This is a genomic window from Streptomyces gamaensis (genome assembly GCF_042656465.1).
GTDB classification, from domain to species: Bacteria; Actinomycetota; Actinomycetes; order Streptomycetales; family Streptomycetaceae; genus Streptomyces; species Streptomyces gamaensis.
In genome coordinates this window covers 399,491-457,161 of record NZ_JBHSPB010000002.1, presented here as the reverse complement: position 1 = coordinate 457,161, position 57,671 = coordinate 399,491, and the positions used below count along the sequence as shown (strand labels likewise).

The window sequence follows — 57,671 nt, the reverse complement described above, 5'->3', positions numbered from 1 at the left end:
TACCGCTCGTGCTGGAACGCGTACGTCGGCAGGTCCACGGTCCGGCCGCCGGGGAAGAACGCCCGCCAGTCCACCGGGACTCCACGGGTGTGCAGCTGCGCGAGAGCCGTGGTGAGCGCTTGCCGCTCGGGGCGGTCGGCGCGCAATGCCGGGACGGTGACGGCGCCGTCGAGGCAGCCCTGGGTCATGCCGCTGAGGACGCCGCCGGGGCCGATCTCCACGAAGGTGGTCACGCCGTGCTCGTGGAGGGTCTTGATGCCGTCGGCGAAGCGGACCGCTTCACGGACGTGACGGACCCAGTACTCGGGCGTGTAAGGCTCGGCCAGGCGTCCCGTCAGGTTCGAGACCACGGGGATCGTCGGCTCGTTGAAGGTCAGTCCGCTGACAACCGCACGGAACTCGTCGAGTATGGGGTCCATCAGCGGCGAGTGGAACGCGTGACTGACCTTCAGCCGGGACGTCTTACGACCCAGCCCGGCGAAGACCTCCGCGACCGCCAGCACGGCCTCTTCGGCGCCGGAAACCACCACCGACTGCGGGCCGTTGATCGCCGCGATCCCGACGTTGTCGGTGAGGTGCGGCAGGACCTCGTCCTCCGTGGCCTGCACCGCCACCATCGCCCCGCCGACAGGCAACGCCTGCATCAGCGCAGCACGCGCCGACACCAGCTTCGCCGCATCGTCCAGCGACAACACCCCGGCCACATGCGCGGCAGCGATCTCACCCACCGAGTGACCCGCCACATAGTCGGGCCGGACACCCCAGGACTCCAGCAGCCGGAACAACGCCACTTCAATGGCGAACAACGCGGGCTGCGTGCACCCGGTCTGGTCCAACTCCTCCGAGTCGACATCGACCGGCGCGTCCAGATACGCGCACACCTCGTCGTAGGCCTCCGCGAACACCGGGAACGCCTCGTACAACTCCCGACCCATACCGATCCGCTGCGATCCCTGGCCGGAGAAGAGGAACCCGACCTTTCCGCCGGCCGGACGCCCCAGCACCACACCGGCAGCCGGGGTGCCCGCAGCCAAGTCGGCCAGACCGCCCAGCAGTTCCTCGCGGCTCTCCCCCACCACCACAGCCCGGTGCCGCAGCGCCGCCCGGGTCGTGGCCAGCGAGAACCCGACGTCCGCAGGCGAGGACTCACCATCGGCGAACGACAGCAGCCTGGCCGCCTGCGCCCGCAGCGCCGCCTCACTCTTCGCCGACAGCACCCACGCGTACGGGCCCGAGACAGAAGAACCGACGGGCTCTTCCTCGACGGACGGAGCCTGCTCGACGATGACGTGCGCGTTGGTGCCGCTGACACCGAAGGACGAGATGCCCGCCCGGCGCGGACGGCCGTCCGAAGGCCACTCCATCGCCTCGGTCAGCAGCTGTACCGCCCCCGCCGACCAGTCCACGTGCGGCGTCGGCTCGTCCACGTGCAAGGTCTGCGGCAGCACGCCATGACGCATCGCCATGACCATCTTGATGATGCCGCCGACACCGGCGGCAGCCTGCGCGTGACCGATGTTGGACTTCAACGAGCCCAGCCACAACGGCCGTTCCTCCGACCGCTCCTGACCGTACGTCGCCAGCAGCGCCTGCGCCTCGATCGGGTCACCCAGCCGCGTGCCCGTACCGTGCGCCTCCACCGCATCCACGTCCGCCGCAGACAGCCCGGCAGCGGCCAGGGCCTCCCGGATCACCCGCTGTTGCGCAGGACCGTTCGGCGCCGTCAGACCATTCGACGCACCATCCTGGTTGATCGCGCTGCCCCGGACGACGGCCAGCACCTGGTGCCCGTTGCGCTGGGCGTCGGAGAGCCGCTCCACCAAGAGCATGCCGACGCCCTCGGCCCACCCGGTGCCGTCCGCGCCCGCCGCGAACGCCTTGCACCGGCCGTCCTCGGCCAGGCCGCGCTGGCGGCTGAACTCCACGAAGGCTCGCGGGGTGGACATCACCATGACGCCGCCGGCCAGCGCCATGGAGCACTCGCCGCTGCGCAGCGCCTGGATCGCCCAGTGCAGTGCGACCAGTGAGGACGAGCAGGCCGTGTCCACGGTGACGGCCGGGCCTTCGAGTCCGAAGGTGTAGGCGAGACGGCCGGACATGATGCTCGCGGAGTTGCCCGTGCCGAAGAAGCCCTCGGAGTCGTCGATGGCGTTGAACGCCTGTGCCGCGTAGTCCTGGTAGCCGGAGCCGACGAAGACCCCGGTACGGCTGCCCCGCACCGACTCCGCGTCCAGACCCGCCCGCTCGAAGGTCTCCCACGTCGTCTCCAGCAGCAGCCGCTGCTGCGGATCCATCGCCACCGCCTCACGCGGCGAGATCCCGAAGAACCCCGGATCGAACTCCCCCGCCTCATAGAGGAATCCACCCCGACGCGTATACGTCTTCCCCGACGCCTCCGGATCCGGATCGTAGATCCCCTCCACATCCCAGCCACGGTCCGCCGGGAACCCACCGACCGCGTCCACACCACCGGACACCAGCCGCCACAGATCCTCCGGCGACCGCACACCACCCGGATACCGGCACGCCATCCCCACGATCGCGATGGGGTCGTCGGCCGCGCCCGGTGCGGCGGCCGCGGCCGGTGCCGTCGTCGCGGCGGTACGGCCGGTGAGCTCGGCGCGGAGCTGCCGGGCGAGCGCGGTGGCGTTCGGGTAGTCGAAGACCAGCGTGGGGGGCAGGACGAGGCCGGTCTCGGTGTTGAGCTTGTTGCGCAGTTCGACGGCGGTCAGGGAGTCGAAGCCCAGGTCCTTGAAGGCCCGTTCGGCCTCGACCTCGCCGGCGTCGCTGTGGCCGAGGACGGCCGCCGCGTGCGTACGGACGATTTCGACCAGCACCGTCTCCTGCTCGGCCTCGCGCATCCCGGCGAGACGGCCGGCCAGCGGGGAGGCGGCGGCCGTGCCGGTCTCCTCGGCGCGGCCACCGGTGCTGAGGATCCGTTCGGCCTCCGGGAGGTCGCCGAGCAGTGCGCTGGGACGTCCCAGGGTGAACGAGGGCAGGAACCGCTCCCAGTCGATGTCGGCGACGGTCGTGGTGGCCTCGCCGGATTCGAGGGCCTGCCGGAGTGCGAAGACCGCGAGCGCGGCGGGCATCGGGATCAGGCCCCGGCGCCGCAGCCGTTCGTCGGCGCCCTCGCTCTCGGCCATGCCGCCGCCGGCCCACGGGCCCCAGGCCACGGCGGTCGCTGCCAGGCCCCGGGCGCGGCGCCGTTCGGCGATGCCGTCGAGCACGGCGTTGGCGGCGGCGTAGGCGGCCTGGTGGCCGCTGCCCCACACGCCCGCGATGGAGGAGAACAGGACGAAGGCGTCCAGCTCCCGCTCGCCCAGCAGTTCATCGAGGTGCAGGGCGCCGGCGGCCTTCGCGGACAGCACGTCGGCGAAGGTGCCGAGCGTCATGTCCTCGAACGCCTCCAGCTGGTCGACGCCCGCCGTGTGGACGACGGCGTTCACCGGGTGCTCGGCGAGCAGTGCGGCCAGTGCCGTACGGTCGGCCACGTCGCACGCGGCGACAGTGACCCGCGAACCCAGCGCCTCCAGCTCGGACTTCAGATCGGCCGCACCCGGGGCGTCCATGCCCCGACGGCTCGTCAGCACCAGATGCTCCGCACCCGCACCGGCCAGCCAACGCGCCACGTGACCGCCCAGCGCGCCCGTACCACCGGTGATCAGCACCGTGCCACGCGGCGACCACGCACGGCCCTTCCGGCCGCCGCCCGTGACTCGGGACAGCCGGCGGACGAACACGCCCCGGGCCCGTACGGCCACCTGGTCCTCGGCCGACTGCCCCAGCACTCCGGCGAGGCGGCCGGCGAGCCGGTCGTCGATCTCCTCGGGCAGGTCGACCAGACCGCCCCAGCGTCGCGCGTGCTCCAGGGCGGCCACCCGGCCCAGTCCCCACACGGCGTGCTGGACGGCACTGGGCTCTGCGTCCGAACGGCCCGTGGATACAGCCGACTTGGTCATGTTCCACAGGGGGGCGTCGATGCCCGCGTCGCCCAGTGCCTGGACGAGGGTGATGGTCAGCGCGGTGCCCACGGCGAGAGCCGGGTGCCCGGGGTGCGGCCGCTCGTCGACCCCGAGGAGGGAGATCACGCCCGCGAGCGGCGTTGCGCTCGTGGCGGCCTGGAGTTGCCGCAGCAGCGTGCCGCGGTCCGTGGCCGCGTCGACGACGACGGGGACGGTCCGGGCCCCGCAGGACGTGAGCCCTTCGCGGACCACGGTGGTCCACTCGGTCTCCTCGGTGACCAGGAACAGCCAGTCGCCGGAGAGTTCGTGGCTGCGGCGGCCGCCGAACGGCTTCCAGCCGGCCCGGTAGGACCAGCCGTCCACGAGGGACTCCTCGCGGCGCTGCCGCCGCCACGCGGACAGCCGGGGCAGTACCGCGTCGAGCTGCTCGGCGGGCAGGTCGAGTGTGGCCGCGAGGGACTGGGCGTCCTCGCGCTCCACCGTCTCCCAGAACTCCGTCTCCACGGCGTCGGCGCCGAGGGCGGCGGCGGTGGGCGCCGTGGTCTCCAGCCAGTACCGCTGGTGCTGGAAGGCGTAGGTCGGCAGGTCCACCGTGCGGACGTCCCGGCCGGCGAAGCAGGCGTGCCAGTCGACGGGCACGCCGTGCACGTGGGCCTGCGCGACGGCGCCGGTGACCGCCTCGGGTTCCGGGCTGTCGGCGCGTACGGCGGGGATGGTGAGCGCGCCGTCCAGGCAGCCCTGGGCCAGGGCGCTGAGGACGCCGCCGGGGCCGACCTCCATGAAGGTGGTCACGCCCAGCTCGCCCAGGGTGCGGACGCCGTCGGCGAAGCGGACGGCTTCGCGCACGTGCCGGACCCAGTACTCGGCCGAGTACGTCCCGACGAGTCCGCCCGTGACGTTGGAGACGACGGGAATCCTCGGCTTCTCGAAGCGCAGTCCTTCGACGACGCGGGCGAACTCCTCCAGCATGGGGTCCATCAGCGGCGAGTGGAACGCGTGACTGACCTTCAGCCGGGACGTCTTACGACCCTGCTGGGCGAAGACCTCCGCGATCGCCAGCACGGCGTCCTCAGCGCCGGAAATCACCACGGACTGCGGTCCGTTGACGGCCGCGACGCTCACCTCGTCGGTGAGGTGCGGCAGGACCTCGTCCTCGGTCGCCTGCACCGCCATCATGGCGCCGCCTGCGGGCAGCGCCTGCATCAGCCGGGCGCGGGCGGTCACCAGCGTGGCCGCGTCCTCCAGCGAGAGCGCCCCGGCCACGTGCGCGGCGGCGATCTCGCCGACGGAGTGGCCCGCCATGAAGTCCGGGCGGATGCCCCAGGATTCGAGGAGCCGGAACAGCGCCACTTCGAAGGCGAACAGCGCGGGCTGGGTGAAGACGGTGCGGTTCAGCTCCTCGCCGTCCGTGTCGTCCTCGCCGAGGACGACGTCCCGCAGCGGCCGGTCGAGGTGCCGGTCGAGGTGGGCGCACACCTGGTCGTACGCCTCAGCGAACACCGGGAACGCCTCGTACAACTCCCGCCCCATGCCGGGGCGTTGGGAGCCCTGACCGGAGAAGAGGAAGCCGGTCCGGGTGGTGTCGGCGCGGCCGAGGGTGACGCCGGGGGCGGGTGTGCCCGAGACCAGGGCGCGCAGTCCGTCGACGAGCCGGTCGCGGTCGGCCGCGACGACGGCGGCGCGGTGCTCCAGCGCGGCGCGGCTGGTGGCCAGCGAGTAGCCGACGTCGGCGGGCGACAGCCCGGTCTCTCCCGCGACGTGGGACAGCAGGCGCTCGGCCTGGTCCCGCAGCGCGGCCTCGGACTTGCCGGACAGCACCCACGGCACGGCCGTCGGAGCGGCCCCGGCCGGGGTGACGGCGGCGGCTTCGACCGGCGGGGCCTGCTCGATGATGGTGTGCGCGTTGGTGCCGCTGACGCCGAAGGACGAGATGCCGGCGCGGCGCGGACGGCCCTGCGCGGGCCACTCCACCGCCTCGGTGAGCAGCCGTACCGCGCCCGCCGACCAGTCCACGTGCGGCGTCGGCTCGTCCGCGTGCAGGGTGCGCGGCAGCAGTCCGTGCCGCATCGCCATCACCATCTTGATGACGCCGGCGACTCCGGACGCCGCCTGCGCGTGCCCGATGTTGGACTTCAACGAGCCGAGCCACAGCGGCTGTTCGGCGGAGCGGTCCTGACCGTAGGTCGCCAGGAGGGCCTGTGCCTCGATGGGGTCGCCCAGCGCGGTGCCCGTGCCGTGCGCCTCGACGGCGTCGACGTCGGCCTCGGTGAGTCCGGCGGAGGCCAGCGCCTGCCGGATCACGCGCTGCTGCGCGGGACCGTTCGGCGCGGTCAGGCCGTTGGAGGCGCCGTCCTGGTTGATCGCGCTGCCCCGTACGACCGCGAGGACCTGGTGGCCGTTGCGCACGGCGTCGCCGAGGCGCTCGACGAGGACGACGCCCGCGCCTTCCGCCCAGCCGGTGCCGTCGGCGCCGGCGCCGAACGCCTTGCAGCGGCCGTCGGCGGACAGTCCGCGCTGCCGGCTGAACTCCACGAACGCGGCCGGTACGGCCATGACGTTCACACCGCCCGCGACGGCCATCGTGCTCTCGCCGTTGCGCAGCGACTGGATGGCCAAGTGCAGGGCGACGAGCGAGGACGAGCAGGCCGTGTCGACGGTGACGGCCGGGCCCTCCAGACCGAACGAGTAGGCCACACGCCCGGAGACGACACTCGCGGCACTGCCGGTCAGCAGGTGCCCCTCGACGCCTTCGGGGACCTGCGGGAGGCCGGCGCCGTAGCCCTGGTAGGACATGCCGACGAACACGCCCGTGCGGCTGCCCTTCAGCGAGGCCGGGTCGATGCCCGCGCGCTCGAAGGCCTCCCACGTGGTCTCCAGCAGCAGCCGCTGCTGCGGGTCCATCGCCAAGGCCTCGCGGGGGGAGATCCCGAACAGCGCGGCGTCGAAGTCGCCCGCGTCGTAGAGGAATCCGCCGTCGCGGGCGTAGGTCTTGCCGGGGACGCCCGGGTCGGGGTCGTAGAGTCCGTCGATGTCCCAGCCTCGGTCCTCGGGGAAGCCCGCCACGGCGTCGCCGCCGGACAGCACGAGCTGCCACAGGTCCTCGGGCGAGCCGACGCCGCCGGGCAGACGGCAGCTCATCGCCACGATCGCGATGGGCTCGTCGTCGGCGGCCGTGCGCTCGGCGGGCAGCGCGGCGGCCTGCGCGCCGAGCAGTTCGGCCCGCAGGTGGCGGGCGAGGGCCGTGGCGTTCGGGTAGTCGAAGACGAGGGTGGTGGGCAGGGCGAGACCGGTCTCGGCGGTGAGCTTGTTGCGCAGTTCGACGGCGGTCAGCGAGTCGAAACCGAGGTCCTTGAAGGCCCGTTCGGCCTCCACGGCCGTGGTCCCGGCGTGCCCGAGGACGGCGGCCGCGTGCGTACGGACCAGGTCCACCAGAGCGCGGTCCTGCTCGCCGGCCGAGAGGGCGGCCAGCCGGGCCGCGAGCGCGTTGCCGGCCTCGGCGCCGTCGGGTGCCCGGTTCTCCAGCGCCCGCTGGGCCTCGGGCACGTCGGACAGCAGGGCGCTCGGGCGGCCGACCGTGAACGGTCCGATGAACCGCTCCCAGTCGAAGTCGGCGACGGTCAGGGTGGTTTCGTCGTCCGTCACGGCCTGCCGCAGCGCGGAGACCGCGAGCGCCGGCCGCATGGGCGACAGGCCGCGCCGGCGCAGCATGTCCTCGGCGTCGCCGACACTGGCCATGCCGCCCTCGGCCCAGCCGCTCCAGGAGACGGCGAGGGCGGTACGGCCGCGTGCCCGACGGTGTTCGGCCAGGGCGTCGAGGTAGGCGTTGGCCGCCGAGTAGGCGCCCTGGCCGGCGCCGCCCCAGATGCCGGCGCCGGAGGAGAACAGCACGAACGCGTCCAGCTCCTGGCCGTCCAGCAGTTCGTCCAGGTGTGTCGCTCCCGCCGTCTTCGCCGACAGGGTGCGCGCGAACGCGTCCGTTCCGGTGTCCTCGATCATGATGTGGTCGCTGACGCCGGCCGCGTGGACGACGGCGTTCACCGGGTGCTCGGCAAGCAGCGCGGCCAGGGCCGCACGGTCGGCCACGTCGCACGCGGCGACGGTCACACGGCAACCGAGCTTCTCCAGCTCGGACTTCAGCTCGGCCGCACCCGGGGCGTCCATGCCCCGACGGCTCGTCAGCACCAGGTGTTCGGCGCCCGCTCCGGCCAGCCAGCGCGCCACGTGACCACCCAGCGCACCCGTACCACCGGTGATCAGCACCGTGCCGCGCGGCGACCACTGCCGCTCGGGCCCGGAGCTGCGGTCGGCGCGTACCAGCCGGCGTCCGAAGACGCCCGAGGCCCGTACGGCCACCTGGTCCTCGGCCGACTGTCCCAGGACGGCGACCACGCGGGCCGCCGTACGGGCGTCCAGCGACCCGGGGAGGTCGAGCAGACCGCCCCAGCGCTGCGGGTACTCCAGGGCCGCCGCCCGGCCGAAGCCCCACACCTGGGCCTGTACCGGCCGGTCCACGCGGTCGGAGCGGCCGGTGGCGACCGCGCCCCGAGTGGCGCACCACAGCGGTGCGTCGATACCGGCGTCGCCAAGTGCCTGGATCAGAAGGAGAGTTGCGGACAGGCCGTGCGGCAGGGCGGGCTGCTCGGGGGAGGCGTCCTCGTCCTCGGCCAGCAGCGACAGCACACCGGCTACCGGGGCGACTCCGGCCAGCTCGTGGGCGAGCGTCTGCCGGTCGGTGGGCCGGCCGACGGTGAGGGTCACCAGGTCGAGGCCGCGCTCGGCCAGCGTGGTACGGACCTCGGTGGTCCACTCGGTGTCGTCGGCGGCCACGAGCAACCAGGTGCCGGACGCCCCGGTGTCCGGGAGCGCGCCGAGGGGCTTCCAGGTGACGCGGTAGCGCCAGCCGTCGACCACGGACTGTTCGCGGCGCTGCCGCCGCCACGCGGACAGCCGGGGCAGGATCGCGCTCAGCGACTCGTCGGCCCCGACGCCCAGGGTCGCGGCGAGGGACTCCAGGTCCTCCCGCTCCACGGAGTCCCAGAATCCGGAGTCCGTGCCGTCGGCCGGGGCGTCGGTGACGGCGGTCAGGTCCTCCCCCGCCAGCCAGTAACGCTCGCGCTGGAAGGGGTAGGTGGGCAGGTCGACGCGGTGGGCGCCGGGGAGCAGGGCGTGCCAGTCGGGGGAGACGCCGTGCACGTGGAGTTCGGCGAGGGCGGTGGTGATCGCCTGCGGCTCGGGGCGGTCGGCGCGCAGGACCGGGACGGTGAGCGCGTCGTCCAGGCAGCCTTGGGTCATGCCGCTGAGGACGCCGCCGGGGCCGATCTCCACGAAGGTGGTCACGCCGTGCTCGTGGAGGGTCTTGATGCCGTCGGCGAAACGGACCGCTTCACGGACGTGACGGACCCAGTACTCGGGCGTGTAAGGCTCGGCCAGGCGTCCCGTCAGGTTCGACACCACCGGGATTGCGGGCTCGTTGAAGGTCAGCCCGCTGACGACCGCACGGAACTCGTCGAGCATCGGGTCCATGAGCGGCGAGTGGAACGCGTGACTGACCTTCAGCCGGGACGTCTTACGACCCTGCTCGGCGAAGACCTCCGCGATCCCGAGGACCGCGTCCTCATCGCCCGAAATCACCACCGACTGCGGTCCGTTGATCGCAGCGATACCCACGTTGCCAGTGAGGTGCGGCAGGACCTCGCCCTCCGTAGCCTGCACCGCCACCATCGCCCCGCCGACAGGCAACGCCTGCATCAGCGCAGCACGCGCCGACACCAGCCTCGCCGCATCCCCCAGCGACAGCACCCCGGCCACATGCGCGGCAGCGATCTCACCGACGGAATGACCCGCCACATAGTCGGGGCGGATGCCCCAGGACTCCAGCAGCCGGAACAGCGCCACCTCGACCGCGAACAACGCGGGCTGCGTGCACCCGGTCTCGTGCAGCGTCTCGGCGTCCACGTCGACCGGCGCGTCGAGATACGCGCACACCTGGTCGTACGCCTCCGCGAACACCGGGAACGTCTCGTACAACTCCCGGCCCATACCGAGCCGCTGCGAGCCCTGACCGGAGAACAGGAAGCCCAGCTTGCCGCCGGAGTGGGCGCGCCCGGTCACCACGGTCGCCGCCGGCTGACCGGCCACGAGCGCGGTCAGGGCCTGCCGGAGTTCGTCCGGCCCCTGGGCGACGAGCACCGCACGGTCCTCGAACATCTCGCGGGAGGCCAGGGACAGGCCGACGTCGGAAGCGGTCCAACTGCCTTGCACGTCCAGGTAGTCGGCCAGCCGGGCCGCCTGCGCGCGCAACGCCGCCTCGCCCTTGCCCGAGAGCACCCACGGCACGATGCCACCGGAGTCCGGCGTGGGAGACAGCTCCGCCGCAGCGGGGGCCTGTTCGACGATGACGTGGGCGTTGGTGCCGCTGACGCCGAAGGAGGAGATGCCCGCGCGGCGCGGACCGTCGGCCTCCCAGCCAACGGCTTCGGTCAGCAGCCGTACCGTACCCGCCGACCAGTCCACATGCGGCGTCGGCTCGTCCACGTGCAGGGTTCGCGGCAGCACACCGTGCCGCATCGCCATCACCATCTTGATGATGCCCGCAGCACCCGCAGCCGCCTGCGTGTGCCCAATGTTGGACTTCAACGACCCCAGCCACAACGGCCGCTCCGCCGACCGCTCCTGACCGTACGTCGCGATGACCGCCTGCGCCTCGATCGGGTCACCCAGCTTCGTCCCCGTACCGTGCGCCTCCACCGCGTCCACATCGGCGCCAGAAAGCCCAGCGGCGGCCAGGGCCTCCCGGATCACCCGCTGCTGCGCAGGACCGTTCGGCGCCGTCAGACCATTCGACGCACCATCCTGGTTGACGGCGGATCCCCGCACGACAGCCAGCACCTGATGCCCATTGCGCCGGGCGTCGGAGAGCCGCTCCACCAGGAGCATGCCGACGCCTTCACTCCAGCCGGTGCCGTCCGCTCCTTCGGCGAACGCCCTGCACCGGCCGTCCGGCGACAGGCCGCGCTGACGGCTGAACTCCACGAACACCGTCGGACTCGCCATCACCGTCACACCACCGGCCAGCGCCATCGAGCACTCACCACTGCGCAACGACTGAATCGCCAGATGCAGCGCCACCAACGACGACGAGCACGCCGTGTCGACCGTGACCGCCGGCCCCTCCAGACCGAACGTGTACGACACACGACCCGACGCGACACTGGACGCGCCGCCGACCAGTCGGTGTCCCTCGACTCCTTCCGGCGTGCGGCGCACGTCGGCCCCGTAGCCCTGGTAGGCCAGGCCGACGAACACGCCCGTCCGGCTGCCCCGCACCTGGGCGGCGGTCAGGCCCGCGCGCTCGAAGGTCTCCCACGTGGCCTCCAGCAGGAGCCGCTGCTGCGGGTCCATGGCGAGGGCCTCACGCGGTGAGATTCCGAAGAAGGCGGCGTCGAAGTCGGTGGCGTCGTAGAGGAAACCGCCGTCGCGCGCATAGGTCCTGCCGACGCGCTCGGGGTCGGGGTCGTAGAGGTTGTCGGTGTCCCAGCCGCGGTTGGCCGGGAATCCCGAGATGGCGTCTCCGCCGGAGGAAACGAGGTTCCACAGGCCTTCGGGGGAGTCGACGCCGCCGGGCAGGCGGCAGCTCATGGCCACGATCGCGATGGGCTCGTCGTCGGCGACGGCGGTACGGCCCGCCGGCAGCGCGGCGGTACCGTCACCGAGCAGCTCGGTGAGGAGGAAGGCGGCGAGCGCGGTGGCGTTGGGGTAGTCGAAGACCAGCGTGGGCGGCAGGGCGAGGCCGGTCGCCGTGTTGATCCTGTTGCGGAGTTCGACGGCGGTCAGCGAGTCGAAGCCCAGGTCCTTGAAGGCCCGTTCGGGCTCGACGTCCGCCGCCGAGGCGTGGCCCAGTACGGCCGCGACGTGGGCGCGGACCAGGTCGAGCAGGGTCTCCGCGCGTTCGGCCTCGGACAGCGCGGACAGCCGGTCCGCCAGGGGCGTGCCGCCCGTGGCGGTGTCGGGGGACACGGCGGACGTGGCGCGGCGTACCTCGGGCAGCTCGGACAGCAGCGCGCTCGGGCGGGCCATCGTGAACGGTCCGATGAACCGCTCCCAGTCCATGTCGGCCACCACGACGGCGGTTTCGTCGCAGTCCAGCGCGCGCTGTACGGCGGACACGGCGAGCGCGGGCGGCAGGGTGATGACGCCACGGCGGCGGAGGTGCTCCTCGTCGGAGCCGGTGACCATGCCGCCGTCGGCCCAGGGCCCCCAGGCGATGGCGGTGGCGGTCAGGCCCTTGGCCCTGCGCCGCGCGGCGAGGCCGTCGAGGAAGGCGTTGGCGGAGGCGTAGGCGGTCTGCAGTCCGCTGCCCCATACGCCGGAGATGGAGGAGAAGAGGACGAAGGCGTCCAGCTCCTGCTCGCCGAGCAGGTTGTCCAGGTGTGTGGCGCCGCCTGTCTTCGCGGCGAGGGTGCGGGCGAAGTCGTCGAGGGTCAGCTCGTCGAAGGGGGCGAGCTGTTCGACGCCGGCCGCGTGGAAGACGGCGGTGAAGGTGTGCTGGGCGAGGAGCCCGGCCACCGCGTCGCGGCAGGCGACGTCGCACGCGGCGAGGGTGACGCGTGCGCCCAACGCCTCCAGTTCCGCCTTGAGTCCGTCCGCGCCGGGGGCGTCGGCTCCGCGACGGCTCGTCAGCACCAGGTGCTCGGCGCCCGCACCGGCCAGCCAGCGCGCGACGTGACCGCCCAGCGCGCCCGTACCACCGGTGATCAGCACCGTGCCGCGCGGCGACCACGGCCGCCCGGCGCCGTTCCGGGCGTGGGTGAGCCGGACGGTGAACACGCCGGACGCGCGGACGGCCACCTGGTCCTCGGCCGTCCCGGGAGTCTGGTCGAGCACGGCGGCGACGCGGCCGGCGGCGCGGTCGTCGAGCTTGGCGGGCAGGTCGATCAGACCGCCCCAGCGTCCGGGCTGTTCCAGGGCCAGGGACCGGCCGAAGCCCCACACCTGGTTCTGTACGGCGCTGAGCGGCGCGTCGTCGGAGCGGCCGGTGGCCGCGGCTCCCCGGGTGGCGCACCACAGCGGCGCGTCGATGCCCGCGTCGCCGAGGGCCCGGGTCAGGGCCACGGTGTGGGCCAGCCCCCGGGAGACGGCCGGGTGCTCGGGCGAGGCGCTCTCGTCGACCGCGAGCAACGACAGGACGCCGTCGAGGGGTTGGGATCCGTCCACGGCCCGCTCCAGTTCGCGGGCCAGAGCCGGGCGGTCGGTGTCGGCGCCGACAGCGAGCGTGATCAGGTGCGCGCCGCGTGCGGCGAGCCCCGTACGGACGGTTTCGGCCCACGCGTCGCCTGCGGGGGCCACGAACAGCCAGGTGCCGGACAGGTCGGAGACGGGCAGGCCGTTCAGCGGCTGCCAGGCCATCCGGTAGCGCCAGCCGTCCACGACGGACTGCTCACGGCGCTGCCGCCGCCAGGCCGACAACTTCGGGAGGACAACGTCGAGTTCCTCGGCACCCAGCCCCAGGGTGGCGGCCAGCGACTGCACGTCCTCGCGCTCGACACTCGCCCAGAAGTCTGCGTCGACCGCGTCCACGACGGCCGTCTCGGCTTCGGGTGTCTCCAGCCAGTAACGCTGCTGCTGGAAGGCGTAGGTGGGCAGGTCGACGCGGTGGGCACTGGGGAACAGGGCGTGCCAGTCGGGGGAGACGCCGTGCACGTGGAGTTCGGCGAGGGCGGTGGTGATCGCCTGCGGCTCGGGGCGGCCGGCGCGCAGTACGGGAACGGTGAGCGCGTCGTCCAAGCAGCCCTGGGTCATGCCGCTGAGGACACCGCCGGGGCCGATCTCCACGAAGGTGGTCACGCCGTGCTCATGCAGGGTCTTGATGCCGTCGGCGAAGCGGACCGCTTCACGGACGTGACGGACCCAGTACTCGGGCGTGTAAGGCTCGGCCAGGCGTCCCGTCAGGTTCGACACCACGGGGATCGTGGGCTCGTTGAAGGTCAGTCCGCTCACGACGGCGCGGAACTCGTCGAGCATCGGGTCCATCAGCGGCGAGTGGAACGCGTGACTGACCTTCAGCCGCGACGTCTTACGACCCTGCTGGGTGAAAACCTCCGCGACCGCCAGTACGGCCTCTTCGGCGCCGGAAATCACCACCGACTGCGGTCCGTTGATGGCCGCCATCCCGACGTTATCGGTGAGGTGCGGCAGGACCTCGTCCTCCGTGGCCTGCACCGCCACCATCGCCCCACCGAAGGGCAACGCCTGCATCAGCGCGGCACGCGCCGACACCAGCCTCGCCGCATCGTCCAGCGACAGCACACCCGCCACATGCGCGGCAGCGATCTCACCCACCGAGTGACCCGCCACGAAGTCCGGCCGAATACCCCAGGACTCCAGCAGCCGGAACAACGCCACCTCAATGGCGAACAGCGCAGGCTGCGTGCACCCGGTCTGGTGCAACTCCTCCGAATCGACATCGACCGGCACCTCCAGCAGCGCACACACCTCGTCATACGCCTCGGCGAACACCGGGAACGCCGCATACAACTCCCGGCCCATCCCCAGCCGCTGCGACCCCTGACCCGAGAACAGGAAACCGACCTTGCCCCCGGAACGCGCCACCCCCTGCACCACCGAAGCCGACGGAGCACCCGAAGCCAACGCCCGTACAGCATCAGTGAGTTCCTCCAGGCTCTCCCCCACGACGGCCGCGCGCCGGTCCCAGGTGGCGCGTGTCGTGGCGAGGGAGAAGGCGACGTCGGCCGGCGAGAGCCCGGGGCGGTCCTCCACGAAGGACAGCAGGCGCTCCGCCTGCCCCCGCAGCGACGTCTCGCTCTTCGCCGAGAGCACCCATGCCAGCGGGCCGGCGGCCGGGGCCCCGGCGGGCTCTTCGGCCGCCTCCTCCTCGGCGGGGGCCTGCTCGATGATCGTGTGCGCGTTGGTACCGCTGACGCCGAAGGACGACACGGCGGCCCGGCGCGGGTGGTCCGTCTCCGGCCACCGCACCGCCTCGGTGAGCAGCCGGACACCGCCCGCCGACCAGTCGACCTGCGGGGTGGGTTCGTCGACGTGCAGCGTCTGCGGGAGCACGCCGTTGCGGATCGCCATCACCATCTTGATCACACCGGCGACTCCGGAAGCCGCCTGCGTGTGACCGAAGTTGGACTTGACGGACCCCAGCCACAGGGGCTGGTCCACGGAGTGCTCCTGGCCGTAGGTGGCGAGCAGGGCCTCCGCCTCGATGGGGTCACCGAGGGTGGTGGCCGTGCCGTGTGCCTCGACGGCGTCGACCTGGGAGGCGGTCAGCCGGGCGTGTTCCAGGGCCTGTTGGATCACTCGCACCTGCGAGGGTCCGTTCGGCGCGGTGAGACCGTTGGACGCGCCGTCCTGGTTGATCGCGCTGCCGCGTACGACGGCGAGCACCTCGTGGCCGTTGCGGCGGGCGTCGGAGAGCCGCTCCAGCAGGAGGACGCCGACGCCCTCGGACATGGACGTGCCGTCGGCGGAAGCGGAGAACGCGCGGCAGCGGCCGTCCGGGGACAGGCCGCGCTGCGCGCTGAACGCGATGAAGGTGTTCGGCGTGGCCATCACGGTCACTCCGCCGGCCAGTGCCAGCGAGCACTCACCGCGACGCAGCGCCTCGGCGGCCAGGTGCAGGGCCACCAGGGAGGACGAGCAGGCCGTGTCCACGGTGACGGCGGGGCCTTCGAGGCCGAAGACGTAGGAGATCCGGCCGGAGACCACGGCGGCCGTGTTCGCGGTGACGAGGTGGGCCTCGATGTCCGCGTCGCCGCGCTGCTGGAGATAGGCGTGGTCCTGGCCGTTGGTGCCGACGAACACGCCGGTACGGGTGCCGCGCGCGGCGGCCGGGTCGATGCCGGCACGCTCGAAGGCCTCCCAGGAGGTCTGCAGCAGCAGGCGCTGCTGCGGGTCCATGACGAGGGCCTCGCGGGGGGAGATCCCGAAGAACGCGGGGTCGAACTCGGCGGCGTCGTGGAGGAATCCGCCGTCGCGCACGTACGTCCTGCCCGTGCGCCCGGGTTCGGGGTCGTGGATGGCGTCCAGGTCCCAGCCGCGGTCGGCGGGGAAGGCCGATATGGCGTCGCCGCCGGAGGAGACCAGCTGCCACAGGTCCTCGGGCGAGCCGACGCCGCCCGGGTAGCGGCAGGACATCCCGACGATGGCGATGGGCTCGGTGTCCTTCGCCTCCAGCTCTCCCAGCTGCCGACGGGTGTGGCGCAGGTCCACCATCACGCGCTTGAGGTAATCCCTGAGCTTGTCGTCGTTCGACATGTGTTCTACGTCCTCGCTAGCAGTGCGTGATGGGGAGTCAGAGGGAGCCGAGCTCGCGGTCGATGAGGTCGAACATCTCGTCGTCGGTGGCGGCGTCGATGTGGTCGAGGTCGAGGTCCGGGGTGTCGTGCGCGGTGGCCGGTGCCGTGTCCTGGTGGGTGTCGGTCCATTTCCACAGCAGCGACTTGAGCCGGGCGGTGACCTTGTCCCGTACCGCGTCCTCCAGGACGAGGGTGCCGAGGTGTTCGTCCAGCCGGTCCAGTTCCTCCAGGACCGGTGGGGTTTCGGCGGCCAGGTCGAGGACGAGGTCCTTGTGGAGCAGCCGGGCGATGGCGATCGGGGTGGGGTGGTCGAAGACCAGGGTGGGTCCCAGCCGCAGCCCTGTCGCGGCGTTGAGCCGGTTGCGCAGTTCCACGCTGGTGAGGGAGTCGAAGCCGAGGTCCCGGAAGGCGGTGGTGGGTTCGACCCGGGCCGGGGTGGCGAGGCCGAGTGCGGCGGCGGCCTGGTTGCGTACCAGGTCCAGCAGCGCTTTCTCCTGGTCGGCCTCCGGCATGCCCGCGAGCCGCCGGGCCAGGGCGGGGGTCCGCCCCGCGGCCGCGGCCTCCTCGCGGGTGCCGGCGGCGTCCGGTACCAGGCCGCGGAAGACCGCGGGCATCATGCCGGTACGGGCCATGGCGCGCAGTCCCGCGAAGTCCAGCCGGACCGGCACGACCACGGGCTGCTCCAGGCCGAGGGCGAGGTCGAAGAGGGCCAGTCCCTCGGAGGAGGTGAACGGTGCCACGCCGGCCCGGCTCATGCGCTTGCGGTCGACGTCGGTGATCCGGTCGCCCATGCCGCCGTTGTCGGTCCACAGGCCCCATGCCAGGGAGGTGCCGGGCAGTCCCGCCGCGCGGCGCTGTCGGGCCAGGCCGTCCAGGAAGGCGTTGGCGGCCGCGTAGTTGGCCGCTCCGGCGCTGCCCAGGATCCCGGACAGGGAGGAGAAGAGGAGGAACGCGGAGAGGTTCAGGTCCTTGGTCAGCTCGTGCAGGTGCAGTGCCCCGTCGACCTTCGGCCGCAGCACGGTGTCGAGGCGTTCCGGGGTCAGGGCGGTGATCACGCCGTCGTCGAGGGCCGCCGCCGCGTGTGCGACGGCCACGAGGGGGTGCCCGGCCGGGATCGAGGCCAGCAGTGCCCGGAGGGCGTCGCGGTCGGCGATGTCGCAGGCGGCCACGTCGACATGGGCGCCCGACTCGGCCATCTCGGCGGTGAATTCGGCGATGCCTTCGGCGGCGGGGCCGCGCCGGCTGGCCAGCAGCAGTCTGCGTGCTCCGTGTTCGGTGACGAGGTGGCGTGCGAGCGAGAGTCCGAGGCCGCCGGACGCGCCGGTGACCAGCACCGTCCCTTCGGGGTCCCAGGCGTGTGCGGTGGGCTCCTCGGGCAGGGTGATCCTCTCCAGGCGCGGGAGGAACAGGGTGTCGCCGCGTACCGCGCCCTGCGGTTCGTCGAGGGCGGCCAGCGCCTTGAGCGCGGGGCCGACGCGGTCGGTGTCCGCGTCGACGAGCAGCAGCCGGTCCGGGTGTTCGGCCTGGGCCGACTTCACCATTCCGGACACCGCGACGTGCGCGAGGTCCAGTGCCTCCCCGTCCAGGGCGACGGCTCCCCGCGTCATGACCACGAGCCGCGTGTCGGCGAACCGTTCGTCGCCGACCCACTCCTGAAGGGCCGACAGGACGTCGGTGAGCAACTGTCGTGTGGCGGCCGCGACTTCGCCGTGGCTCGGCGGGCAGGGCAGGAGGACGTGGGTGGGTGCTTGCGCACCGTCGTCCAGGGCCCGGCGGAGCGCGTCGATGTCGGGGTAGGGGCCGTCGCCGCCGAGAACCGCCCACTCGCCGTCGGCGGAAGAACCGGCGGGGACGGCGTGTTGGACCCAGTCGACCTCGAACATCCAGTCCTGGCCGGCCACGCGCGCCGCCAGTATGTGCTGCGGTGACACCGGCCTGGTCCGTACGGACGCCACGGAGGCCACGGGAGCGCCGTCGGCGTCGGTGAGTTCGACCACCGCCGTGCCGTCGGCGGCGGGCCGGACCCGTACGCGCGCGGTCGCGGCTCCCGGGGCGTGCACCGAGACGCCGCTCCAGGCGTCGGGCAGGAGCACCTTGCCGGGTTCCCCGGCACCGTTCGACTCCAGGAGTTCCAGGGCCGCTTGGAGCAGTACGGGGTGCAGGCCGTAGCTGTCCGCCCGCTCCCGCTCCACGGGCGGCAGTGCGGCCTCGGCGTACAGCTCGTCCCCGGCACGCCAGGCGGCGCGCAAGCTCCCGTCGCCGGTCACCTCCATGGGGTCGGCCCCGGTCGGCGGCCAGATCACCGTGTCGAACTCGGCCGCCGGAACGCGGTCGGTGAGTTCTCCGGTGGCGTGGCAGACCCACGGCGCCGAAGCGCTGTCGGCGGCCCGGCTGTAGATCCGCACGGTCCGCCGGCCGCTGTCGGTGCCGTCCTCGCCCGCCCCGATCTGCGCCTGCACGCGGACCGCGCCCTGGGGCGCCAGGACGAGCGGGGCCGTCACGTCCAGCTGTTCCAGGTGCGGGAACCCCGCCTGCCGGCCCGCGCACAGGGCGAGTTCCACGAACGCGGTGACCGGAAGGACCGGCACGCCGCCGACCGTACGCTCCACGGTCCAGGGCAGGTCGGCCGGGGACAGCTGCCCGGTGAACAGGACGTCCTGTCCCCCGGCGGTCTCCACCACCGCGCCGAGCAGGGGGTGACCTGAGGAGTCCAGGCCCGCCGAGGACACGTCGGGCGCGGCCGATCCCTGGAGCCAGTAGCGTTCGCGCTGGAAGGCATAGGTGGGCAGTTCCACTGTCCGGGCGCCGGGGAAGAGGGCGCGCCAGTCCGGGGACACTCCGTGCGCGTGCAGCTGCCCGAGAGCGGTGACGACGGCCTGCGGCTCGGGGCGGCCGGCACGCAGCACCGGAACGGTGACCACGTCGTCCACGCAGCCCTGCGTCAGAGCGCTCAGCACACCGCCGGGGCCGATCTCCACGAAGGTGGTCACGCCGTGCTCGTGGAGGGTCTTGATGCCGTCGGCGAAGCGCACCGCCTCACGGACGTGCCGCACCCAGTACTCGGCCGTGCAGGGCTCCGCCAGACGGCCCGTCAGGGTGGACGCCACGGGAATCCGCGCTTCGTTGAAGGACAGGCTTTCCACGACCGTGCGGAATTCGTCGAGCATCGGGTCCATCAGCGGCGAGTGGAAGGCGTGACTGACCTTCAGCCGCGACGTCTTACGACCCTGCCGCGCGAAGACCTCCGCGACTGCCAGTGCGGCGCCCTCGGTACCGGACACCACCACGGACTCCGGGCCGTTGACCGCCGCGATGCCCACCCCGTCGGTGAGATGCGGCAGGACTTCTTCCTCCGTGGCCTGCACCGCCACCATCGCCCCGCCGGCGGGCAACGCCTGCATCAGCGCGGCACGCGCCGACACCAGCTTCGCCGCATCCTCCAGCGACAACACACCCGCCACATGCGCGGCAGCGATCTCCCCCACCGAGTGACCCGCCACGAAGTCCGGCCGGATTCCCCAGGATTCGAGGAGCCGGAACAGGGCCACTTCAATGGCGAACAGGGCGGGCTGTGTGCACCCGGTCTGGTGCAGTTCCGCCTCGTCGATGTCCAGTGTCACACCGAGGTGCGCGCGTACCTGGTCGTAGGCCTCCGCGAAGACCGGGAACGCTGCGTACAACTCCCGGCCCATACCGGCCCGTTGTGAGCCCTGACCCGAGAACAGGAAGCCGGTCCTGCCGCCGGCCGGACGTCCCAGCACCACTCCCGGCGACACCGCGCCGGTGGCCAGGTCCCCGAGGCCGCGGAGCAGTTCCTCACGGCTCTCCCCCACCACCACCGCCCGGTGCTCCAGCACCGAACGCGTCGTGGCCAGCGAGAAGCCGACATCGGCCGGTTCCGCCTCCTGGGTGCCCGGGGACGACAGCAGCCGCTCGGCCTGGGCCCGCAGCGCTTCGTCGCTCTTCGCCGACAACACCCACGGCACGAAGGGTGTCCGCGCGGGCAACGGCTCCTCGGCCGGGCCGGCTTCGTGCGCGTTCTCGTCCGGCTCCTCCACCGCCTGCTCGATGACGACGTGCGCGTTGGTGCCGCTGATGCCGAAGGAGGAGATCCCGGCACGGCGCGGGTGCTCCGACTCCGGCCAGTCGACCGGTTCGGTCAGCAGCTCGACGGCTCCGGTCGTCCAGTCGACCTGCGGGGTCGGCTCGTCGACGTGCAGGGTTCGCGGCAGTACGCCGTGCCGCATCGCCATGACCATCTTGATCACACCGGCGACTCCGGCGGCGGCCTGAGCGTGGCCGATGTTGGACTTCAACGAGCCGAGCCACAACGGCCGTTCCTCCGGCCGCTCCTGACCGTACGTCGCCAGCAGCGCCTGCGCCTCGATGGGGTCGCCGAGGGTGGTGCCCGTGCCGTGGGCCTCGACGGCGTCCACGTCGGCGGGCGAGAGGCCGGCGGAGGCCAGCGCCTGGAGGATCGCGCGCTGCTGTGAAGGGCCGTTGGGGGCGGTCAGGCCGTTGGAGGCGCCGTCCTGGTTGACCGCGCTGCCCCGGACGACCGCGAGCACCTGGTGGCCCAGGCGCCGGGCGTCCCGCAGGCGTTCCACGAGCAGCATGCCGGCGCCCTCGGACCACGAGGCGCCGTCCGCCGCCGCCGCGAAGGACTTGCAGCGGCCGTCGGGGGCGAGCCCGCGCTGGCGGCTGAACTCCACGAAGGCGCTCGGGCCCGCCATGACCGTAGCGCCGCCGGCGAGCGCCATCGAGCACTCGCCGTTGCGCAGCGACTGAACGGCCAGGTGCAGGGCGACCAGGGAGGACGAGCACGCCGTGTCGATCGTGACCGCCGGGCCCTCGAAGCCGAGGGTGTAGGCGATGCGTCCGGAGGCGACGCTGCCGGAGTTGCCGGTGCTGAGGAGTCCTTCGACGCCCTCGGGGAGGGTTCCCGGCACGAAGCCGTAGTCGTGGTACATCAGGCCGGCGAAGACGCCGGTGCGGCTGCCCTTGAGGGTGGCCGGGTCGATGCCGGCGTGTTCGCAGGCCTCCCACGCGGTCTCCAGCAGCAGCCGCTGCTGCGGGTCCATCGCCAGCGCCTCGCGCGGGGAGATCCCGAAGAAGGCCGCGTCGAAGTCCGCCGCGTCGTGCAGGAATCCGCCCTGCCGGGTGTAGACCTTGCCGGGCCGCTCGGGGTCGGGGTCGTAGAGGGCGTCGGTGTCCCAGCCCCGGTTGCCGGGGAAGTCCGAGATCGCGTCCCGGCCCTCGGCCAGCAGCCGCCACAGGCTCTGCGGGGAGTCGACGCCGCCGGGGAACCGGCAGCTCATGCCCACGATGGCGATGGGCTCCTGGTCCCGGGCCTCCAGCTCGCGCACGCGCCGCCGGGCCTGGCGCAGGTCGGTGGTGGCCCGCTTGAGGTAGTCCCGGAGCTTGTCTTCGTTCATCATCTGGTGTTGCCCGCCCCTTTTGGCCTGCTTGTGGCCTGTGCAGTTCAGGAGTTGCCGCGGTTGTGGGAGGTGCCGCGGCTTCAGGAGATGCCGAGTTCGTCGTCGAGGAGCTCATACAGCTCCTCGTCGCTCGCCGAGCTGAGGTCGTCCTCGTCCCCGGCTCCGCCCGCGTCCTCCGGATCGGCCGGCGCGTTCCCGTTCCAGCGGGAGAGCAGCGCCTGGAGACGCATATTGATCTTGGTTCGGGTGGTGTTGTCCGCGTCGGTCCCGGCGGTGTCGAGGGCGGCGGCGAGGCGGTCGATCTCGTCGAACACCGATGCCGTGCCGGCGCCCGTGCCGCCGGGGAGGTCCTTGAGGACCCGCTGCGCGAGGACTTCGGGCGTCGGGTGGTCGAAGACCAGCGTGGCGGGCAGCCGCAGGCCGGTGGCCTTGTTGAGGCGGTTGCGCAGTTCCACGGCGGTCAGCGAGTCGAAGCCCAGGTCGCCGAAGACCTGGTCGGGCTGGACGGAGGCGGCCGAGCTGTGCCCCAGGACGGCGGCGACCTCGGACCGGATCAGTTCCAGTACGGCCGCTTCGCGCTCGTTCTCGGGCAGGCCCGCGATCCGCTGTGCCAGCGGTACGGCCGTGGCCCGGTCCGTGCGCCGTGTCCGGATGCCGACGAGCGATCCGAGCAGCGGCGGCACGGGGGCGGCCGCGTTCCGCAGGGCGGCGAGGTCGAGGCGTGCCGCGACGACCACCGGCCGGTCCGACGCGAGGGCGGCGTCGAAGAGTTCGAGCCCTTCCTCGTCGGTCAGCGGCAGCACTCCTCCGCGGGCGAGCCGGGTACGGTCCGTTCCGCCGAGGTCGCCGGTCATCGCACCGGCCCGCTGCCACAGTCCCCAGGGCAGCGACAGCGCGGGCAGTCCCTGCGCGCGACGCCGCCTCGCGAAGGCGTCGAGGAAGGCGTTGGCGGCGGCGTAGTTGGCCTGCCCGGGGGTGCCGAGGGTGCCCGCGAGCGAGGAGAAGACCACGAACGCCGAGAGCCCGCCCGTCAGTTCGTGCAGGTTCAGCACGGCGTCGGCCTTCGGGCGCAGCACCGCGTCCAGGCGTTCCGGCGTGAGCGAGCCGATCACCCCGTCGTCGAGGACACCGGCCGTGTGCACCACGGCGGTCAGCGCCGTCCCGGCCAGGGCCTTCGCCAGGGCGTCGCGGTCGGCCGCGTCGCAGGCGGCCCAGCGCACTTCGGCGCCCGAGGCGGCCAGTTCCGCCTGGAGTTCGGCCGCGCCGTCGGCGTCCGCGCCGCGCCGGCTCATCAGCAGCAGGCTGCGGACTCCGTGCCGGTCGACCAGGTGCCGGGCGAGCAGTCCGCCCAGGGCGCCCGAGGCGCCGGTGAGCAGAACGGTCCCGTCGCCGAAGTCGACTGGCTCCTGGGGGGTTTCGGTGGCGACCCTGGCGAGCCGGGGCAGCAGCAGGGTGTCGCCGCGCAGCGCCGCCTGCGGTTCCCCGGACGATACGAGGCGGGGTACGGCCACTGTCGTGACCGTGTTCCAGTCGATGCCGCCGCCGGTGCCACCGTCGGTGCCGCTTTCGGTGTCGAGGAGGACGAACCGGTCCGGGTTCTCCGACTGGGCCGAGCGCAGCAGGCCCCACACGGCCGCGTGGGCGGGATCGTCTCCGGGGTCGGCGGCGTCCCGGGTCACCAGCACCAGGCGCGCGGCCCGGTCCTCGGCCGTCCACCACTGCACCAGGTCCAGGACCTCGGCCAGGACGTCCCGGACGCGTTCGGCGTCCGTACCCGAGCCGGCCGGGCACGGGACGACGACGGCGTCCACGTCGGCGCCCGTCCCCGCGTCGTACGCGGCCTTCAGGGAGGCGATGTCGTCAAAGGCCGCTACGGCCGGGCTGGTTGCCGTCTCGGAGGATGCGGTGAGCGGTGACCATTCCACGGTGAACAACGCGTCGCGGGAGCCGGTACGGAGCTGGTCCGCCGATACCGGACGCAGCGTCAGGGACTCCACGGAGACGACGGGCCGTCCCGTGCCGTCGGTGGCCTCCAGCCGTATCGCGTCCCCGCCGGCCGCCGACAGCCGCACCCGCAGAGCGGCGGCTCCGCTCGCGTGCACGGTGACCCGGGACCACGCGAAGGGCAGCAGCGGGCCGTCGGCCGCCGGTACGAGCCCGCCCGCGCCCAGCGCGTGCAGCGCGGAGTCCAGCAGGGCCGGGTGCACCCCGAAGGAGCCAGCGTCCGCGCCCGCTTCCCCGGGGACGGCCAGTTCGGCGTAGACGGCGTCGGTGCCGCGCCACACGGCGCGCAGCCCCTGGAACAACGGCCCGTAGCTCAGGCCGAGTCCGGCGAGCCGGTCGTAGAAGCCGTCGAGTTCGACCGGTGACGCGTCGGCCGGGGGCCAGACGGCCGGGCCGTCCTCGGCCCGGTCCGTGCCGGTGGCGAGGGTGCCGGTGGCGTTGCGGACCCACGGGCCGTCCTCGCTGCGGGAGTGCACGCCCAGCGGCCGCCGGCCCGCGTCGTCCGGGGCGCCCACCAGCACTTGCAGGGCGATACCGCCGCGCTCGGGCAGCACCAGCGGTGCCTGCAGGGTCAGTTCCTCCACCATGTCGCAGCCGGTCTCGGCGGCGGCGTGGGCGGCCAGTTCGACGAAGGCCGTTCCCGGCAGCAGTACTGTGCCGAGCACGGCGTGGTCGGCGAGCCAGGGCTGGGTCTGCAGCGACAGCAGCCCGGTCAGCAAGTGGCCTCCGGCGTCCGGCAGTTCCACGGCCGCGCCCAGGAACGGGTGGTCGGCGGACTCCAGTCCGGCGGCCCGTACGTCACCGATCGCGGCCCCGGCCTCCAGCCAGTACCGCTCGTGCCGGAACGCGTACGTGGGCAGGTCGACGGTACGGGCACCCGGCAGGACCGCGTCCCAGTCGACGGCGGCGCCGTGCGCGTGGGCCTGCGCCAGCGACAGCAGCAGCCGGTGCCGGCCGCCGTCACCGCGCCGCAGCGTCGGGACGACCACGGCCTCGGCCTCCGCGGCCTCGATGGCGTCCTGGATGCCCGCCAACTGCACGGGGTGCGGGCTGACTTCGACGAACACGTCGTGCCCGTCGGCCAGGAGGGAGCCGATGGCGTCGTGGAAGCGCACCGTCTGCCGCATGTTGCGGTACCAGTAGCCGGAGCCGAGCTCGTCCGTGCCGACTCTCCCGCCGGTCACCGTGGAGTAGAAGGGGACGGTGCCGGGGCGGGCGGTGACGCCGGCGAAGCCTTCCGCGGCGGCGGCCTCGACCTGCTCGATCTGCGGCGAGTGCGCGGCGTAGTCCACGGCGACCTTGCGGGCCTGGACGCCCTGCTCCTCACAGTGCGCGAGCAGTTCGTCCAGGGCGCCCGTCTCGCCGGAGACCACCACGGTGCCCGGGCCGTTGACGGCGCCGATGCCGAGCCGGCCGGCCCACCGGTCGACGAGTTCCCGCGCTTCGTTCTCCGGGAGGGTCACGGAGGCCATGCCGCCCAGGCCCTGGAGTTCACGGACCGCCAGGCTGCGTTGCGCCACGACGCGTGCCCCGTCCTCCAGGGAGATCGCTCCGGCGACCACGGCGGCGGAGACCTCGCCCTGGGAGTGTCCGACGACGGCGGCAGGGGTGACGCCGAAGGAGCGCCACACCTCGGCCAGGGCGACCGTCATCGCCCACAGCACGGGCTGCAGTACGTCGACCCGGTCCTGTTCCACGTCGGACTCGCCGCGCAGGACGGCGGTCAGCGACCAGTCGACGTGCGGGGCGAGAGCGCGCTCGCAGTCGGCGATGCGGTCGCGGAAGACGGTGGAGTTCTCCAGGAGTTCGGCGGCCATGCCCAGCCACTGCGAGCCCTGCCCGGGGAAGACGAAGACGGCCTTGCCGCCGGTGCGGGCGGTGCCGGTGACGACGTGGGACGGGGTGGAGCCGTCCGCGACGGCGGCCAGCCCCTGCCGGAACTCCTCGGGGTCGTCCGCGACCACCACCGCGCGGTGCTCGAAGGCCGCCCTGGTCGTGGCCAGCGCGTACGCCACGTCGGCCGGGGCGGCTTCGGCGCCCTCGGTGTCCAGGAAGGACAGCAGCCGCTGGGCCTGGCCGCGCAGTGCCGCCTCGCTCTTCGCCGAGATTACCCACGGCACTGCCGTTCCCGGCTCGGGTGCGGTCGGCAACTCGGCTGCGGCGGGGGCTTGTTCGAGGATGATGTGGGCGTTGGTGCCGCTGACGCCGAAGGAGGAGATGCCCGCGCGGCGCGGACCGTCCGCGTCCCAGTCGACGGCGTCGGTCAGCAGCCGTACCGTACCGTCCGACCAGTCCACATGCGGCGTGGGCTCGTCCACGTGCAGGGTTCGCGGCAGCACACCGTGCCGCATCGCCATCACCATCTTGATGATGCCCGCAGCACCAGCGGCCGCCTGAGTGTGCCCGATGTTGGACTTCAACGACCCGAGCCACAGCGGCCGTTCCGCCGAACGCTCCTGACCGTACGTCGCGATGACCGCCTGCGCCTCGATCGGGTCACCCAGCTTCGTCCCCGTACCGTGCGCCTCCACCGCGTCCACATCGGCGGCAGACAGCCCGGCGGCGGCCAGGGCCTCTCGGATGACCCGCTGTTGCGAAGGACCGTTCGGCGCCGTCAGGCCGTTCGACGCGCCGTCCTGGTTGACTGCCGTGCCCCGCACCACGGCGAGGATCCGGTGCCCGTTGCGTTGTGCGTCCGACAGCCGCTCGACGAGCAGCATGCCGACGCCCTCGCCCCAGCCGGTGCCGTCCGCGCCGGCCGCGAACGCCTTGCAGCGGCCGTCGGCGGACAGGCCGCGCTGTCGGCTGAACTCCACGAACACCGTCGGGCTCGCCATCACCGTCACACCACCGGCCAGCGCCATCGAGCACTCACCACTGCGCAGCGACTGAATCGCCAGATGCAGCGCCACCAGCGACGACGAGCACGCCGTGTCGATCGTGACCGCCGGCCCCTCCAGACCGAACGTGTACGACACACGACCCGAGGCCACGCTGCCGGAGCCCCCGGTGGTGAGGAGACCTTCGACGCCCTCGGGGAGTTCGCGCGAGCCCTGTCCGTAGTCGTGGTACATCAGGCCGGTGAAGACCCCGGTCCGGCTGCCGCGCAGCGAGGCCGGGTCGATGCCGGCGTGTTCGCAGGCCTCCCACGCGGTCTCCAGCAGCAGCCGCTGCTGCGGGTCCATGGCGAGGGCCTCACGCGGCGAGATCCCGAAGAACGCGGCGTCGAACTCGGCTGCCTCGTGCAGGAATCCGCCCTGTGCGGTGTACGTGGTGCCGAGCCGCTCGGGGTCCGGGTCGTAGAGCGACTCGATGTCCCAGCCCCGGTCGTCGGGGAATCCAGAGATGCCGTCGCGGCCCTCCGCGACCAGCCGCCACAGGTCCTCCGGGGAGCGCACGCCGCCCGGGAGGCGGCAGCTCATGCCGACGATGGCGATCGGCTCGTCGGCGGCGGCGTCCGTGGTCTGCCGTACCGCTGCCGTGGTTCCGGGGGCGTCGCCGAGGAGTTCGGCGGCGATGTGCCGGGCGAGGGCGGCGGGGGTCGGGTGGTCGAAGACGAGGGTCGCGGGCAGGCGCAGGCCGGTTCCGGTGGCGAGCCGGTTGCGCAGTTCGACGGCCGTCAGGGAGTCGAAGCCCAGGTCCTGGAAGGCGTGCGCGGGCTGGATCGCGCGGGGCGAGGAGTGCCCCAGCACGGCGGCGACCTCGGTCCGGACGAGGTCCAGGAGGGCCTCGTCGCGCTCGTCCCGGGTCAGCCCGGCGAGGCGGTCGGCGAGCGTTGCGGTGGTGGCGGGCCGGGCGGTGCCGCGTGTCGTGGCGCGGACGAGTCCGCGCAGCAGGGCCGGGACGTCTCCGGCCGCCCGGTCGCGCAGGGCGGCGGTGTCGATGCGGACGGGTACGAGCACGGGCGCGGCCGAGGCGAGCGCGGAGTCGAACAGCCTCAGGCCGTCCTCGGTGGACAGCGGCAGCACGCCCGAGCGTGCCATCCGTGACCTGCCGGCCTCGTCGAGGGAGTCGGCCATGGCGCCGTCCTGCTCCCACAGGCCCCACGCCAGCGAGACCGTGGGCAGGCCCCGGCCCCGGCGGTGCCGGGCGAAGGCGTCGAGGAAGGCGTTGGCGGCCGCGTAGTTGCCCTGGCCGGGGTTGCCGAACACTCCGGCGGCGGAGGAGAAGAGCACGAACGGCGTGTCGTCACCGGTGAGTTCGCTCAGATTGAGCACGGCGTCGGCCTTGGGCTTCAGCACGGCGTCCAGGCGCTGCGGCGTGAGCGCGGCGAGGACGCCGTCGTCCAGTACGCCGGCGGTGTGCACGACGGAGCCGACCGGTGTCGTGGCCAGCACCCGGGCGAGTGCGGCGCGGTCGGCGACGTCGCAGGCGGCCCAGGTCACCTCGGCGCCGTACGCGGCGAGTTCGGCCTCCAGGGCTGCGGCGCCGGGGGCGTCCGCGCCGCGTCGGCTGAGCAACAGCAGGCTGCGTACGCCGTGTTCGGCCACCAGGTGGCGGGCGATGGTTCCGCCGAGCGCGCCGGAGGCGCCGGTCAGCAGGACGGTGCCGAGGCGGGGGGCGGCCGCTTCCGGGTCCGGGGAGGCCGCCCGGGTCAGGCGGGGGACGCGTGTCTCCCCGTCGCGGACGACGACATGGGGTTCGCCGCAGCGCACGATGCCGGGTACGAGCGTCGACAGGTCGGCCTGGCCGTCGGTTTCGACCAGCACGATCCGGTCGGGGTTCTCCGCCTGGGCGGAGCGCACCAGACCGCCGGCGGCGGCGTGGGCGAGGTCGTCGCAGTCCGCCACCAGGACCAGCCGTGCCGCCCGTTCCCCGGCGGACCACCACTGCAGCAGTCGCAGCACCTCGGCGGTGACCTCGCGGACCCGCTCGGCCTCGGACGCCCCGTCCGGGCCGTCGGGGCACGCCACCACGACGACGTCGGGCTGAGACTGTGACGTGCCGTCAATGTCGCCCAGAGACTGGGCGTCCGGTGCGTAGGCGACCGTCGTGCCGTCCGTGTCGGCCGGCAGGGACAGCGGCGTCCACTCCACGGTGAACATGGCGTCCTCGGAGCGCTTGCGGAGCTGCTCGGCCGAAACGGCGCGCAGCGTCAGCGACTCCACGGACGCGACCGGCTCTCCGGCGGCGTCGGCCAGGAGCAGGGACACGGTGTCCGTACCGGCTCGTGACAGCCGCACGCGTACGGTCGACGCTCCCGTGGCGCGGACGGACACCCCGGACCAGGCGAACGGCAGCAGGGGCCCGTCCGCTTCGGCCACCAGGGTGCCGGCGCTCGCGCCGATCGCGTGGAGCGTCGCGTCCAGGAGCGCCGGGTGCAGGAGGAAGGAGCCGACGTCCAGGCCGTCGGGCAGGGCGACTTCGGCGAAGACGTCCTCGCCCGCGCGCCAGGCGGCGCGCAGTCCGCGGAACGCCGGCCCGTAGGCCAGGCCGAGGCCGTCGAGCCGCTCGTAGAAGCCGTCGAGGCCGACCGGTTCGGCGCCCTGGGGCGGCCACACCGTCAGCGTCCGGTCGGCCGGGGCGCCCGTACCGTCGGTGACGGAGCCGGTCGCGTGCCGGACCCACGGCTGGTCGGTGTCGTCCTCGGAGCGCGAGTGCACGGTCAGCGGCCGGCGGCCGGAGCCGTCGTCCGCGCCGACCCATACCTGGACCGCGACGCCGCCCCGCTCGGGCAGGACCAGGGGTGCTTCGAGAGTGAGGTCCTCCAGCAGTTCGCAGCCGGCTTCGTCGGCCGCGCGTACCGCGAGTTCGACGAACGCGGTGCCCGGCAGCAGGACGTTCCCGAGGACCGTGTGGTCGGCCAGCCACGGGTGTGTGCGCAGCGACAGCCGGCCGGTCAGCAGCCGTTCGTCGCCGCCGGCGAGGGCGACGGTGGCGCCCAGCAGGGGGTGGCCGGCGGAGCCGAGGCCGGCCGCGCGCACGTCGCCGGGCGCGGCGGGTGAGGCGTCGAGCCAGTAGCGCTCGTACTGGAAGGCGTAGGTGGGCAGTTCCACGCGCTGGGCGGCGGGGAAGAAGGCGGGCCAGTCCGGCGAGAGGCCGTGCGCGTGCAGTTCGGAGACGGCGCAGACGAGGGCCGCGCGCTCGGGGCGGTCGGCGCGCAGCACCGGGACGGTGAGGACTTCGGCCGCGTCCAGGCAGCCTTGCGTCATGCCGCTGAGGACGCCTCCGGGGCCGATCTCCACGAACGTGGTCACGCCGTGCTCGTGCAGGGTGTGGACGCCGTCGGCGAAGCGGACCGCCTCACGGACATGACGGACCCAGTACTCGGCCGTGTACGCCTCGATGAACCGGCCCGTAACGTTGGAGACGACGGGGATCTTCGGCCGGTCGAAGGCCAGATCGCGCACGACGGCGGCGAAATCGTCGAGCATGGGGTCCATCAGCGGCGAGTGGAAGGCGTGACTGACCTTCAGCCGGGACGTCTTGCGACCCTGCTGGGTGAAGACCTCCGCGACCGCCAGCACCGCCTCTTCGGCACCCGAAACCACCACCGACTGCGGGCCGTTGACCGCCGCGATGCTCACCTCGTCGGTAAGGTGCGGCAGGATCTCGTCCTCGCCGGCCTGGACGGCGACCATCGCGCCGCCGGCGGGCAGCGCCTGCATCAGCCGGGCACGGGCGGAGACCAGCTTCGCCGCGTCCTGGAGCGACAGCGCCCCCGCCACGTGCGCGGCCGCGATCTCACCGACGGAGTGACCGGCCACGTAGTCGGGGCGGATGCCCCAGGACTCCAGGAGCCGGAAGAGCGCCACCTCGACGGCGAACAGCGCCGGTTGGGCCATGCCGGTCCCGTGCAGGTCCTCCGAGTCGACGTCCACAGTGGCGTCGAGGTGCGCGCACACCTCGTCGTACGCGGCCGCGAACGCCGGATACGCCGCATACAACTCGCGCCCCATGCCGAGGCGTTGCGACCCCTGACCGGAGAAGAGGAAGCCGACGCGGCCCGCGGTGCCGGAGCGGCCGCGTACCACGCCCGGGGCGGGGGATCCGGCGGCGACCGCGCGCAGTCCTTCGGTGAGCTCGTGAAGGGTCTCGCCCTGGACCACCGCGCGGTGTTCGAGGGCCGTGCGTGTCGTGGCGAGCGAGAACGCCACGTCCTTGAGGGGAACGTCACCGTCCATGCGGGACAGCAGGCGTTCGGCCTGCGCGCACAGCGCCGCTTCGCTCTTGCCGGACAGCACCCACGGCACGGGGCCGCCCTCGGCCGGAAACGCGGCCTCGACGGCTGCCGTCGCGGCGGCCGAGTCGCCCTCGTCGCCTTCGTCGGTGTCGTCGGTCTCTTCGAGGGTCTCGGCCGAGGGGGCTTCCTCGATGATCGTGTGCGCGTTGGTGCCGCTGATCCCGAAGGAGGAGACCGCGGCCCGGCGCGGCTGTTCGGTGGTCGGCCAGGCTACGGGTCCGGTCAGCAGCAGTACCGCGCCCGCCGACCAGTCCACGTGCGGGGTCGGCTCGTCGACGTGCAGGGTCGGCGGCAGCTGGCCGTGGCGCAGGGCCATGACCATCTTGATGATGCCGGCCACACCGGCGGCGGCCTGGGTGTGCCCGATGTTGGACTTGATCGACCCCAGCCACAACGGCCGTTCCTCGGAACGGCCTTGACCGTAGGTCGCGAGGAGGGCCTGCGCCTCGATCGGGTCGCCCAGCTTCGTGCCCGTGCCGTGCGCCTCGACCACGTCGACCTGGGCGGTCGTCAGCCGGGCGGCGGTCAGTGCCTGGCGGATCACCCGCTGCTGGGAGGGGCCGTTGGGGGCGGTCAGGCCGTTGGAGGCGCCGTCCTGGTTGACGGCGGATCCCCGGACGACCGCGAGGACCTGGTGGCCGTTGCGGCGGGCGTCGGAGAGCCGTTCGACCAGCAGCAGGCCGGCGCCCTCGCCCCAGCCGGTGCCGTCGGCGCCGGCCGCGAACGCCTTGCAGCGGCCGTCGGGCGCCAGTCCGCGCTGCCGGCTGAAGCCGACGAACGTGGCGGGGCCGACCATCGCGGTGACCCCGCCGGCCACGGCCAGTGAGCACTCGCCGTTGCGCAGTGACTGGACGGCCAGGTGCAGGGCGACGAGCGAGGACGAGCAGGCCGTGTCCACGGTGACGGCCGGGCCTTCGAGACCGAAGGTGTAGGCCACCCGGCCGGAGGCGACACTGCCCGAGGTGCCCGTCCCCAGGTAACCCTCAAGGTCTTCCGGGGAGTTCTGCAGGGCGGCGAGGAACTCGTGGTTCATCACGCCCGCGAACACGCCGGTCCGGCTCCCCGCGAGCGAGGCGGCGTCGATGCCCGCCCGCTCGAAGAGTTCCCAGGACGTCTCCAGCAGCAGCCGCTGCTGGGGGTCCATCGCGAGCGCCTCGCGGGGCGAGATCCCGAACAGGCCGGCGTCGAACCGCGCCAGGTCGTCCAGGAACGCGCCCTCGCGGGCGTAGCTGGTGCCCCGGTGCTCCGGGTCCGGGTCGTAGAGCGCGTCCAGGTCCCAGCCGCGATCGGCGGGGAACTCCGTGACGGCGTCCCGGCCGGTGGAGACCAGCTCCCACAGATCCTCCGGCGAGCGGACGCCTCCGGGGTAGCGGCAGCTCATCCCGATGATGGCGACCGGCTCCCCGGCGGCGTCCTCGTGCTCACGAAGGCGCCGCCGGGTCTCCTGGAGATCTGCGGTGACTCGCTTCAGGAAATAGCGGAGCTTGTCCTCGTTCGCCACCGAAATCGTCCCTCACCCCTGTGCAGACTTACCGGAATTCGGCAAGGGATTCACCGGGACGCCGGAATCGTCAGGAGATCCCGAATTCCTTGCCGAGCAGATCGAACATTTCGTCGTCCGTGGCCGTTTCCAGATCGCCGCTCATTCCAGGGTCTTCCGGCGCCTTGCCGGAACTTCCGGCAACTGCCAGGAGACTGTGGAGCTTTGACACGATCCGGTCGTGGGCATCGCCCTGAGCCACCTTCGCGAGCAATTCTTGTTCGAGCCTGTCGAGATCGGCAAGTAGGGATTCCACTAGGCCGGGTCCGGCCGCCGGCGCCGTCTCCGCGAGCACGTGCCGGGCCAGGAGAGCGGGCGTCGGACAGTCGAAGACCAGCGTCGCGGGCAGCCGCAGCCCGGTGGCCTTGTTCAGCCGGTTGCGGAGTTCGACGGCCGTCAGCGAGTCGAAGCCCAGGTCCTGGAAGGCGTGTTCCGGCTGGACCGTGCGGTCCGAGGCGTGGCCCAGGACCGCGGCGACCTCGGCCCGTACCAGGTCCAGCACGGTCTTGTCGCGCTCGCTCTCCGGCAGGCCCGCCAGGCGGTCCGCCAGGGAGGACGCGGAGGGCGCTGCCGCCGTCCGGTCGTTCCTGCGGGCGGGCGCCGGTGCCAAGGACCGCAGCACCGCCGGGGGTTCACCGGTGCGCAGCGCACGGGTGTCGATGCGGACCGGGGCGAGCACCGGCTCGTCCGAGGCCAGTGCCGCGTCGAACAGCCGCAGTCCCTCCTGGGACGACAGCGGCAGTACGCCGCTGCGCGCCATGCGCGCCCGGTCGGCCTCGGCGAGACCGTCGGTCATCGCACCGGACTGCTCCCACACTCCCCACGCCAGCGATATGGCCGGCAGACCGTCGCGGCGAAGGCGGGCGGCGAAGGCGTCGAGGAAGGAATTCGCCGCCGCGTAACTCGCCTGTCCCGCGCTGCCGACGATTCCGGCGACGGAGGAGAAGAGGACGAAGGCGGCCAGGTCCATGTCCCGGGTGCACTCGTGAAGGTTGAGTACGGCGTCCACCTTGGGCCGGAATACCTCGCGCATCCTTTCCGGTGTGAGCGCGGAGACGACTCCGTCGTCGAGAAGGCCCGCGGTGTGCACGACGGCCGACAGCGGGTGGCCGTCGAGCGTGTCCAGCATCGCGGAGACGGCTTCCCGGTCCGCCATGTCGCAGGCCGCCCAGGTGACTTCGGCACCCCACTCGGACAGCTCGGCGGTCAGCTCGGCCGCTCCGTCGGCCTCCGCGCCCCGGCGGCTCGCCAGCAGCAGCCGGCGCGCCTTGTGCTCGGAGACCAGGTGGCGGGCGACGAGTCCGCCCAGCGCCCCGGAGGCACCGGTCACCAGGACCGTGCCGTCCCCGAAGTCCGGCGTACTCCCGGCAGCAGCGGACGACTTCGCCAGCCGCGGTACGAGCACCTCCTCGCCGCGTACCGCGCACTGCGGCTCACCGGACGCGACCACCGAAGGCAGCACACCCACCGCCGCACCGAGGTCCTCCGCCTCCACCAGCACGAACCGCTCCGGGTGCTCCGACTGCGCCGACCGCATCAGCCCCCATACCGCCGCATGCGCCAGATCACCAGGAACCGTCACCAGCACCAGCCGGCCAGGACGGTCCTCCGCCAGCCACCACTGCACCAACTCCAGGACGGAGGCGGCGACGGTGTGCATCCGCTGTGCGGTGTCCTCGCCGGTTCCCACGGGGCACGGCACGACCGCGACCTCGGGCAGGGCGGGTTCGGCGGTGAGGGCAGCCAGGTCCGCGTACGTCCGTACGTCGAGTTCGGCACTCTCGCCGAGTGTCACCGGCTGCCATGCGAGACCGTACAGCCAGTCGCCGTTGCCTGTTTCGCGCAGTTGCTCCCGGGAGACCGGCCGCAGCGACAGCGTGTCGACCGTGGCCACCAGGCCGCCGGCGGTGTCGGCCACGGCCAGCGACACCGCGTCGCTGCCCGCCGGCGAGACCCTGACCCGCAACGCCGTCGCGCCGACGGCCCGTACGCTCACTCCGGACCAGGCGAAGGGCAGCAGCGGCCCGTCCCCGACGGTGACGGCACCGCCCGCGCCGATCGCGTGGAGCGCGGCGTCCAGCAGCGCCGGGTGCAGGGCGAACGCGCCCGCCTCCGTGTCCTCGGCGAGGGCGACCTCGGCGAGGACGTCGTCCCCGGCGCGCCACACCGACCGCAGGCCCTGGAAGACCGGGCCGTATTCCAGGCCGACTTCGGACAGGTTCTCGTAGAAGGCCGTCAGGTCGACGGGTTCGGCGCCCGCCGGCGGCCAGGTGCCGAAGTCGGGTACGTACGAGGGTTCCGGCTGGTCCGTCAGGTAGCCGACGGCGTGCCGGACCCACGGCTCGTCCTCCGTGGCGCTCTCCCGCCGCGAGTGGACGGTCACCGCGCGCCGGCCCTGCTCCTCTTCGGCACCGACCCACACCTGCACGGCCACGCCCCCGCTCTCGGGGACGATCAGCGGCGTTTCCAGGGTCAGGTCCTCGATGCGCGCGCAGCCGGCCTCGTCGCCCGCGCGCACGGCGAGTTCCACGAGCGCGGTTCCCGGCAGCAGCACGCTGCCCATGACCGTGTGGTCGGCGAGCCAGGGGTGGGTCTTGAGCGAGAGCCGCCCGGTGACCAGGTGTCCGCCGACGCCCGGGAGCGCGACTGCCGCGCCCGCCAGCGGGTGCTCGGCCGCTCCCAGCCCGAGTCCGGCGGCAGCGGCTCCACCGGTGAACTCCTCGGGCGCGTCCAGCCAGTAACGCTCGTACTGGAAGGCGTAGGTGGGCAGCTCGACGCGGTGGGCGCCGGGGAAGAACGCGTGCCAGTCCGGGGACGGGGAGACACCGTGTACGTGGAGTTCGGCGAGGGCCGTGACGACGGACTGCGGCTCGGGGCGGTCGGCACGCAGGACCGGGACGGTGAGCGCGTCGTCCAAGCAGCCTTGCGTCATGCCGCTGAGGACGCCGCCGGGGCCGATCTCGACGAAGGTGGTCACGCCGTGGTCGTGCAGGGTGCGGATGCCGTCGGCGAAACGGACCGCTTCACGGACGTGACGGACCCAGTACTCGGGCGCGTAAGGCTCAGCCAGAGCCCCCGTCAGGTTCGACACCACGGGGATCGTGGGCTCGTTGAAGGTCAGTCCGCTGACAACCGCACGGAATTCGTCGAGCATCGGGTCCATCAGCGGCGAGTGGAACGCGTGACTGACCTTCAGCCGGGACGTCTTACGACCCTGCTGGGCGAAGACCTCCGCGACCGCCAATACGGCCTCTTCGGCGCCGGAAACCACCACCGACTGCGGTCCGTTGATGGCCGCGATCCCCACGCTGTCGGTCAGGTGCGGCAGGACCTCGTCCTCCGTGGCCTGCACCGCCACCATCGCCCCGCCGACAGGCAACGCCTGCATCAGCGCGGCACGCGCCGACACCAGCCTCGCCGCGTCCTGAAGCGACAACACACCCGCCACATGCGCGGCCGCGATCTCCCCCACCGAGTGACCCGCCACGAAGTCCGGCCGGATTCCCCACGATTCGAGGAGCCGGAACAACGCCACCTCAATGGCGAACAGCGCGGGCTGCGTGCACCCGGTCTGGTTCAACTCCTCCGAGTCGACATCGACCGCCACCTCCAGCAGCGCACACACCTCGTCATACGCGGCCGCGAACACCGGGAACGCCGCGTACAGCTCCCGGCCCATCCCCAGCCGCTGCGACCCCTGACCCGAGAACAGGAAACCGGTCTTGCCGACCGCGCTCGCCTCGCCCACGACGATCCGCGCGGACGGGGAGTCGTCGGCCAGCGCGCGCAGCGCCGTCAGGAGTTCTTCCCTGCTCTCCCCCATCACTATCGCCCGGTGCTCCATCGAGGAGCGGGTCGTGGCCAGCGAGAAGCCGACGTCCGTCGGCTGTGCTCCGGCGTCCACGGAGGACAGCAGCCGCTCGGCCTGACCGCGCAGCGCGTCCTCGGTCTTCGCCGACAGCACCCACGGCACCACCACCGGGGCCGGCTCTGGAGTGGAGGACAACTCGGCTGCGACAGGCGCCTGCTCGACGATCACGTGGGCGTTGGTGCCGCTGATGCCGAACGACGAGATGCCCGCACGGCGCGGACCGTCCGCCTCCCAGTCGACGGCCTCGGTCAGCAGCCGTACCGCCCCCGCCGACCAGTCCACGTGCGGCGTCGGCTCGTCGACATGCAAGGTCTGCGGCAGCACGCCATGACGCATCGCCATGACCATCTTGATCACACCGGCGACACCGGCGGCGGCCTGCGCGTGACCGATGTTGGACTTCAACGAGCCCAGCCACAACGGACGTTCCTCCGGCCGCTCCTGACCGTACGTCGCCAGCAGCGCCTGCGCCTCGATCGGGTCACCCAACTTCGTGCCCGTACCGTGCGCCTCCACCACGTCCACCTCGGCCGCAGACAGCCCGGCGGCGGCCAGCGCCTGCCGAATGACCCGCTGCTGCGAAGGACCGTTCGGCGCCGTCAGACCATTCGACGCACCGTCCTGGTTGACGGCCGTACCCCGCACGACAGCCAGCACCTGATGCCCATTGCGCTGCGCGTCCGACAGCCGCTCCACGAGCAGCATGCCCGCGCCCTCGGCCCACCCGGTACCGTCCGCACCCGCCGCGAACGCCTTGCACCGCCCGTCGGGCGACAGCCCGCGCTGACGGCTGAACTCCACGAACGTCGAAGGAGTCGCCATGACGGTGACACCGCCGACCAGGGCCATCGAGCACTCGCCGTTCCGCATGGCCTGAGCGGCCAGGTGGAGGGCCACGAGCGACGACGAGCACGCCGTGTCGACCGTGACCGCCGGACCTTCGAGGCCGAAGGTGTAGGAGACGCGGCCGGAGGCGATGCTGCCCGCGCTGCCGCTGCCCAGATAGGCGTCCATGCCTTCCGGCGCCGTCTTCACGCGCCCGCCGTAGTCGTGGTACATCACGCCGGCGAAGACACCGGTCCGGCTGCCGCGCACCGAGGCCGGATCGATCCCGGCCCGCTCGAACGCCTCCCACGAGGTCTCCAGCAGCAGCCGCTGCTGCGGGTCCATGGCGAGTGCCTCGCGCGGCGAGATCCCGAAGAACGCCGGGTCGAACTCGGCTGCTTCGTGGAGGAATCCACCGAGACGGACGTAGGACTTGCCGGCGCGGTCGGGGTCCGGGTCGTAGAGGTTCTCGACGTCCCAGCCCCGGTCCTCGGGGAACCCGGAAATCGCGTCGCGGCCGGAGAACACCAGCTGCCACAGGTCTTCGGGCGACCGCACCCCTCCGGGGTAGCGGCAGGCCATCCCCACGATGGCGATCGGCTCGTCCGCCGCTGCCGTGGTGACCGCAGCGGCCTCGGCCTGCTCCTGGACGCCCAGCGTCTCGGCCAGCAGGAAGCGGGACAGGGCGACGGGCGTCGGGTAGTCGAAGACCATCGTCGCGGGCAGCCGCAGACCCGTCGCCGTGTTCAGCCGGTTCCGCAGCTCCACCGAGGTGAGCGAGTCGAAACCGGCTTCCTGGAAGGCGAGTTCCGGCTGGATCGCCTGGACCGAAGCGTGCCCGAGTACTGCGGCGACCTCGGTACGGACGAGTTCCAGCACCGTCTGCTCGCGCTCGGCCTCCGGCAGCCCGGCCAGCCGCTGCCCCAGGGATCCCTTCGGCGCGGCCGGGGCCGTACGCCGCGCGGTGCCGCGTACGGGGCCGCGCAGTGCCCGCAGCACCGGGGGTGTCGTCCCCCGTATCCCGCCGAGGTCCAGCCGCAGCGGGGCTACGGCCGCCCGGTCCGAGGCCAGCGCCGCGTCGAACAGGCGCAGTCCCTCCTCGACGGTGATGGGCGCCAGGCCCACCCGCTTGAGGCGGACGAGGTCCGCCTGGTCGAGCCGGTCGGCCATGCCGCTGCCCTGCTCCCACAGGCCCCATGCGAGCGAGGTCGCGGGGAGGCCCTGTGCGCGACGGGCTTCGGCGAAGGCGTCGAGGAAGGTGTTCGCCGCCGCGTAGTTGCCCTGGCCGGCGCTGCCCAGGATGCCGGACACCGACGAGAAGACCACGAACGCCGAGAGCCCGCCCGTCAGTTCGTGGAGGTTCAGCACGGCGTCGACCTTCGGGCGCAGCACCGCGTCCAGGCGTTCCGGAGTCAGCGCGGCGATCACACCGTCGTCGAGGACGCCGGCCGTGTGCACGACGGCGGTCACGGGTGTGTCCGCGAGGGCCCCGGTCAGGGCGTCGCGGTCGGCTGCGTCGCAGGCCGCCCAGCGCACCTGGGCGCCGGACGCGGAGAGTTCGGCTTCCACTTCGGCCGCGCCGGGGGCGGCCGCGCCGCGTCGGCTGAGCAGCAGCAGGCTGCGTACGCCGTGTTCGCTCACGAGGTGGCGGGCGACGAGTCCGCCCAGCGCCCCGGACGCACCGGTCACGAGAACCGTGCCGTCCCCGAAGTCCGGCGTACTCCCGGCAGCAGCGGACGACTTCGCCAGCCGCGGTACGAGCACCTCCTCGCCGCGTACCGCGCACTGCGGCTCACCGGACGCGACCACCGAAGGCAGCACACCCACCGCCGCACCGAGGTCCTCCGCCTCCACCAGCACGAACCGCTCCGGATGCTCCGACTGCGCCGACCGCACCAAACCCCACACCGCCGCATGCGCCAGATCACCAGGAACCGTCACCAGCACCAGCCGACCCGGACGATCCTCCGCCAGCCACCACTGCACCAACTCCAGTACGGAGGCGGTGACTTCGCGGACCCGGGTGGCCGTGTCGGCTTCGGGCCCGGACGGGCACGGCACTACGGCGATGTCCGGCTCGCTTGTCGACTCGCGCAGTGCGTCGAAGTCCGCGAAGGACTCGATCGCCGGCACGTCCACAGCGGAGGGCAGGGTGAGCGGCGTCCACTCCAGTGCGAACAGCGGGTCGCCGGCACTGGCACCACGCAGTTGCTCCGCCGATACGGCACGCAGCGTCAGCGAGTCGACCGAGGCCACCGGATCACCTGTGCCGTCGGCCACGGTGATCGTCACCGAATCGGCGCCCGTGCGCGACAGCTTCACCCGGACCATGGCCGCACCGGCCGCCTGGACGGCGACACCGGACCATGCGAACGGCAGCTGAGGCCCGTCGGTGAGAGAGACCAGCCCGCCGGCGGCCAGGGCGTGCAGGGCGGCGTCCAGCAGCGCCGGGTGCACGGCGAAGGAAGCCGCGTCGGCACGCGCGTCCTCCGGCAGTTCGACCTCGGCGAAGACGTCGTCCCCGCTGCGCCACACCGACCGCAGGCCCTGGAAGACCGGGCCGTACTCCAGACCGACTTCGGTCAAGTCCTCGTAGAACGCCGTCAGATCGACGGCCTCCGCACCCGCCGGCGGCCATGCGCCCACGGCTGCGGGGGACACCTCCGCCGAGGACAGTACGCCGGTCGCATGCCGCGCCCACGGACCGTCTCCGACGCGTGAGTGCACGCTCAGCTGCCGTCGGCCGGACGTGTCCTCGGCACCGACCGACACCTGCAGGGTGACACTGCCGCGCTCGGGAACCACCAGGGGCGTCGCCAGCGCGAGTTCGTCGATCTGCCCGCAGCCGACCTCGTCGCCCGCCCGGACGGCCAGCTCGACGAACGCGGTGCCGGGCAGCAGGACCTTGCCGTTGACGGCGTGGTCGGCGAGCCACGGGTGGGTGTCCAGTGAGATCAGCCCGGTGAGCAGAATGCCGTCACTGTCGGCGGTCGCGATCGCGGCACCGAGCAGCGGGTGATCCGCCGACCCCAGACCGGCGGCCCGGACGTCGCCGGGTGCCTGGGGGACGTCGAGCCAGTAACGCTCGTACTGGAAGGCGTAGGTGGGCAGATCGACGGTTCGCGCACCGGGGAAGAGGGCGCGCCAGTCCGGGGAGACACCGTGCACGTGCAACTGTCCGACGGCGGTGACGACTGCTTGCGGCTCGGGGCGGTCGGCACGCAGGACCGGGACGGTGAGCGCGCCGTCCAGGCAGCCCTGGGTGAGGGCGCTCAGGACACCACCGGGGCCGATCTCCACGAAGGTGGTCACACCCGACTCGTGCAGGGTCTGCACCCCGTCGGCGAAGCGCACGGCTTCACGGACGTGGCGGACCCAGTACTCGGCCGTGTAAGGCTCCGCCAGACGACCAGTCAGGGTTGACACCACCGGGATGCGCGACTCGTTGAACGCCAGCCCGCCGACAACCGCACGGAACTCGTCCAGCATCGGATCCATCAGCGGCGAGTGGAACGCGTGACTGACCTTCAGCCGCGACGTCTTACGACCCTGCTGGGTGAAGACCTCCGCGATCGCCAGCACCGCGTCCTCAGCGCCGGAAATCACCACCGACTGCGGTCCGTTGATGGCCGCGATTCCGACGTTGTCGGTCAGGTGCGGCAGGACCTCCTCCTCCGTGGCCTGCACCGCCACCATCGCCCCGCCGGCGGGCAACGCCTGCATCAGCGCGGCACGCGCCGACACCAGCCTCGCCGCATCCCGAAGCGACAACACCCCGGCCACATGCGCGGCCGCGACCTCACCGACGGAATGACCAGCCACACAGTCCGGGCGGATCCCCCAGGACTCCAGCAGCCGGAACAACGCCACCTCGACCGCGAACAACGCAGGCTGCGTACGGCCGGTCTGGTGCAACTCCTCCGTATCGACGTCAACCGGCGCGTCCAGATGCACGCACACCTCGTCGTAGGCCGCTGCGAACACCGGGAACGCCTCGTACAGCTCCCGGCCCATACCGATCCGCTGCGACCCCTGGCCGGAGAAGAGGAACCCGACCTTGCCGCCGGCCGGACGCCCGAGCACCACACCCGACGACGCCACACCGGACGCCAAGTCCCCAAGGCCACGAAGAAGTTCCTCACGGTTCTCCCCCACCACCACCGCCCGGTGCTCCAGCACCGAACGATTCGTGGCCAGCGAGAAACCGACATCAGCCGGCCGCGCCTCGGCATCCACAAAGGACATCAGTCGCTCGGCCTGACTCCGCAGCGCCGCCTCGGTCTTTGCCGACAGCACCCACAGCACCGGCCCGGCAATCGCCTCGCGGACGGGCTCCTCGCCCGCCGGGACATGCTCGACGATCACGTGCGCGTTCGTACCGCTGACACCGAAGGACGAGATGCCCGCACGGCGTGGACCGTTGGCTTCCCAGTCGACGGCCTCGGTCAGCAGCCGTACCGCCCCGGCCGACCAGTCCACGTGCGGCGTCGGCTCGTCCACGTGCAAGGTCTGCGGCAGCACGCCATGACGCATCGCCATGACCATCTTGATGATGCCGCCGACACCGGCGGCAGCCTGTGCGTGGCCGATGTTGGACTTCAACGAGCCCAGCCACAACGGTCGTTCCTCCGGCCGCTCCTGACCGTACGTCGCCAGCAGCGCCTGCGCCTCGATCGGGTCACCCAGCCGCGTGCCCGTACCGTGCGCCTCCACCGCATCCACGTCCGACGCAGACAGCCCGGCAGCCGCCAGGGCCTCCCGGATCACCCGCTGCTGCGCAGGACCGTTCGGCGCCGTCAGACCATTCGACGCACCGTCCTGATTGACAGCCGTGCCCCGTACCACAGCCAGCACCTGATGCCCGTTACGGCGTGCGTCGGAGAGCCGCTCCACGAGCAGCATGCCCGCGCCCTCGGCCCACCCGGTGCCGTCCGCACCCGCCGCGAACGCCTTGCAACGGCCGTCCGGCGACAGACCGCGCTGACGGCTGAACTCCACGAAGACCGACGGGCCGGCCATCACGGTGACGCCGCCGACGAGAGCCATCGAGCACTCGCCGTTCCGCAGCGACTGGGCCGCCAGGTGCAGAGCCACGAGCGACGACGAGCACGCGGTGTCGACCGTGACCGCCGGACCCTCAAGGCCGAAGGTGTAGGAGACACGGCCCGAAGCGACGCTGCCCGCGCTGCCGTTGACGAGGTAGCCCTCAAGGCCCGCCGGGGAGGTGTGCACGCGGCCGCCGTAGTCGTGGTACATCACGCCGGCGAACACCCCGGTCCGGCTGCCGCGCACCGAGGCCGGATCGATCCCGGCCCGCTCGAACGCCTCCCACGACGTCTCCAGCAGCAGCCGCTGCTGCGGATCCATCGCCAGCGCCTCACGCGGGGAGATCCCGAAGAACTCCGCGTCGAAGTCGGCCGCTTCGTGCAGGAAGCCGCCTTCTCGGGTGTAGCTGGTGCCCCACTGGTCGGGGTCGGGGTCGTAGAGGTTCTCCACGTCCCAGCCCCGGTCCTCGGGGAACCCGGAGACCGCGTCACGGCCGGAGAACACCAGCTGCCACAGATCCTCGGGCGACCGCACCCCTCCGGGATACCGGCAGGCCATCCCCACGATCGCGATCGGCTCGTCCGCCGCGACGGCGACCGTGGAGGCGGTGGCCGTCACCGGTGCCTCTTCGGCGCCTGTGGCCTCGGTGGTGAGGTAGCGGGCGAGGGCGAGCGGGTTCGGGTAGTCGAAGATCAGCGTGGCGGGCAGGCGCAGTCCGACGGCCGAGTTGAGCCGGTTGCGCAGTTCGACGGCGGTCAGCGAGTCGAAGCCGATGTCCTTGAACGAGTCGTCCGCGCCGACCGATTGGCTGTCGGCGTGCCCGAGCACGGCCGCGACCTCGGTACGTACCAGCTCCAGCACCGTCTGCTCGCGCTCGGCCTCCGGCAGCCCGGCCAGCCGCTGCCCCAGGGAGGACGAGGCCGCCTTGGCCGCCGTCGCCGTGCGCCGTGCCGGGGCGACGCGGACCAGGCCGCGCAGGACGGACGGCACGGGCTGCCCCTGTCCGTCCCGGAAGGCGGAGGTGTCGAGCCGGATCGGGACGACGGTGGCCCGCCCGGTGGCAAGGCCGGCGTCGAACATCCGCAGGCCCTCGGCCGGCGGGATCGCGGCCAGACCCATGCGCTTGATGCGGGTGAGATCGGTGTGGTCGAGACCGCCGGTCATCGCGCTGTCGCTGTCCTGCGCCCACAGGCCCCAGGCCAGCGAGGTGGCGGGCAGCCCCTGGTCCCGGCGATGCTCGGCGAGGGCGTCGAGGAAGGTGTTGGCGGCGGCGTAGTTGCCCTGGCCCGGGGTGCCGAGGGTGCCGGCCACGGAGGAGAACAGCACGAACGCGGTCAGGTCACCGGCCAGTTCGTGCAGGTTCAGCGCCGCGTCGACCTTGGGCCGGAACACGCCGTCCAGGCGCTCGGGCGTCAGCGCGGCGACGACTCCGTCGTCCAGGACGCCCGCCGTGTGGACGACAGCAGACAGCGTGCGGTCGGCGAGGAGGTCACGGACGGCGTCGCGGTCGGCCACGTCGCAGGCGGCCCAGGCGACCTCGGCGCCCTGCGCACTCAGCTCGGCGGCGAGCTCCGCCGCGCCGGGCGCGTCCCCGCCCCGGCGGCTGACCAGGAGCAGGCTGCGTACTCCGTGTTCGCTCACCAGATGCCGGGCGACGAGCCGGCCCAGACCGCCCGAGGCGCCGGTCAACAACACGGTGCCGGATCCGAGTTCGGGGAGCTCCTGCTCCGCGTCCGGCACGGCGATACGGGCCAGTCGCGGCACCCGGACCTCGCCCCCGCGCACCTCGGCCTGCGGCTCGCCCGAAGCGAGCAGGCCGGGCAGCAGCCCGGCAAGACCGTCGACCTCGCCCTCGTCGGAGTCGACGTCGACGTCGACGTCGACGAGGACGAAACGGCCGGGGTTCTCGCTCTGCGCCGAGCGCACCAGTCCGCGAACCGCCGACTGGTCCAGGTCCCCGGCGCGCGTCACCAGCACCAGTCGCGACGGACGGTCCTCGGCCAGCCACCACTGCATCAGCCGCAGCACGGAGTCGGCGACCTCACGGACCCGGGCGGCGGTGCCTTCACCGGTCCCTGTCGGGCACGGTACGACCACGGCGTCGGCGTCCGGCACCGGGTCCGCGGCCCGCAGTGCCGCGAAGTCCCCGTACGTCTCCACCCTGGTGCCGTCGGGCACGGGCGGCAGGGCGAGCGGCGTCCAGTCCAGGCCGAACAGCGAGTCGCCGTCACCGGAACCACCGCGCAACTGCTCGGCGGATACCGGGCGCAGGGTCAGCGAGTCGATACGCGCGACCGGCTCCCCGGTGCCGTCGGCCAGCGTCAGCGACACCGTGGCGGTGCCCGCGCGCGACACCTTCACGCGCAGGGCGGCGGCCCCGGTGGCGGCCAGGCGTACACCGCTCCAGGCGAACGGCAGCAGCCCGTGACCGGTTCCGGCCTCGGGTTCGACCGCGCCCAGCCACACGGTGTGCAGGGCCGCGTCGAACAGCGCGGGGTGCAGTCCGTACGCGCCCGCCCCGGTGCGCTCCGCCCCGGTCAGTTCCACCTCGGCGAAGAAGTCGTCCCCACTCCGCCACGCGGCACGCAGCCCCTGGAAGGCCGGCCCGTAGTCGAGGGCCATGCCCGCGAGTTGCTCGTAGAAGCCGTAGGCATCGACCGGCTCCGCGCCCACGGGCGGCCACGTGGCGAGCGAGCCGTCCACCGGACCCGTGGCGGCGGACAGCGTGCCGGAGGCGTGCCGCACCCAGGTCCGTCCGGCCTCGTACGTGTCCCCGTCGTCGATCCGTGAGTGCACGGTCAGCGGCCTGCGGCCCGCGCCGTCGTCGGCGCCCACGCGCACCTGGAGGGCGACACCTCCGCGCTCGGGCACGCGCAGCGGCGCCTCCAGCGTCAGCTCCTCCAGCAAGTCACAGCCCACGGCGTCGGCGGCGGTGACGGCCAGTTCGACGAACGCGGTTCCCGGCAGCAGGACAACCCCGTTCACGGCGTGATCCGCCAGCCACGGGTGCGTGTGCAATGAGAGCCGCCCGGTGAGCAGTTGGCCGTCACCGTCGGCCAGCGGTACGGCGGCCCCGAGCAGGGGGTGTCCGGCCTCGCCCTGGCCCACGGCACGCATGTCGCCGACCGAGGCGGGGGCGTCGAGCCAGTAGCGCTCACGCTGGAAGGCGTAGGTGGGCAGATCGACGGTCCGTGCACCGGGGAAGAACACGTGCCAGTCCGGGGAGATGCCCTGGACGTGCAGCTGTCCGACGGCAGTGACGGCGGCTTGCGGCTCGGGGCGGTCGGCGCGCAGGACCGGGACGGTGAGCGCGCCGTCCACGCAGCCCTGAGTGAGCGCGCTCAGGACACCGCCGGGGCCGATCTCCACGAACGTGCTCACGCCGAATTCGTGCAGGGTCTGCACGCCGTCGGCGAAGCGGACCGCTTCACGGACGTGACGGACCCAGTACTCGGCCGTATAAGCCTCCGCCAGACGACCCGTCAGGGTCGACACCACCGGAATCCGCGCCTCGTTGAAGGACAGGCCTTCAACGACCACGCGGAACTCGACCAGCATCGGATCCATCAGCGGCGAGTGGAACGCGTGACTGACCTTCAGCCGGGACGTCTTACGACCCTGCCCGGCGAAAACCTCCGCGATCGCCAGCACCGCGTCCTCAGCGCCGGAAATCACCACGGAATGCGGGCCGTTGATTGCAGCGATCCCGACGTTGTCGATCAGGTGCGGCAGGACCTCGTCCTCCGTGGCCTGCACCGCCACCATCGCCCCACCAGCAGGCAACGCCTGCATCAGCGCGGCACGCGCCGACACCAGCTTCGCCGCGTCCTGAAGCGACAGCACCCCGGCCACATGCGCGGCCGCGATCTCACCCACCGAGTGACCGGCTACAAAGTCCGGGCGGATGCCCCAGGACTCCAGCAGCCGGAACAACGCCACTTCAATGGCGAACAGCGCAGGCTGAGTGCACCCGGTCTGGTGCAACTCCTCCGTATCGACGTCAACCGGCGCGTCGAGATACGCACACACCTGGTCGTACGCCTCCGCGAACACCGGGAACGCCTCGTACAACTCCCGACCCATCCCCAGCCGCTGCGACCCCTGACCCGAGAACAGGAAACCGACCTTGCCCTCGGCCCTGGCGCGCCCGGTCACCACGTTCGCCGCCGGTTCTCCGGCCGCGAGCGCGGCCAGCCCCGCGCGCAGTTCGTCCGGGTCGGCGCCGACCACGGCGGCCCGGTGTTCCAGTCCCGACCGGGCGACGGCGAGCGAGAACCCGGTGTCCGGCAGCGGGACTTCGTCAGCGGCGTACTCCAGCAGGCGCTCCGCCTGCGCCCGCAGCGCTGCCTCGCTCTTCGCCGAGAGCACCCATGGCACGACCCCACCGGAGTCCGGCGTCGGAGCCGGCTCCTCCATGGTCGGCGCCTGCTCGATGATCGTGTGCGCGTTGGTGCCGCTGATACCGAAGGAGGACACCGCCGCGCGGCGCGGCAGGTCGTCCGAGGGCCACTCCACGGACTCGGTGAGCAGTCGCACGGCACCCGCCGACCAGTCCACGTGCGGCGTGGGCTCGTCCACGTGCAGGGTTCGCGGCAGCACACCGTGGCGCATCGCCATGACCATCTTGATGATGCCGGCCACGCCTGCGGCGGCCTGCGTGTGGCCGATGTTGGACTTGACGGAGCCGATCCACAACGGCCGTTCTTCCGTGCGCTCCTGACCGTACGTCGCCAGCAGCGCCTGCGCCTCGATCGGGTCGCCCAACTTGGTGCCCGTGCCGTGCGTTTCGACCGCGTCCACGTCGGCGGGCGACAGCCCGGCGGCGGCCAGCGCCTGCCGGATGACCCGCTGCTGCGAAGGACCGTTCGGCGCCGTCAGACCGTTCGACGCACCGTCCTGATTGACTGCCGTACCGCGCACCACGGCGAGGATCCGGTGTCCGTTGCGCTGTGCGTCCGACAGCCGCTCGACCAGCAGCATGCCGACGCCCTCGCCCCAGCCCGTGCCGTCCGCACCTTCAGCGAACGCCTTGCAGCGGCCGTCCGGCGACAGCCCGCGCTGACGGCTGAACTCCACGAACATGTCCGGCGTGGTCATCACGGTGACACCGCCGACCAGGGCCATGGAGCACTCGCCGTTCCGCAGCGCCTGGGCCGCCAAGTGCAGGGCGACCAGCGACGACGAGCACGCCGTGTCGACCGTGACCGCCGGGCCCTCAAGGCCGAAGGTGTAGGAGATGCGGCCGGAGACCACCGAGGCGGCCTTGCCGGTGAGGACGTAACCCTCGATCTCCTCGGGCGCGTTGCGCAGCCCGTTGGCGTAGTCCTGGCCGTTCGTGCCGATGAAGACACCGGTCCGGTCGGCACGTACGGAGGAGGGGGCGATGCCGGCGCGCTCGAACGCCTCCCACGCGGTCTCCAGCAGCAGCCGCTGCTGCGGGTCCATGGCGAGAGCCTCACGCGGCGAGATCCCGAACACGGCGGCGTCGAAGCGGTCGGCGCCCTGGACGAAGCCGCCCTCGCACGCGTACGTCCTGCCGGGCCGGTCGGGGTCCGGGTCGTAGAGGGAGTCGATGTCCCAGCCGCGGTCGGTGGGGAACCCGGACACCGCGTCGCGGCCGTCCCGCAGCAGCTCCCACAGGTCCTCGGGCGACTCGACGCCGCCGGGGAAGCGGCAGCTCATCGCCACGATCGCGAGGGGCTCGTCGCTCGCGACGGCCGTGGCCCGCGCCGCCGCACCGGGCTCCGTCCCGTGCCGGCCGAGGAGTTCCTCGCGCAGATGACGGGCGAGGGCGGTGGGGGTGGGGTGGTCGTAGACCAGAGTGGCGGGCAGCTTGAGACCGGTGGCGGTGTTGAGCCTGTGGCGCAGTTCGACGGCGGTGAGCGAGTCGAAGCCGGTCTCGCGGAACGTCCGGTCGGCCTCGAAGGCGGCGGCCTTGCCGGTGTGGCCGAGCACGGTGGCGGCCTGCTCGCGGACCAGGTTCAGCAGGATGCGCTCCTGCTCGCCGGGCGCGGTCCCCCGCAGGCTCCGCGCCAGCGCGGACGCGGGCACCTCGGCGGCCCGCGCGGCCCGGTCGCGTGCTTCGAGGGCCGTACGGGCCTCGGGCACCCCGTGCAGCAGCGGGCAGGGGCGCGTGGCGGCGAAGGCCGGGACGAAACGGTCCCAGTCGACGTCCGCGACGGTCACGCACGTCTCGCCGTGTGTCAGCGCGTGGTGCAGTACGGAGATCGACGGGAGGGCCGCGATGGCCCGGATGCCGCGCCTGCGCAGGTGCTCTCCGGCGGCGCCGTCGGCCATGCCGCCGTCGGCCCAGGGCCCCCACGCGACCGCCAGCGCGGGCAGTCCCTGGGCGCGGCGCTGCTCGGCGAGGGCGTCGAGGAAGGCGTTGGCGGCCGCGTAGGCGCCCTGACCGCCGTTGCCCCACACGCCGGTCATCGACGAGAACATCACGAACGCGTCGAGGTCCTGCCGGTCCCGGGTGAGCTCGTGCAGGTGGAGCGCCGCCTGTGCCTTGGGGCGCAGCACCTTGTGCAGCGACTCGGGCGTGAGGGATTCGACCAGGCCGTCGTCGAGGACGCCGGCGGTGTGCACCACGGCGTTGACGGTGTGCAGGTCGAACAGCTCGGTGAGCGCGGTCCGGTCGGCCGCGTCGCAAGCGGCGACCGTGACGCGGGCGCCCAACTCCTCCAGCTCCGCCTTGAGTTCGGCGGCACCAGGGGCGTCGGGGCCCCGGCGGCTGGTGAGCAGCAGGTGCTCGGCTCCGGCCGTCGCGAGCCAGCGGGCGACGTGCCCGCCGAGCGCGCCCGTACCGCCGGTCACGAGTACGGTGCCACGCGGCGACCAGAGCGCGTCCGTCAGAGCCGCGCTCTGCGGGGCGCGCACCAGGCGGCGCACGGACACGCCCGAGGCGCGGACGGCGAGTTGGTCCTCGCCGGCCTGGGTCAGCAGGCCGGCGAGCCGTCGCACCGCCGTGGAGTCGGGTACGCCGGGCAGGTCGACGAGCCCGCCCCACCGCTGCGGCTGCTCCAGGGCGACGACCCGGCCAAGCCCCCACAGCTGCGCGGCGGCGGGGTCGGTGAGCGGGTCCGAGGCGCCGGTGGACACCGCGCCACTGGTCACGCACCACAGCGGGGCCTCGATGCCCGCGTCGCCGAGGGCCTGTACGAGCAGGACGAGGCGTTGGAGCGCCTGCGTCCCCGCAGCGGCGAACACGATGCCGTCGGCCTGCGGACCGGCGTCGGCGAGGACCCGGGCCAACGACTCACGGTCGGTGTCCTCGGTCAGGGTCAACAGGACGATACTGACGCCGAGTTCCGCGAGGCCGTCCTGGATCGCCGCCGTCCACTCGGTCTCCTCGGGCACCACGTAGAGCCAGGTACCGGACGGTACGGCACCGATGTCGCCGAGCGGCTGCCAGGTGATCCGGTAACGCCAGCCGTCGGCAGTGGACTGCTCGCGCCGCTGCCGACGCCAGCCGGACAGCCGGGGGGCCACCACGTCCAACTCGGCCGGGGGCAGCCCCAGGAGAGCGCCGAGGGACTCGTGGTCCTCACTCTCGACGAGGTCCCAGAACTCGGTGTCCATGGCGTCGGCCGCACCCTGAGCAACTGTCTGGGGTGCATCGAGCCAGTAACGCTCGTGCTGGAAGGCGTAGGTGGGCAGCTCGACGCGGTGGGCGCCGGGGAAGAGGGCGTGCCAGTCCGGGGAGAGGCCCTGGACGTGCAGTTGCCCGAGAGCGGTGATGACAGCCTGCGGCTCGGGACGGTCGGCGCGCAGGACCGGGACGGTGAGCGCGCCGTCCACGCAGCCCTGAGTGAGCGCGCTCAGGACACCGCCGGGGCCGATCTCGACGAAGGTGGTCACGCCGTGGTCGTGCAGGGTCTGGACGCCGTCGGCGAAGCGGACCGCTTCACGGACGTGGCGGACCCAGTACTCGGCCGTGTAAGGCTCCGCCAGACGGCCCGTCAGGGTGGAAACCACGGGAATCCGCGCCTCATTGAAGGACAGGCCTTGAACGACCGCACGGAACTCGTCCAGCATCGGGTCCATCAGCGGCGAGTGGAAGGCGTGACTGACCTTCAGCCGGGACGTCTTACGACCCTGCCCGGCGAAAACCTCCGCGATCCCGAGGACAGCATCCTCGGCACCGGAAATCACCACGGACTGCGGGCCGTTGACTGCCGCGATCCCTACGTTGTCGGTCAGGTGCGGCAGGACTTCGTCCTCCGTGGCCTGGACAGCGACCATCGCCCCGCCGACGGGCAGCGCCTGCATCAGCGCAGCACGCGCCGACACCAGCCTCGCCGCATCCTGAAGCGACAACACACCCACCACATGCGCGGCCGCGATCTCACCGACGGAATGACCCGCCACACAGTCCGGGCGGATCCCCCAGGACTCCAGCAGCCGGAACAACGCCACCTCGACCGCGAACAACGCAGGCTGCGTGCACCCGGTCTGGTTCAACTCCTCCGAGTCGACATCGACCGACGTCTCCAGCAGCGCACACACCTCGTCGTAGGCGGCCGCGAACACCGGGAACGCCTCATACAGCTCCCGGCCCATCCCCAGCCGCTGCGACCCCTGACCCGAGAACAGGAAACCGACCCTGCCCCCGGAACGCGCCACCCCCTGCACCACCGAAGCCGACGGAGAACCCGAGGCCAACGCCCGTACAGCATCGGTGAGTTCCTCCAGGCTCTCCCCCACCACCACTGCCCGGTGCTCCAGCGTCGACCGTGTCGTGGCCAGCGAGAGACCGACATCGGCCGGCCGCGCCTCGTCACCCACGAACGACAGAAGCCGCTCGGCCTGACCCCGCAGTGCCGCCTCGCTCTTCGCGGACAGCACCCATGGCACCGGCCCGGCGACCACCTCGCGGACGGGCTCCTCGCCCGCCGGGACGTGCTCGACGACGACGTGCGCGTTCGTGCCGCTGATACCGAAGGAGGAGATGCCGGCCCGGCGCGGGTGGTCCGACTCCGGCCAGTCGACCGCCTCGGTGAGCAGCCGCACGCCGCTCTCCGACCAGTCCACATGCGGCGTGGGTTCATCGACATGCAGCGTCTGCGGCAGCACGCCATGACGCATCGCCATGACCATCTTGATCACACCGGCGACACCGGCGGCGGCCTGCGCGTGGCCGATGTTGGACTTCAACGATCCCAGCCACAACGGCCGTTCCTCCGGCCGCTCCTGACCGTACGTGGCGATCAGGGCTTCCGCCTCGATCGGGTCGCCCAGCTTCGTGCCCGTACCGTGCGCCTCGACCGCGTCCACATCCGCCGCAGACAGCCCGGCAGCGGCCAGCGCCTGCCGGATGACGCGCTGCTGCGAAGGACCGTTCGGTGCCGTCAGACCGTTCGACGCACCGTCCTGGTTGACGGCGGATCCCCGGACGACCGCCAGCACCTGATGCCCGTTACGGCGTGCGTCGCTGAGCCGTTCGACCAGCAGCATGCCGACGCCCTCGGCCCACCCGGTGCCGTCCGCACCGGCCGCGAACGCCTTGCAGCGGCCGTCCGCCGACAGCCCGCGCTGACGGCTGAACTCCACGAACATGCCGGGTGTCGACATCACGGTCACGCCGCCGGCCAGCGCCATCGAGCACTCGCCGCTGCGCAGCGACTGGATCGCCAGGTGCAGGGCCACCAGCGAGGACGAGCACGCCGTGTCGACGGTGACCGCCGGTCCTTCAAGGCCGAAGGAGTAGGCCACCCGGCCCGAGGCGACGCTGGTGGTCGTGCCGGTCAGGAGATAGCCCTCGATGCCCTCCACGGGCTCGTGGAGCCGGGGCCCGTAGTCCTGCGCCGTCGCGCCGATGAACACGCCGGCCCGGCTGCCGCGCAGCGTGGCCGGGTCGATGCCGGCGCGTTCGACGGCCTCCCAGGCGGTCTCCAGGACCAGGCGCTGCTGCGGATCGATCGCGGCGGCCTCGCGGGGGCTGATGCCGAAGAACCCGGCGTCGAAGCCGGCTGCCTCGTGGAGGAATCCGCCTTGTCGCGTCGAGGACTTGCCGGGGGTGCCGGGCTCGGGGTCGTAGAGGGACTCGATGTCCCAGCCCCGGTCGGCGGGGAAGCCGGACACGGCGTCACCGCCGCCGGCGACCAGCCGCCACAGGTCTTCCGGGGAGCGCACCCCGCCCGGGAGGCGGCAGCTCATCGCGACGATCGCGATCGGCTCGTCGGGGTCGGCCACGGTGTCGGGCTCGGCGGCCGCCGCGTCCTCGCCCAGGGCTGCCGTGCTCAGGTGGCGGGCGAGCGCGAGGGGGGTCGGGTGGTCGAAGAGCAGCCCGCTGGGCAGGCGCAGACCGGTCGCCTGCGTGAGCTGGTTGCGCAGTTCGACGGAGCTGAGGGAGTCGAAGCCGAGGTCGTGGAAGGTCCACTCGGTCTCGACCGCCGCGGCTTCGGCGTGTCCGAGCACGGCCGCGATGTTCGTACGGACGAGGTCGAGCACGGTCGCGTCGCGTTCGCTCTCGGGCAGGCTGGCCAGCCGCTGCGCCAGGGCGCCGACGGGGGCGACGGAGGTCCCGGTATCGATGCCGGCGTCGCTGTCGGTGTCTGTTGCCGCGTCCGGCTGCGGGACGGCTGGTGGTGCGTCGGTGACGGTGGCGGCCGGGGTGGTGGTCCCGTCCAGCCAGTACCGGCGTCGCTCGAACGCGTAGGTGGGCAGGGGTGCGTGGCGTGTGCCGCGCCCCTCGAACAGGGCGTGCCAGTCCGGCTCCAGGCCGTGGACGTGCAGTGCCGCGACCGCCGCCAGCAGGGCCTGCGGCTCGGGGCGGCGGGCGCGCAGGGCGGGGACGAACAGGGCTTCGCCGGGCGCACAGGCGCGGGCCAGGGAGGTCAGTACGCCGCCGGGGCCGAGCTCCAGGTAGGTGCGGACGCCCTGCTCGTCGAGGCGGGCGACACCGTCGGCGAAGCGGACCTCGTCGCGGACGTGGCGGACCCAGTACTCGGCCGTGCGTCCCTCGTACTCCTCGGACAACCGGCCCGTCACGTTGGAGACGATCGGGATACGGGGCTGATGGAAGGTCAGGCGTTCGGCCACGCTGCGGAATTCCGCCAGCATGGGTTCCATGTGCGGGGAGTGGAAGGCGTGGCTGACGCGCAGTCGGCTGGTCTTGCGGCCCTGGGCCGCGCAGGCGTCGGCGATCTCGGTGACGAGGTCCTCGTCGCCGGAGACGACGAGGGAGTCCGGGCCGTTGAGCGCGGCGATGCTCACGCGGTCCGCGCGGTCGCCGATGAGGGCGCGTACCTCGTCCTCGGTGCTCTGCACGGCGATCATGGCTCCGCCGGCGGGCAGGGCCTGCATCAACCGGCCGCGTGCGGCGACGAGTTCGCAGGCGTCGGCGAGGGAGAGGACTCCGGCCGTGTGGGCGGCGGCCAGTTCGCCGATGGAGTGGCCCATCAGGACGTCGGGGGTGATGCCCCAGCTCTCCAGCAGCCGGAACAGGGCGACCTCGACGGCGAACAGCGAGGTCTGGGTGTAGAGGGTGCGGTCGAGTTCCGCCGCTTCCTCGGAGCCTTCGGGCGCGAACATGACCTCGCGCAGGGGCCGGGGCAGCCGGGGGTCGAGGTGGGCGCAGATCTCGTCGAGGGCGGCGGCGAACACCGGGAATTTCGCGGCCAGTCCGCGGCCCATTCCGGCGCGCTGGCTGCCCTGGCCGGAGAAGAGGAAGGCGACCTGGTCGCGCGGGCCGACGCGGCCGGTGGTCAGTGCGGCGTCGATGCCTCCGGCGGCCAGTTCACGCAGGGCGCGCAGGAAGTCCGCGCGGTCCTCGCCCACGACGACGGCCCGGTGCTCGAAGGCGGTGCGTCCGGTGGCCAGGGTCCGGCCGATGTCGGAGAGGGCCGGGTCGGGGTGCGCCTCGCCGCGCGTCCCGGGCTGCGCCTCGCCGTGTGTCTCGGGGTGCGCCTCGACATGCGTCTCGGACTGCGTCTCGACGTGCGAGAGGAGTGCGGCGGCCTGGGCGCGCAGCCCGGAGGCGGTCTTGGCGGACAGCGGCCACAGCGTCGGTGCCGTGCTCGGCCGGGGCGCGGGCCCGTCCTCGGCCGTCCGGTGTTCCGCCAGCACCATGTGGCAGTTGGTGCCTCCCATGCCGAAGGAGCTGACGCCGGCGAGCAGCGGGCGGCCGTCCTGGCTGTCCCACGCGCTGTGCCCGTCCTGGACCCGGAGGTTGAGCCGGTCCAGCGGGATCGCGGGGTTGGGGGTCTCGAAGTTGAGGCTGGCGGGCAGTTCGCGGTGGCTGAGCGACAGGGCGACCTTGAGCAGACCGGTGATGCCCGCCGCGCCCTCCAGGTGGCCGACGTTGGTCTTGGCCGAGCCGACCCGCAGGGGCCGGCCAGGGTCGCGGCCCGCGCCGAGCACGGTGCCGAGCGCGGCCGCCTCGACGGGGTCGCCGACCTTGGTGCCGGTGCCGTGCAGCTCGACGTAGCCGACGTGGGCGGGGTCGGCGCCGGCCCGCTCGTAGGCGAGCCGGAGCACCTGCTCCTGCCCGGACTGCAGCGGTACGGTCAGGCCCTTGCCGCCGCCGTCGTTGTTGACGGCGCTGCCGCGGATCACGCAGTAGACCCGGTCCCCGTCGGCGAGGGCCCGGTCGAGGGGCTTGAGGACGACGATGCCGCCGCCCTCGCCCCGGACGTAGCCGTTGGCGCGGGCGTCGAAGGTGTAGCAGCGTCCGTCGGGGGACAGTCCGCCGAACTTCGCGGCGCCCAGGGTGCTTTCGGGGACGATGTTGAGGTTCACGCCGCCCGCCAGCGCGACCGTCGACTCGCCCTTGCGGAGGCTCTCGCAGGCCAGGTGGACCGAGACCAGGGAGGAGGACTGCCCCGAATCGACCGTCAGGCTGGGGCCGTTCAGGCCGAGGAAGTACGAGACCCGGTTGGCGATGATGCTGCGGTGCAGGCCCGTGACGGTGTGCGGGGAGACGGCCGTCAGCCCGGAGCGGTAGTGCAGGGTGGCGTAGTCGTCCCAGATGGCGCCGACGAACACCCCGGTCCGGGTGGAGCGCAGGGTCTCGGCGCGCGTGTGCGCGTCCTCCAGTGCCTCCCAGGCGAGCTCCAGCATGAGCCGCTGCTGCGGGTCCATGGCCGCGGCCTCCTTGGGCGACAGCCCGAAGAAGCCGGCGTCGAAGTGGCCGATGCGGTCGAGGAATCCGCCTCGGCGGATGTCCGTCCTGCCCGGCGCGGAGGTGTCGGCGGCGGCCGCCGCTGCCGCGTCCCACCGGTCCGGCGGCACGTCCGTGATCGCCTCCGCGCCCTCGCTGAGCAGCCGCCAGAAAGCGGCCGGGTCAGCGGCCCCCGGCAGTCGGCACGCGAGGCCGATGACGGCTATGCCATCGGCCGAATCCACCGAACCAGCCTGATTCCCAGTCCCGTTGAGCCCGGACTCGACCATGTTGCGCTCCACCCACCCACATAGAACAAATGAGGCGCCGCGTCATCTTCGCGGCGCCGGCGATCGGCTCGACCGGCCGTCAGCCAGAAGCGGTTCGACCCTAGCTTCGGTGCTGTGAAGGCGTTGTGGGGCTGTAGCGGATGAGGTCTAGGGGAAATCCCATGCGGGCGGGGCGGCTCGCGGCGGCCGACCGGCCTGCTTGCCGCCGTTCAGCGACGCGCGGCGGCGCTCCCCCGCGCGAGGCGGGCCCGGGCGTCGCGGTCGTACGGGCAGCGGGGCCGCAGGCTGACGCGTTCGCTCAGCAGCGTCCGGGCGAGGTCGTGGTGTCCTGCGTGGAGGGCCGCCTCGACGAGGGTTTTCTGCAGGGCGTCGCGCTGCGCGTGGCTGCCGCCGAAGGTGTGCAGGCGGCGCCGCAGGGGCAGCAGCAGACCGACCGTGTCGGCGTACCGCCGCTGCCCGTAGGCCACGAGCGCCCGGCACACCGGCAGCCCGATCCCGGCGGTCATCGCGGCGTTGGAGAGGTCCGGGCGGCCGGGGCCGATGTCCCGCAGCCACGCTTCCCGGTCGCGGACGAGCCGTTCGGCGTCGGCGATGCGGCCGGAGCCGACGTAGGCCATGACGGCGTGGACGTCGTTGAAGGCGTAGTGGGCGCCGTCGCCCCGCCGCGCCCAGGCGTCGGCCAGCGCGGGCCACCGGTCACCGGTGTCGGTGCCCGCGAGGTACAGCCGCCACAGCAGGGACGCGGCGTCCAGGAGTTCCATGGCCGCCCCGGACGAGCCGTCGTGGTGCACGGCGGCGTCGTACACGGCCAGGACCTGGTCCGTGCGGCCGGTCTCCAGGACGTACAGGGCGTAGTGCCACCAGTTGTGCACGTTCAGGTAGTTGCCGGTCGACCAGTCGTCGGTGCGGGCGTCGAGGTAGCGGATGCCGTCCTCGTGGCGGCCCTGCATCTCGTAGGCGTGCACGACGGCGTGGATGCCCCACACGTCGCGTGCGTTGCGTTCCACGGCTTCCAGGCCCACGTGTTCGGCGCGCGTGCAGTGCCCGGCCTCCTCCAGGCCGAACGCGTACATGCCCTGCAGCAGTCCGTAATGCGGATCGTCCTCGTCCCAGGCGGACAGCGCGCCGCCGATGCGGTCGCGCAGCAGCACGGCGTCTCCGGTGAAGAAGTCGATCTGGTGGCCGACCGCGAGGGCGAGGGCGTCTGTGGGGTGTGCCACGGTGAGTTCGGCGAGGACGCGGCCGGCCCGGTGCATGTCCCCGGCGAGCCAGGAGGAGGCCGCTTCGACGTGCATGCGCTCGCGTGGCGTCAGGTCGGTCACGGGCACGTCCCTGCGGTAGGCCGCGAACTCCGTGGCCGCCTCGGCGGCGTCCTTCTCCTCCGTGCCGAGCAGCCCCAGGTACGCGCGCAGCACATTGCCCATGGCGGACCGGGGTGAGGCGTCGTGCAACGCCCGTGCCTCCGCCGCCACTTCCTCGCGGAAGAAGAGCAGGTCGTCGAGTGCTTTTTCGTAGTGCCGCACCGCGTCGGCGTCGGTGTACGTCATCGTGTGGGCGTGCCGGTCCGTGACCACCGTGTCCTCCTCGGGGTTGCTCTGCGCCGGGGGGATCTCTGCCCTGGGGTGGGGGGTGGAACACCGGGGGCGGGTGCCGCCTGTGGTCCGGCGGGCGTGCCGGTATACGCGTCGAGGCCCTCCCGCCGGTGCGGGAGGGCCTCGGGCCGGTCAGGGGCGAATGTGCCCGTCGCGTGAGCGCGGCTGTTTACGCCGGGGAGTTGGGCGGCTGTTTACGCCGGGGAGTTGTCGTCGCCCGGCACCTTGTTCTCCCACACCTTGGCGGGCGTGTTGAAGCCCGTGCCCTTGCTGGTGAAGGTCCAGATGCCCGTCGCGTTGCGGCCGCTCGCGTACTTGCCGTACTCGTACGGCACCGCGAGGTCCGCCTTGCCGTCACCGGTGAGGTCGCCGGCGAGGAAGGTGCTGCGGCTCCAGGTCCAGCTGCTGGGGCTCTTCCACACCAGCGAGGGCGCGTCGAAGCCGCTGCCGTTGCTGGTGAACGTCCACAGGCCGGTGGTGTTGCGGCCGTCC

At 72.7% G+C, this 57,671-nt stretch carries 5 protein-coding genes and 1 pseudogene (2 of these 6 running past the window's edge); all 6 read right to left on the bottom strand.

Features of this window, described 5'->3' with window-relative positions; all coding sequences use genetic code 11:
• Positions 1-16,244, bottom strand: partial view of a type I polyketide synthase gene (locus ACFP1Z_RS04440; RefSeq protein ID WP_417801276.1) — the 5' portion only. 2,146 nt of this gene lie to the left of the window's left edge; only the first 16,244 of its 18,390 coding nucleotides appear in the window; it begins with the start codon at positions 16,242-16,244; its stop codon lies off the left edge, out of view.
• Positions 16,245-16,281: 37 nt separating this feature from the next.
• A pseudogene (locus tag ACFP1Z_RS04435) lies at positions 16,282-21,711 on the bottom strand (SDR family NAD(P)-dependent oxidoreductase); the annotation flags it as partial.
• Positions 21,712-21,803: 92 nt separating this feature from the next.
• Positions 21,804-32,411: an SDR family NAD(P)-dependent oxidoreductase gene (locus ACFP1Z_RS04430; RefSeq protein ID WP_390314517.1), complete on the bottom strand. Its 10,608-nt coding sequence runs from the start codon at positions 32,409-32,411 to the stop codon at positions 21,804-21,806.
• A 70-nt stretch (positions 32,412-32,481) separates the two neighbouring features.
• A complete protein-coding gene (locus ACFP1Z_RS04425; protein WP_390314516.1) occupies positions 32,482-55,587 on the bottom strand; it encodes a type I polyketide synthase in 23,106 nt (7,701 codons plus the stop codon).
• Positions 55,588-55,796: 209 nt separating this feature from the next.
• On the bottom strand, positions 55,797-57,161 hold the full coding sequence (locus ACFP1Z_RS04420; protein ID WP_390314515.1) for a tetratricopeptide repeat protein: 1,365 nt from the start codon (positions 57,159-57,161) through the stop codon (positions 55,797-55,799).
• 212 nt (positions 57,162-57,373) lie between these two features.
• On the bottom strand, positions 57,374-57,671 hold the 3' portion of the coding sequence (locus ACFP1Z_RS04415) for an FG-GAP-like repeat-containing protein (RefSeq protein WP_390314514.1). It continues 1,562 nt past the right edge of the window; only the last 298 of its 1,860 coding nucleotides appear in the window; its start codon lies off the right edge, out of view — the gene reads right to left on this strand; the stop codon is at positions 57,374-57,376.

Excerpts from the sequence above, each read along its gene's own strand:
- ACFP1Z_RS04425 (WP_390314516.1), bottom strand. The coding sequence starts at position 55,587 with ATGGTCGAGTCCGGGCTCAACGGGACTGGGAATCAGGCTGGTTCGGTG.